Origin of the sequence: Burkholderia sp. KCJ3K979 (assembly GCF_016759955.1) — a bacterium.
Classification (GTDB): domain Bacteria; phylum Pseudomonadota; class Gammaproteobacteria; order Burkholderiales; family Burkholderiaceae; genus Burkholderia; species Burkholderia orbicola.
On record NZ_JACFYV010000021.1, the window covers coordinates 1 to 57,184 of the forward strand.

Genomic DNA, 57,184 nt, shown 5'->3' on the forward strand with positions numbered 1-57,184 from the left:
GCGCCATCGGGCCGCCCTCGAGACGGACGCGCACGCGCGTCAAACGGAGGCTTGGATGGCATGGAGACAACACCGCTGGTTCCGCCGCTGGCTGATCGTGATCGTGTTCTGGGCGGTGCCCGTCGCGATCATCGCCGTGCGCGAGATCCGCGAGGAAATGGCCTACAACAAGGCGGACCTGCAACTCGCGCTGACCACCTGGCAGCTCACCGACGCGCAGCAGGCCGCCGGCGCCGCCGCGAAGTGCCACGGGGACCCTGACGAGGCGCGCGCGACCGGCTGCCCGGCCGACGTGCTCGCCGCCAACGCGCCGCGCCAGCAGGCGGCCCGCGACGAATACGTGGTGCGCCGCAATACGCTCGCCGGCTATCTGTGGCATGCGTTCGTCGGCTACTGGGTCGTCCCGGCCGCGTTCCTGTTCGCATGCGGCGTCGTGATCGCGCTGATCCGCCGCGCGCTGCGCCGCCCGCCGATCAAGCCGCCCGTTCCCCCCGTCACACACTGACACCGGCGCACGCCGCAGGCGCCGCCGCCCGCTGCTCGAGCGCCGCGTTCCCCGCACGCCGGCCACGCCCCACGCGCGCCTGGCGCGTGCGCGACATTTCATCCGTTGGCGCGCCGCGACACCCTTGCGCGATTTGACGCTTTTTCACGCGCCAACGAAAAGAGCCCCTGATCCGCTGTGATATAACTGCCGACGTGATCCGCTCCCTGAGCGAGACTCACTCCGAACATCATCCGATGGAGAACAACGATGCAAAAACGGAATCTTGTGCTGAAAGCCGCCGCTGCGCTCATCGTCGGTAGCCTCGCGCTCACCGGTTGCACCACCACGCCGGACAAGCCGGACAACGCCGCGACCAACGCGTCGAAGCGTCAGTCGATCGACGCGAGCGTCGACGCCACGCTGTCGCGCATGTACTCCACCGTCAAGGGTTCGCGCGAGCTCGTCGCGAAATCGCGCGGCGTGCTGGTCTTCCCCGAAGTGCTCCAGGCCGGCTTCATCGTCGGCGGCCAGTCGGGCAACGGCGCGCTGCGCGTCGGCGGCAGCACGGTCGGCTACTACAACACGTCGTCGCTGTCGGTCGGCCTGCAGGCCGGTGCGCAGTCGAAGGCGATCGTGTTCCTGTTCATGACGCAGCAGGCGCTCGACGAATTCCGCGGCTCGGACGGCTGGGCCGCCGGCGCCGGCGCATCGGTCGCGCTCGTGAAGATGGGCGCGAACGGCGCGGTCGACTCCAACACGGCCACCGCGCCGATCCAGGTCGTCGTGCTGACCAACGCCGGCCTGATGGGCGACGTGTCGATCAACGGCACGAAGGTCACGAAGCTCAAGATCTGACGTTGACGCACTGCCCGCGCGCTGCGCGCGGGCCATGCGCAAACGGCGATGTCCTTGCGGGCATCGCCGTTTTTTTTATCCGCCGCCCTTCTGCATCGGGACGATCAGGTCGTCGAATCGATCACCTTGAAGCGCGAGCGCTTCTGCGCGCGGATCACCGACTGGTACACGTCGACGTACTGCTGCGCCATCCGGCGCGACGTGAAGCGCTCCTCGAAGCGCTGCCGCACGCGCGCCCGCGGCAGCAGGTGCAGCCGGTTCACGGCGGCCACCGCGCTGATTTCATCCTCGACGATGAACCCCGACACGCCCTCGTCCACCACTTCGGGCACCGCGCCGCGGTTGAACGCGATCACCGGCGTGCCGCACGACATCGCCTCGATCATCACCAGGCCGAACGGCTCCGGCCAGTCGATCGGAAACAGCAGCGCATGCGCGCCCGACAGGAATTCGGCCTTCTCGTGATCGGCGATCTCGCCGATGTATTCGACGTGCGGCAACGCGAAGAGCGGCTTGATCTCGCGGTCGAAGTATTCCTGGTCGGCCGCGTCGATCTTCGCGGCGATCCGGATCGGCAGCCCGCACTGGCGGGCGATGCGGATCGCGGTATCGACGCGTTTTTCCGGCGAGATGCGGCCGAGGAACGCGAGATAGCGCGGCTCGACGGGCTGCGGCATGTACAGCGTATCGGGCAGCCCGTGATAGACGGTCGTCAGCCATTTCGCCTGCGGCAACGGCTGGCGCTGCGCATTGGAAATCGAGATCACCGGCGCCGTATTGAACGTGTCGAACACCGGTTGCTGCTCGGGCAGGTCGAGCCGGCCGTGCAGCGTCGTCACGTAAGGCGTTTCCTGCCGGTTGAAGACCGAGAACGAGTAGTAGTCCATGTGGAAATGGAGCACGTCGAAATCCTTCGCGCGGCGCGCGACCGTCTCCATCAGCAGCATGTGCGGCGCGACCCGGTCGCGGATCGACGAATCGAGCCGCAGCGCGCGCGGCCACACGGGTTCGAGCTTCGCCCGCGTCGTCGAATCGCCGCTCGCGAACAGCGTCACGTCGTGGCCGAGGTCGACGAGCGCCTCGGTGATGTAGGACACGACGCGCTCCGTGCCGCCGTACAGCTTCGGGGGCACGGATTCGGTCAGCGGGGCGATCTGGGCAATTCTCATGGTCCACGTCTCCTGTGTCTTGTCCGTTGCGGCACGGCGGCGGAGCACTCGCTCATGCGAGCCCGCCCCGCGTCCATGCAGCGCCGGCCGGCATGGCACCCGCCGGATATCTCATTATTATTCGCGATCCCGATGAGCGGAACCGCAGGTCTTTCATTTTTTGGGGGTTGTTACAGACCGGATACATTCGGCCGATCGAGCGCGGATGCCTCGTCTCGCGCCCAGCCGGACCCATTCGGCGCCTCCTGGCGCCGCCCACGGCCTCGAGCACGCAATCAGGTGGTCAACGCGACGGCCACTTCCAGGGCGGCAGGTCGCGCGAATCGGCATCGACGAGCGCGGTCGCGCCGAGCTGCTTGTCGAGCACCAGCGATTCGCAGCCGGCCTCGCGCTCGAGCGTCGCGATGAGCCGCGCCGCGTGCGATACGACCAGCACCTGAGAACGCCGGGCGGCCTGCGCGATCAGGCGGCCGAGCGCCGGCAGCAGATCGGGATGCAGGCTCGTCTCCGGTTCGTTCAGCACCATCAGCGCCGGCGGCCGCGGCGTCAGCAGCGCGGCCGCGAGCAGCAGGTAGCGCAGCGTGCCGTCGGACAGCTCGGCCGCCGCCAGCGGCCGCAGCAGGCCCGGCTGGCGCATCAGCACGTCGAAGCGGCCGCGGCCGCCCGGGTTGTCGATCTCGACCGACGCGCCGGGAAACGCGTCGTCGATCGCCGCATCGAGCGCCGCCGCGTCGCCGATTTCGCGGATCGTCTGCAGCGCGGCGGCCAGGTCGGCCCCGTCGTCCGCGAGCACCGGCGTATGGGTGCCGATGTGCGACTGGCGCGCCGGCGCCTGCGCATCGGTCCGGAAATGGTCGTAGAAGCGCCACGAGCGAATCCGTTCGCGCACCGCGATCATCTCGGGTGCCCCGGTCGGATCGGCGAACTCGGTCATCATGCTGTCGAAGCTCGCGACCGGCTGCGGAATCGTCCGCCAGTCGCCCGACGCGGTACGCGCACGGATCTGCGCGCCCTGCCGGTCGACCAGCAGCGTGGACGGGCGCAGCAACGCGCCGCCCCAGATGCATTCGCGCTTGACCACCGGATCGAGCGCGAACGCCGAACTGCTCGGCAGCGGCAGGCCGAGATCGATCGCATAGCCGAAATCGTCGCACGCGAAGCCGAGCTTCAGGCTCACCGGCCCCTTGCGCACGGTGCCCGTCACCGGCACGTCGCCCGCCAGCATCGCGCGCGAGAAGCGCTCGGGGCCGGCCCACAACGTCGACGGCAAGCCGCCCTCGCGTGCGAGCGACGGGATCACGCGGCCCTGCGCGGTGTCGGCGAGCAGCCGCAGCGCGCGATACACGCTCGACTTGCCGCTGCCGTTCGGCCCCGTCACGACGTTGAGCGCCGCGAGCGGCACGATCAGCTCGCGCAGCGAGCGGTAATTGGCGATGGCGAGCGTCTTCAGCGCGGTCATGACAATGGGAAACAGGGAATGGCGCAGGCGCCGAGCCGCGTTCAGCGGCCGTCGACGGCCTGCGGGTCGGCTGCGGTGTTGGCCGCCGTGCTGGCGGCGGGCGACCGCGCGTGCGGCCGTTCGGGATTCGGTGCGTCCGGCGCGGATTCGTGCGGATACAGTTCCATCCGGCTGCGCGGCAGGCATTGCGGATAGCGGTGCTGCAGATATGCGATCAACCCTTCGCGCACGCGGCAGCGCAGATCCCAGCACGACGACGAATCGGCCGCGCTGACGAGCGCGCGCAACTGCATCGTACGCTCCGTCGCATCGGTCACCTGCAGCACCTGCACGCGACCGTCCCACTCGGGCGCGGCGTGGACGAGCCGCGCGAGTTCCTCGCGCAGCGGCGCAAGCGGCGTGCGGTAGTCGACCGACAGGTAGACGGTGCCGATGATCTCCGCGCTGCTGCGCGTCCAGTTCGTGAACGGGTTCTCGATGATCCACTGCAGCGGCACGACGAGGCGCCGCTGGTCCCACAGCCGCACCGACACGAACGAGCCGGTGATTTCCTCGATGCGCCCCCACTCGCCCTGGATCACGACCACGTCGTCGAGCCGGATCGGCTGCGTGAGCGCGATCTGCAACCCGGCAATCAGGTTGCCGAGCACCGGCCGCGCGGCGATACCGGCGACCAGCCCTGCCACACCGGCCGATGCCAGCAGGCTCGCGCCGACCTGGCGCACGTTGGGGAACGTCATCAGCGCGGCGCCGGTGCCGATGATCACGATCAGCACCATCACGGTCCGCACGAGCACCTTGGCCTGTGTATGGACACGCCGTGCCTGAAGGTTGTCGGCCGTGTCGATCGGATGGGCCTGGATGATCGCGTCGCCGACGCCGGCCGCGAGCCGTACCAGCAGCCACGTGAGCGACACGATCGAGCCGACCGCGGCCGCGGTGCGCATGCCGCGCACGAACGACATGCCGTCGTCCGCCTGGACCCACACGAATTCGAGCGCCAGCAGCGCCAGCACGACGAGCGACGGCTTGTCGATGTAGCGCAGGATCGCGCTCATCAGCGGATACGGCTGCGCGATGCGCTTGACGATACGTGCGCCGAGGCGATGCACGACCGTGACGACCAGTATGACGATGACCGACACGCCCAGCGTGCCGAGCCACGAATGCAACGGCGCATCGGCGATGCGCTGCAGTTCCTCGATTGAAATCATCGGCGCCCTCGAGTGATGAAGCGCACAGGCTTCGTCCTGGATGCGTCGGCGACGTCCGGGCCATGCACGCGCCCGGACACGGCGTCAGATCAGTTGCCGTTCCTGCAGGGAAACGCCTTGCCGAGACCGAGCGACACCGCGGTGCTCGCGTTGTAGTCGGCCAGCTTTGGATTCTCGGCGATGTACTTGCGCACCGCGTCCGTCATCTGTTGCGCCCGGATGTCGGGCGGCAGGCAGAAGTACTGGCCGACGCGCGGCCCCGTGGTGCCGCCGATCGCATCGATCGTGTTGTAGACGCCGTCGGCGGCGCCTTCGATATAGGCCGCGCACGACGCCCGCGACTTGACGTCCGTCTTCGCGCACAGCCGGTCGAGATCCGCGCCCGTGAAAGCCGCCGCCGACAACGGCACGGCAAACGCCGCGGCACAAAACATTGCGCGCAACATGGTGTTCCTTCTTATGTCAATGCGGCCCGAGACCGCCTGCTGCCCTGGCTGGTGCGGCGCCGGATGCCCGGCGCCGGCCGGAAGCCGGCCCGGCGGACAGGCGCCGCCGCACCAAAAAACGTTATTTTGCACTCTTTTGCGCATCTGCCGGCGTCGCCGCACCGATACGCGTCGTCCGCTTGCTCAGGATCTCGATCGCGTCCGGCGCGTTGTAGTGCTTCGCGAACTCGAGCGCGGTGATGCCGAGCTGGTTCTTCACCTGCGGATCGGCGCCCTGGTCGAGCAGCAGCGTGACCGTCGACGCATGGTTGCCGCGCGCGGCCATCATCAGCGGCGTCGTGCCGTTCGGCGATGCGGTGTCGATGTACGCGTCGTGGTCGAGCAGCACCTTGACGACCGCGTCCTGGCCATTGGTCGCCGCGTAATGCAGCGGCGCCCAGCCCTTCTTGCTGACTTCCGCGCCCTTGTCGATCAGCAGCTTGACGAGCCCGAGGTCGCCGTTCAGCGACGCGAGCATCAGCGCGTTTTCGCCGGCCTTGTCTTCCTTCTCGAGATCGACATTCGGCGTCGTGGCGATCGCGGCCGCGACCTTGTCGGATTTCTCGCGGGCGGCGATCACGAGGATCGGGTCGCCGTTCGGCGCGAGCGTGTTCGGATCGAGCTTGCCGCTCTTGAGCTGCTTGCCGATATCGGCGATGTCGTCGAACTTGACGGCCTTGACGATCGCGTCGAGCGACTCGGCGTGCGCGCCGGCGGCGGCGAACAGCCCGCTCGCGACGAATGCGGCGGCAACGAGTGCGCGTTTGGGCAGATGGTTGGTCGGCTTCGTCATTGTTGTGGGCTCCTTCCCTGGGTTGTCGGCTACGCGCCCGTCGTTAGCGGGCGATCTTGAACAGCCGGAAAAAGTTCTGCGTCGTCGCATCGGCGAGCGCCTCGACGGCGACACCGCGCTCGGATGCGATAAAGCGTCCGACATGGCTGACGTACGCAGGTTCATTCGGCTTGCCGCGATACGGCACCGGCGCGAGGTACGGCGAGTCGGTCTCGATCAGCAGCCGGTCGAGCGGCACGCGCCGCGCGACGTCCTGCACGTCGGTCGCGTTCTTGAACGTGACGATGCCCGACAGCGAGATATGGAAGTTCTGCGCGAGCGCCTGCTCGGCGACCGGCCACGGCTCGGTGAAGCAGTGCATCACGCCGCCCGGCACGTCCGCGCGCTCCTCGGCCATGATCCGCAGCGTGTCTTCCGACGACGAACGCGTGTGGATGATCAGCGGCTTCATCGTCGCGGTCGCCGCGCGAATGTGCGTGCGAAAACGTTCGCGCTGCCATTCCATGTCGGCGATCGAGCGGCCTTCGAGGCGATAGTAGTCGAGGCCAGTTTCGCCGATCGCGACGACCTTCGGGTGCGCGGCCAGCTCGACCAGCTCCGCGAGCGTCGGCTCGCGCATGTCCTCGTGATCGGGATGCACGCCGACCGATGCGTACACGTTGTCGTGCGCTTCGGCGATCGCGAGCACGTCGGGCAGCGTCTCGAGATCGACCGACACGCACAGCGCATGCGTGACGTCGTGCTCGCGCATGTTCTCGAGAACGGCCGGCAGGCGGTCGGCCAGGCCCTTGAAATTGATGTGGCAGTGAGAGTCGACGAACATCGTGTTTCCTGAATACGTGAGACGGGCGCTCATGCGCCCGCCGGCATGCGGCACCGGGCAAGGTGGGCGGGCCGGCCGGCCACGGTCGCGCCCCCGCGTGATCCGCTCATCGTTTCTCAACCCATCGGAAACAATGCCTGATCAAGCGAATATTTCCCGATATCCGAGAAACAATTCCTCGAATACGAGCCGCGCGTTGAGCGGATGGTTCTCGACCGTCCGCTGCCGCGTCACGGCTTTCATGAAGCGCGCGAATGCGTTCGCGTCGACCGCTTCCGCGCAGCGCGCCAGGGCCGCCGCGTGCGTCGGGAAGTAGCGCGGCGCGCCGGCCATCCGCTGCGCGAGCAGATCGTACAGCCAGCGCTGCAACCAGCCGAGCACCAGCGGCACCGGCAGCTTCTGCAGCGTCTCGCCGCAGGCGAACGGATCGCACGCCGCACCGGCGGCCAGTTGCCCGAGCGTGTAGTCGCGCAGCGGACGGTTTTCGTCGCTCGCGAGCGCCAGCGCGGCGAGCGGCGCGCCGCCGGCTTCGGCGAGCAGCGCGCTGGCGTGGTCGACGCCCTGCGCCGCGAGCCACGCGGCGGCGGCCTCCGGCGCCGGCACCGTCATCGGCCACTGGCGGCAGCGGCTGATGATCGTCGGCAACAGGCGGTCGATGCGCGCCGACACGAGCAGGAACACGACGCCGGCCGGCGGCTCCTCCAGCGTTTTCAGCAACGCGTTCGATGCAGCGACGTTGAGCGCCTCGGCCGGATACAGCACGACGACGCGCGCGCCGCCGCGGTGCGAACCGACCCCGCAGAAGTCGAGCAGCGCGCGCACCTGCTCGATCTTGATTTCCTTGCTCGGCGCACGGGTCTTCTTGCCGCCCTCGTCCGCGTCGGCCGGCTTCGCGTCATCGGCCGCGCCCGGCGCCTCGCCCGCCAGCGCCTCGGGCAGCACGATCCGGTAATCGGGATGGTTGCCCTGCGAGAACCAGTTGCAGGCCGCGCAGGTGCCGCACGGCTCGCCGTTCGGCTGCGGCGATTCGCACAGGAAACCCTGCGCGAGATGCTGCGCGAACTGCAGCTTGCCGATCCCGGCCTGACCGTGCAGCAGCAGCGCATGCGGCCATTGCGCGCGCAGTTGCTGCAGGCGATTCCAGTCGTCGGTTTGCCACGGATAGATCATGTGGTGCGTTCCTTGCGGGTTACAGCGCGGCGAGCACGCGTTCGAGCTGCTGGCGGATCTCGGGAATCGATCGCGTCGCGTCGACGATCGCGAAGCGGTGCGGCGCCTCTTCCGCGCGCCGCAGGTATTCGGCCCGTGTACGCGAGAAGAACGCGTCGGACTCGCTTTCGAACTTGTCGGGCATGCGCGCGGCGCCGCGGCGCTCGCTCGCGACTTGCGGCGCGACGTCGAACAGCACCGTGAGGTCGGGCTGGAACCCGCCCTGCACCCAGCGCTCGAGCGTCTCGAGCTTGTCGCGCGGCAGCCCGCGGCCGCCGCCCTGGTACGCGAACGTCGCGTCGGTGAAGCGGTCGGACACGACCCAGTCGCCGCGCGCGAGCGCCGGCTCGATCACGAGCGCGAGGTGCTCGCGCCGCGCGGCGAACATCAGCAGCGCCTCCGTTTCGAGATCCATCGGCTGGTTCAGTAGGATTTCGCGCAGTTTCTCGCCGAGCTGCGTGCCGCCCGGCTCGCGGGTGACGACCACTTGCCGGCCGGCCGCCGCCAGCCGGCCCTGGAGACGTTCGCAGAACCATTGCAGGTGGGTGGTCTTCCCCGCCCCGTCGATGCCTTCGAACGTGATGAATTTACCGCTCGCCATTATTGACCTCGTATGTATTTATCCACGGCCTTGTTGTGGTCGCCGAGCGTGTCCGAGAACACGCTCGTGCCGTCGCCCTTCGCGACGAAATAGAGCGCGCTCGTCGGGGCCGGATTGATCGCCGCCTGCAGCGCGGCGACACCCGGCAACGCGATCGGCGTGGGCGGCAGCCCGCGTCGGGTGTAGGTATTGTAAGGAGTGTCGGCCTGCAGGTCGCGCTTGCGCAGCCGGCCGTCGTACGCGTCGCCGAGCCCGTAGATCACCGACGGATCGGTCTGCAGCGGCATGCCGATGCGCAGCCGGTTCGCGAACACGGCCGCGACGAACGCGCGGTCGGCCGCGTGGCCGGTTTCCTTCTCGACGATCGACGCGATCGTCAGCATTTCGTAAGGCGTCTTGTACGGCAGCCCCGGCGTGCGCGCGGCCCACGCCTCGTCGATGCGCGTCTGCATCAGGCGGTACGCGCGCCGGTAGATGTTCAGGTCGCTCGTGCCCTTGTCGAACAGGTAGGTATCGGGGAAGAACAGCCCCTCGCCGCTGCCGCGCTGCACGGCGCCGTCCGACGCGCCGATCGCGCGCAGCAGCTCGGCGTCGCTCATGCCGGCCGTCGCGTGCGCCAGATCGGGGTTCGCGTCGAGCTCGGCGCGCATCCGCTTGAAGGTCCAGCCCTCGATGACCGTCGCGACGTACTCGTTCACGTCGCCGCGCGCGATCTTCTGCAGCACGTCGTACGGCGTGATGCCGGTCTTGAATTCGTAGTTGCCCGATTTGAGCCGGCTCGACAGCCCGAGCACGCGCGTCATCGCGACGAACGCGAACGGCTCGACCGGCACGCCGCCGCGCTTGAGCTGCAGCGCGACGCTCTTCACGCTGCTGCGCGGCTTGATCGTGACGTCGAGCGATGCCGAGCCCAGCAACAGCGGCCGGGTTGCCCAGTAATACCCGCCGCCCGCTCCGGCAGCGGCCACGACGACGGCCAGCGCCACGATCGTCGCGGCGCATTTCTTCAGTAGGGACATGGAAACGTGACTCAGGTAAGACCCATATAATACTTGCTCGCCTCCGTCAAAGTCAGGGTTGACTGTTCCCTCATTCCATGAGCACACCGTTCGCTTCACCGGCTGCCCAGGCGGCATCTGCCTCGCTCCCCGTTTTCCCTCGCCCGTCCGCCGCCGATTTCGATGCGCCGGCCGCCTGCATGCCGCTGCCGCAGTTCGGCGTGATCGACGTGGCCGGCGACGATGCCGCGACGTTCCTGCATAGCCAGCTCACCAACGACATCGAGCATCTCGATGCCGGCAGCGCCCGGCTGTCCGGGTACTGCTCGCCGAAGGGCCGCCTGCTCGCGTCGTTCCTCACGTGGCGCGCCGGCCACGATGTGCGCCTGCTCGTGTCGAAGGACGTGCAGCCGACCGTGCAGAAGCGGCTGTCGATGTTCGTGCTGCGCGCGAAGGCGAAGCTGACGGACGCGAGCGACGCGCTCGCGGTGGCCGGCTTCGCGGGCGACGTGCGCGACGCGCTGTCCGGCATCTTCGATGCCCTGCCCGACGGCGTGCACGTGAAGGTCGACGGCCCGGCCGGCGCGCTGATCCGCGTGCCCGATGCGGCTGGCCGCAAGCGCTATCTGTGGATCGGCCCGCGCGCCGAAGTCGACGCGCGCCTCGCCGCGCTGGCCGGCACGCTGCCGATCGTGTCGCCCGCCGTGTGGGACTGGCTCGACGTGCGCGCGGGCGAGCCGCGCATCACGCAGCCGGCCGTCGAACAGTTCGTACCGCAAATGGTCAACTTCGACGTGATCGGTGCCGTTAACTTCAGGAAAGGGTGCTACCCGGGCCAGGAAGTGGTGGCGCGCAGTCAATACCGCGGCACGATCAAGCGCCGCACCGCGCTCGCGCACGTCGCCGGCGAAACCGACAACGTGCATGCCGGCGTCGAGTTGTTCCACAGCGACGACCCCGGCCAGCCGTGCGGGATGATCGTCAACGCGGCGGCCGCGCCGGCGGGCGGCGTCGACGCGCTCGTCGAGATCAAGCTCGCCGCGCTCGACGGCGGCACGGTGCACCTCGGTTCGGCCGACGGCCCGGCGCTCGCGTTCGACGCGCTGCCGTACGCGTGGCCAACCGAAGTCTGATGCACTGACAACCCGTTCGGGCGCCGGCTCGCGAGTCGCAGCCGGCGCCCGACGTTTCCTGCGAGAGATTCGCCCGATGTGTCTGATTGCCTTCGACTGGCAGCCCGATGCCGCCGCCGGTCCCGTCTTTACCCTCGTCGCGAATCGTGACGAGTTCTTTCGCCGGACCAGCGCGCCGCTCTCGTGGTGGGAGGACGTGCCGGGCGTACTGGCCGGCCGCGATCTCGAAGCGGGCGGCACGTGGCTCGGCGTATCGCGCGACGGCCGTTTCGCCGCGCTGACCAACTACCGCGCGCCGTTCGACATCCGCGCGGGCGCACCGACCCGCGGCAAGCTGGTCTCCGACTTTCTCGGCGGCACGCCTGTCGCGCCGCTCGACTATCTCGCGCAGCTCGCCGAGCATGCGGCCGTGTACAACGGCTTCAACCTGCTCGTCGGCGACTGGCGCCGGCGCGAACTCGCGTGGTTCTGCAACCGCGCCCCCGAGGGCGAAAGCCGTGTCGCCGCGCCCGTGGCGATCGCGCCGGGCGTGCATGCGCTGTCGAATGCGCGGCTCGATACGCCCTGGCCGAAAGTGGTGCGCAAGCGCGCGGAGCTCGGCACGCTGCTGACCGACAATCCGACCCCGTCGCTCGACGAACTGATCGCGCTGCTGCGCGACCCGCACGTCGCGGACGACGATGCATTGCCGCACACGGGCATTCCGATCGAGCGCGAACGCGCGTTGTCGGCCGCGTTCATCGAAACGCCCGAATACGGCACGCGCGGCACGACCGCGCTGCGCGTCACGATGAAGGAAGGCGTGCGGCTGACGGTGGAGGTCAAGGAGCGCAGCGACGACGACGGCTCGCACCGCACCGTCCGCCCGGGCGCGTTCGAGCGCGCGTTCACGTTCGATATCGACGCGGCGCGGCCGCGCTGAGCGCACACGTGGCGCGCTACGGCGCGCGCGTCATCTCGACGTGCGGCACGCCGGCTTCGACGAACGGTTCGCCGACCGCCGCGAAGCCGTGCCGCAGATAGAACGACACCGCCGAATCCTGCGCGTACAGCCGCACGACGGCTTCACCGCGGCGGCGCGCGGCGTCCAGCAGCGCATTGAGCACGGCCGACCCGACGCCCTGCCCGCGCATGTCGGCCAACACCGCGACGCGGCCGATCGTGCCGGACGGCAGCAGCCGCCCCGTCGCGACCGCGCGGCGCAGCCCGGTCGCCGCGTCGGTCCGGTACGCGACCGCATGCAGCGACAGCGGATCGTCGTCGTCGAGCTCCCATTCCGGCGGAATCTGCTGCTCGCGCACGAACACCGCGTCGCGGATGCGTGCAGCATCGCCGCCCAGGACCGTCCAGTCGCCCGTTTCCACCCCGCCCGCGCCATTCGTCATCGCCATCCTCCCGCGGTGTGCGCGCCTTCGGGCGCTCGCCGTCAAACCTCGTCGAATGCAGCCTTCAGCGCCGCAACCGCATCGGCATGCGCGGCCCGCACCTCCGGCACGTAGCCGCCCATCTTGAAGAATTCGTGGATCATCCCCGGATAGCAGACCAGCGTGACCGCGTTGCCGGCCGCGCGCAACTTGTCCGCGTACGCGGCACCCTCGTCGCTCAGCGGATCGTATTCGGCCGTCGCGATCCACGCCGGCGCGACGCCCGCGAACGACGGCGCATCGCGCGTGCCGTCGAGCGGCGCGAAACGCCAGTCGTCGCGATCGGCCCGATCGCGCACGTACTGCGTGAAGAACCACTGGATCGTGTCCTGCGTCAACAGGTAGCCGTTGGCGAGCCGTGCGTGCGATTCGGTGTCCTGGTGGCCCGTCACGCCCGGATAGATCAGCAGTTGCAGCGCAAGACGAATGCCCGCGTCGCGCGCGAGCACCGCGCAGACCGTTGCGAGCGTGCCGCCCGCACTGTCGCCGCCGACCGCCAGCCGTGCGGCGTCGATGCCGAACGTGGCGGCTTCGCGATGCAGCCACTGCAATGCGTCGTCCGCGTCGTTCACCGCGGTCGGAAACCTGTGTTCGGGCGCGAGCCGGTAGCCGACCGACAGCACCGCGCATTGCGCATCGTGCGCGAACATCCGGCACAGCGCATCGTGCGTGTCGACGCTGCCGACCGTGAAGCCGCCGCCGTGGTAGTAGACGAGCGCGGGCAGCGGCTCCGCCAAGCTCGGCGCGACCGGCAAGTACAGCCGCGCACCGATCGTGCGGCCGTCGCGCGTCGGCACCACGCATTCCTCCACCGAATGCATCGGCGCCGGCGCGACGTCGAGGATCGGCGCGCTCTTCTCGTATGCGGCGCGGGCCTGCTGCGGCGTCTGATGGTGATACGACGGACGTTTCGCGCGCTCGATCATGTCGAGCACCTGGGCGATCTTCGGATTCAGCGGCATCGGTATGGACGGCGCCGGCGTGGCGCCGTGAACGGACAAAGCGGACAAGCGTGACATGATGCCACGCGGGGGCCGGACCGGCGCGGCGCACGGTGTGCCGGCATCCGGGCTGCAAAACGAAACGGCCCTGCCTCATCGAAGAGACAGGGCCGTGCATGGCGGGTGTGTTTACGCGTCGCTCGGGCCGGGTTGCGCGTCCGGCGCCGTGCGCGAGCGTTGCCGCTTGATGTCGCGGCCGACCGCGAGCCGCCGCATGTATTTGAAGGTACCGAGCGCCTTCGCGACGAAATTGCCGTCGCTGTCGCGCACTTCGCCTTCGCAGTAGGCCATCGTCGTCGAGCGGTGCATCACGCGCCCGTAAGCGCGCAGCTCGCCGCGGCCCGGCTGCATGAAGTTCACCTTCATCTCGACCGTGACGACGCCGACGCCGTCGTCGGTCAGGCTGCGCGCCGCCATCGCAAGCGCAATATCGGCGAGCGTCATCGTCACGCCGCCGTGCGCGATGCTCCACGTGTTCATGTGGCGTTCCTCGAGCGGCAGCACGATCTCGCTCGCGCCATCCTTCGCGGACACGAGCTGCACGCCGAGCAGATCGACGAACGGGCTTTCGATCGACGGGCCTTCCGTCGGGGTTGCCGCGTCGCTCATCGTGCGACGTCGACGATGTAGTCGACGCATTCGCGCGATTCAGCCACCGCGACGACGAATTTCTTCACTTCCTGGTGAACCGGATGCACCTGGTATGCGTCGAGCGCGGCCTTGTCGGTGAAATCGGAGACGAGCACGATGTCGGCGGTCGCGTCGAGGCCCGGCGTCGCCAGGCCGACGTCGATCTGCAAGGTGCCCGGCACGAGATCGCGGCAGCCTTCGAGCTTTTCCTTCAGCTTCAGCGCGTTCTGCGCACGCGTCGCGCCTTCGGCCGATTCCTTCAACTTCCACATGACGATATGTCTGATCACTTCGGTTGCTCCTGTTCGTGTTGGGTCGGCAATTGGCCTGAACCCTTGCCAGTCGGGCACTTTGCGCCCGCCTGCCGTTCGCTCTCGTTCGCTCGGAATCGCACCCGGTCGAAAAAAGCGGGCATCGGTTGAAATCTTCCGGGACGATACCCGCTTTTTTCACCGTGCCACTTACCGACGTCAAGATCCGACAAGCGAAGGCAGGCAACAAGCCTACCAAACTTACTGACGGCAATGGACTGTTCTTGAGGTGCGTCCGTCAGGTTCGGTCACCGCTGGCATGCGTCTGACGGCACGCACGATGCAGCCCCCCTCACTCCGCCGGCTGCAACGCGGCGACCTTGTTCCGACCAGTCGCCTTCGCGTAATACAGCGCCTCATCAGCCGCCTTGATCACGGCATCCGGCTGCCCTTCCTGATCGGGCGTCCAGCTCGCCAGGCCAATGCTCGCGGTAACACGCCCATATTCGCTGCCAGCGTGCTCGAGGGCCAACTCGTCGATGGCTGCGCGAATCCGCTCGGCGATCTGCGCCGCGCCGGTTTGCGACGTATCGGGGAGCAACACGACGAACTCCTCCCCGCCATACCGAGCCGCCGTATCGGCCGGCCGGCGAATGTTCTCGCCGATGCACCGCGCAACAGCCGCCAACGCATCGTCCCCGGCCTGATGACCGTACGTGTCGTTGTAAGCCTTGAACCGGTCCACATCCACGAACAGCAGCGAGAAAACGGAACGCGCACGCCGGGCGCGACGCCACTCGTTGTCCAGTACCTCGCCAAAGCTGCGGCGATTGCTCAGGCCGGTGAGACCGTCCGTCCGGGCGAGCAGCACGAGTTCCGACTCGGCCCGCATACGGCGCCGCAGCTGCGAACCGAGCAGCAGGGACAGCGCGATGAACGCCACCCCGAACGTCGCGACCAGTCCGCCGATCGTAATCGCACGTTGTCGCCAGGCGGCGTAAATGTCCTGCTCGGCCTCCGCGACCATGATGATCAGCGGCAGTTTCGGCAAATGCTTGAAGTAGTACAGGCGGCGCACGCCGTCGATCGATGAGGTTTCAGAGAAGGAGCCCTCTCGCGCGGTCTGAAACCGCCGGAATGTTGCCGCTTTGCTGAGGTCGCGGCCGATGGTATGCACATCGTACGGCTGACGCATCACCATCTTGCCGTCTTCGCCGATCAGCGAAATCGAACCATGTTTGCCAAGCGAAAGCCCGGCGAAGAGCTGATGAAAATATTCAAGATTGACCGCGATAACGGCAATGCCGCCAAACGATCCATCGGGGTTCGAAATCCGCCGCGTGAGCGCGATACTGAGCATGCCTCCCCGCAAACGGGATACGAACGGGTCACTGACATAGAGTCCGACGTTCGGATTGTCGCGATGGACCGTGAAGTATCGGCGATCGGCGAAATTGCCCTTGCGCGGCTCGTCATAGCCCGAATCCAGGACGATATTGCCGCCCGCATCCATCACGAGCATCGAACCGAGAAATTCCGCGGTCATCGCGTGATCGAACAGCACCGCCCGGCGCAGACCGGGCGAAGCGTCCATCACATCGCGGCGCTGCAACCCATGGATGACCGCCTGCAAAGACAGGTCGTACAACTCGAAATTGCGTTCAATGTCGCGCTCGGCGACAAGTCCGAGGTTGCGTGACGTTTCCCTTGCACGCTCCATCGCGTCGTCGCGGCTCTGCAAGAGTTGCAGCACGCATAGCGCCATGAGCGCGCACGCGATCATGGAAGCAATTGCCACGATGACGTAAGGGGCAGTCCGACGGGGGTGCATGGGTCTCCTCACAGCGAATGAGCGCCCCTCCCGCCGAGCGCAGATTGCTCATACTAAATCAGTTGGGCCGATATTCGCGCTCATCGCGAATGGAACGGCTCAGCCGTGCGCGATTATAAATACCCGGTGCGAAAAATTGCCCGCTCGTAGCGGGCTTCGGGCGACGGATCGGCCACGAACGAGCCGCGCGAGCTTCGCGTTCTCTTCGGCAAGCCGCTTCTGCCGGCGCGGCTCCGAAGGCGATGGCCCGCCGTACTGCGTCCGCCAGCTGCCCGTTCGAGATCAGGCGACCATGCCTCGTGTGCGCGTATGCGCAGGAACGCGGCTTGCTGGGCTTCGCCCGCGCCGTGTCTCGCATGCCGGCCTGTCACGACAGAGACCGACACAACGCGGTGATTCGTTTCCTGTCCGGCATCAATCCCCGGCCCGATAGAGCATTGCCGATCGTCTTGTCACCGGTTATCCGGAGCGCGTTAATTTCGATTCGTTAAATCGCAAGTTTTACCGGAGAGATGGGTAATAATTGCGATCAATTTTTCAATTCAATATTTGAAAACCAAAACATTATTGACTTCGACTTTCCCATAAATTTAGAATCGCCTACGACGGCTTACGTATCGTTTTCCGCGCCACTCCGGATTCGCCACTCATCTGCGCGAAGGCCCTTCGCACCGGCCTTCCCGCAGGGCATCGCCGCTCGCCCCTGTCGTTTTCAGCTTTCGGCATTTATCAGCCATTCGGTTATTGCCAACCCATTTTTCCTTTCGAAGAAACGCAACACCTCGATTAATTCCAGCCATTCACCAGAATAGCCGCGACACGAGACCAGACGGACCCAAGATCCGCCACTGAAACATCCAGATAAAAAATCGCCAGTCATCAGGAGGGACATCAACATGCATCGCCTTGCGAAGTCGCTGTGTCTCGGGCTCGTCTGCGCCGGCCTGCTGTCGGCCTGCAACGACGACGACGTCAAGTCCACCACCCCGCCATCGAACACCGCCGCATTGTCGTTCCGCATGGACACCGGCGGCCAGATCAACGCGTTCTACCGACAGGACAAGGTCGCCGCGCACCTGCTGGTGCGCTCGTCGACGAAGCCGCGCCTGCTGGTGGTGTTCCCCGCCGGCAACAGCGGCACCGGGCTGTGGTTCGACGATACAGCCCAGCCGGTAAACTGGAACCTCGACACGCCGCCGTCCGCGCTGTCGGCGCCGGACACGCACGGCCGCCCGCTGTACGGCATCGGCGCCGACGTGTCGGTCGACACCGGCACACTGACGATCCGGCAGGGCGTGCTCAGCAACGTGCGCTTCCTGCGCGACTTCAACGGCGGCGCGACGATCCCGCAGCAGATCCTCACCGCGCCGACGGTCCAGGGCAGCACCGCACAATGGCAACGCGACCGGCTCGACGGCGCGCCCGGTTATGCGCTGCGCATCACGCTGCGCGACGGCGGCAGCATCGCGCCGGCAGCGGGCGGCAAGCTCGTGCTCAACGCACCCGCGGGTTCGCACACGCTGAAGCTGCACATCGATGCGCTGTCGGGCGAGACGCCGCTGTCGCCGATCACGCACGCCGACCTGTTCGCCCCGTCGGTGAATCCCGACCCGGTCAGCCAGAACGTGCTCGAATTCCTGAGCTTCAACGACAAGCTGCTGGCCGGCTCGTGGCAGTACGACACGTACTTCGGCCGCGACACGCTGATCTCGGTCCGCATGCTGATGCCCGTGCTCGAACCGGCCGCGATCGAGGCCGGCCTGTCATCGGTGCTGAGCCGCCTGTCGGCCGACGGCAAGGTCGCGCACGAGGAAGGCATCGGCGAATTCGCGCTGGTCGACAACCAGAAGAACGGGCGGCCGAACGATGCGACACCGACCTACGACTACAAGATGATTGACAGCGACTACCTGCTCGCGCCGATCGCGGCTGCGTGGCTGATCGACGATACGCGCGGCCAGGCACGTGCGGCCGCGTATCTGGCGCAGCGCGGCAGCGACGGGCAGACCAACGGCAGCCGCCTCGTCGTCAACCTGCTGCACGTCGCAACGACCGCGCAGCCGTTCGCGCAGCAGCCGTCGGTCGCGAACCTGATCCACCTGCGGCCCGGCGAAATCGTCGGCAACTGGCGCGATAGCACCGACGGTCTCGGCGGCGGCGTCTACCCGTACGACGTGAACGCGGTGCTCGTGCCGGCCGCGCTGCGCGCGGCGAACGCGTTCCTCGCCCGCGGCCTGCTCGATCCGTACCTCGATGCCCAGCAACGCGCGATGCTCGCCAACACGGCGAACGAGGCGGCCACGTGGGAAACGCAGGCGCCGCCGCTGTTCCAGGTCAGCGTGCCGGCCGCGCAGGCGGCCACCGACGTGTCGGCCTATGCGCCATCCGCTGGCGTGCCGGCCGGCGCCGCGCCCAACGCACCGCTGGCCTTCTACGCGCTGTCGCTCGACCAGCAGGGCAACCCGATTCCGGTGATGAATTCGGACGGCGGCTTCGCGCTGCTGTTCGGCACGCCGCCGGACGATCAGCTCCAGCGGATCGTCAGCGACGTCACGCGGCCGTTCCCGACCGGGCTCGTGACGGATGTCGGGATGCTGATCGCGAACCCCGCGTATGCGAGCTCGTCGCTGTGGCCGAAGTTCACGAGCTCCGCGTATCACGGCACGGTGATCTGGTCGTGGCAGCAGGCGATGTGGGTGGCCGGGCTCGATCGGCAACTGGCGCGCCAGGACCTGTCGGCCGCGACGCGCACGCTGCTCACGCAGGCGCGGCAGACGATCTGGCAGGTGATCTCGAACGGGCGCGACATGCGCACGTCGGAAATGTGGACGTGGTCCTACGTGAACGGCAAGTACCAGACCGACGCATTCGGCACGCGCAGCGCCGATGCGACCGAAGCCAACGCGGCGCAGCTCTGGAGTACGACGTATCTCGCGATCCGCGATCCGCAGCAGCGCGCGGGCAAGTACTGGTGGCAGGCGTCGCAGTCGATGCAGGACGACCAGTCGAAGCAGGCGACGGCGGTGGCGTCGCGCTAGCGCGTCGCCGCGCGTGAGCAGGCCGATACCGACACCGGCCCGCGAAAGCCCCGGCGGCACTCCCGCCGCCAGGGCTTTCGGCGCAAATCCGGTTAGCGCGACACCACGCGGTTGCGCCCTTCCCGCTTCGCCTGATACAGCCGCTCGTCGACCACCCGCAGCAGCGCATCGACCGTGCTGCCGTCGACGCCGTATTGCGCGACGCCGACGCTGACCGTCACCTGCACGCGCTTGAAGTCGAGCCCGAACGGCGAACTCGAGATCGACGAACGCACGCGCTCGGCCGTCATCCGCGCGCCTTCGAGCGGCATCTCCGGCAAGAGCGCCATGAACTCCTCGCCGCCGACCCGCGCGAGCGCGCCCGCCGGCCGGATTGCCTCGAGGCACTGGCGCACGACGCCGCGCAGCACCTCGTCGCCGATCTGGTGCCCGTATGCATCGTTGATGTTCTTGAAATTGTCGAGATCGAGCGCGAGCAGGCAGAACGGCGTGCCGTCGCGCTCGGCCCGCACGATCTCACGCTCGACCTGCGCGATGAACTGCCGGCGGTTCGACGCGCCCGTCATCGGGTCGGTCGCGGCCATGTATTCGAGCTTCTGGTTCGTGCGCCGCAGTTCCTGCAGCGCGCTCTCGGTACGCGCCATCGATTCCGACAGCCGGCTCATCAGGTCTTCCTGGCTGTAGATCGCCGAGAACGAGCGTGTCGTCTGCAGCGCCTGCACGACGCCGTAACTGAGCAGGAAGAATCCGCCCGCGAAGATCGCATGCGCGAGCCACCACATGTGATTCCACGGCTTGCCAAGGATGAACGCGAGCGACGACAGCGCGAACGCCATGATCGACACGCCGTAGATCACCATCAGCGGCGAGCGGATGCGCCGCGCGAGCAGCAGGCACACGTTCAGCAGCGAGAACACCAGCGCGCCGCCTTCCATCGACAGCCGCGTGCCCAGTGCGCCCGCGACCGGCGAATAGGCGATGTACGCGACCGCCACGTTGACGATCAGGAAGAACACGATCCACGGCAGCCACGTCCGCACGCTCGTGCGCTTGTCGAGCCGGTCGGGCGGACGCGAATACGACAGCAGGCCCGTGAGCAGCAGCGCCGACATCACGAACCGCGACGCGGGTCCGTACAGCAGGAACAGCCAGATATTGTGGTGCGCCATCCCGGTGAACGCCCCGTGCAGCGCATAGATCATCGCGAAGCCGAGAAAACCGAGCGTCAGCCAGCGCAGCAGCGGCTCGCCGGACGACCGGTAGCACACCCACGTCACGTAGGTGACGAAGGCGCCTTCGAGCGTCGCCGCCGCGATCGCGATTTCATGGAAAGCGTGGTTCTCGAACACGACGCCCCGGTCGCTGAAGAACCACAGATAGGCAATCAGATAGGCGGGCAGCAACGCGAATCCGACCAGCAGGCATTTCGCGTAGAGCCTCGCGGCCGCGCTGACGACGCGCGGCGGTTCCCCGGCTGCATAGGTCGTACTCATTCGGTCCCCGGTCGGTCTGCTGCGTTGGTTCGAATCTTCTCGGCACGGATCACGCGACGCGCGATCTGGCCCATCGTGCCGAAAGGCAAATGTCAGAGCAAGTATAGGTGGGGCAATTCGTTTGACAAGTCCGGGGAAACGGCATTGCCGGGTGCATGCCTTGTGCTTCCCGTTGGTTGCGAATGGCGCGCGCGCCGCGCCGATTCACTGCGGCGGCGGGCGGTAACGCCGAAGCGCCACCGCGGCCGCCGCCGGTCAAAGATCAGAGGATTTCGAACAGGCCGGCCGCGCCCTGCCCGCCGCCGATGCACATCGTGACGACCGCGTACTTCACGCCGCGCCGCTTGCCCTCGATCAGCGCATGGCCCGTCAGGCGCGCGCCCGACACGCCATACGGATGGCCGACCGCGATCGCGCCGCCGTTGACGTTCAGGCGGTCCTCAGGGATCCCGAGCGTGTCGCGGCAGTACAGCACCTGCACCGCGAACGCCTCGTTCAGCTCCCACAGCCCGATGTCGTCGACCGTCAGCCCGGCCTGCTTCAGCAGCTTGGGTACCGCGAACACCGGGCCGATGCCCATTTCGTCCGGTTCGCAGCCGGCCACCGCGAAGCCGCGGAACGCGCCCAGCGGCTGCAACCCTTCGCGCTGCGCGGCGTCGGCGCTCATCACCACGCATGCCGATGCGCCGTCCGAGAACTGGCTCGCATTGCCCGCGGTGATCACGCCGCCCGGCACCGCCGAACGGATCTTCGACACGCCTTCGAGCGTCGTGTCGGGGCGGATGCCTTCGTCGGCCGAGACCGTCACTTCCTGCGTGAACAGGCGGCCCGTCGCCTTGTCGGCGATGCCCGCGAGCACGGTGATCGGCACGATCTCGTCGCGAAAACGCCCGGCTTCCTGCGCGGCCGCGGCGCGCAGTTGCGACTGCACGCCGTAGGCATCCTGCCGCTCCTTCGAGATCCCGTAGCGCTTCGCGACGTTTTCCGCGGTCTGCAGCATGTTCCAGTAGATCTCGGGCTTGTGCTGGACGAGCCAGCCTTCCTGGACCATGTGCCGGTTCATCTCGTTCTGCACGCACGAGATCGACTCGACGCCGCCGGCCACATAGACCTCGCCTTCGCCCGCGATGATCCGCTGCGCGGCCAGCGCGATGGTCTGCAGCCCCGACGAACAGAAACGGTTCACCGTCATCCCCGGCACGCTGACCGGCAAGCCGGCGCGCAGCGCGATCTGCCGCGCGATGTTCGCGCCCGTCGCGCCTTCGGGGTTCGCGCAGCCCATGATCACGTCCTCGACGCGCGCCGGGTCGAGCTTCGCGCGTTCGAGCGCGGCCGCGACCACGTGGCCGCCGAGCGTCGCGCCGTGCGTCATGTTGAAGGCACCGCGCCAGGATTTCGCCAGCGGCGTGCGTGCGGTCGATACGATTACGGCTTCGGTCATGCGAGTCTCCTTCGGTCCTGCTGATTCGGATGGGAAATGCGCTACGCCGCCGGGCGCGCGCCCGCGGACGTCGCATGCACGACGCCCGCTGCCTGCATCTGCTGCCATGCGTGCGCGAGCGACCCGTTCAGGTCGATCGCACGGCACGCATCGTTGATCACCGCGGCTTCGAAACCAGCCGCGCGCGCATCGAGCGCCGACCACGCGACGCAATAGTCGGTCGCGAGCCCGCAGCACCACACGCGCTTCGCACCGAGTTCGCGCAGATAGCCCGCGAGCCCCGTGCGTGTCGTGCGGTCGGCTTCGACGAACGCGGAATAGCTGTCGACCTGCGCATCGCCGCCCTTGCGGATCACGAGTCGCGCGTGCGGGATGTCGAGGTCGCGATGCAGCGCCGCGCCGTCGGTGTCCTGCACGCAGTGCACGGGCCACAGCACCTGCTCGCCGTACGGCAGCGCGAGCGTCGAGAACGGCTCGCGGCCCGGATGGTTCGCCGCGAACGACACGTGCTCGCGCGGGTGCCAATCCTGCGTGAGCACGACCTGGTCGAAGCGTTGCGCGAGCGCGTTGATCACCGGCACGACCGCATCGCCGTCGGGCACCGCGAGCGCGCCGCCCGGCATGAAGTCGTATTGCACGTCGATCACGAGCAGGACGTCGTCGGTGCGTTTCATTGCGTGTCTCCAGACAGGATCGGTCGCGCCGCGATGCAGCGGCGTCAGCCGTTGAACCCGCGGCCGGCCTTCGCCAGTTCCGCGATCGACGGCGCGAGCTGCCACGCGTCGCCGTTCGGTGCGGCCGCATAGCGGCGGATCGCGCGCTCGACGTTGTAGAGGCCGACCGTATCCGCGTACAGCATCGGCCCGCCGCGCCACAGCGGGAAGCCATAGCCGGTCAGGTAGACCATGTCGATGTCGGACGCCTTCGACGCGATCTTCTCCTCGAGGATCTTCGCGCCTTCGTTGACGAGCGCGAACACCAGCCGCTCGACGATCTCGTCGTCGCCGATCTTGCGCCGCTCGACGCCGCGCTCCTTCGAATACGCGACGACCATCTCGTCGACGAGCGACGACGGCTTTGCCTTGCGGTCGCCCGGCACGTAGTCGTACCAGCCGGCGCCCGTCTTCTGGCCGAAGCGGCCCTGTTCGCACAGGCGGTCGGCGATCTTCGAATACTGCAGATCGGGCTGCTCGACGTAGCGCCGCTTGCGGATCGCCCAGCCGATGTCGTTGCCGGCGAGGTCGCTCATCCGGAACGGCCCCATCGCGAAGCCGAACTTCTCGATCGCGCGATCGACCTGCGCGGGCAGCGCGCCTTCCTCGAGCATGAACAGCGCCTGGCGGATGTACTGCTCGATCATCCGGTTACCGATGAAGCCGTCGCACACGCCCGACACCACCGCCGTCTTGCGGATCTTCTTCGCCACCGCCATCACGGTCGCGAGCACGTCCTTCGCGGTCTGCGCGCCGCGCACGACCTCGAGCAGCTTCATCACGTTCGCGGGGCTGAAGAAGTGCATGCCGACGACGTCCTGCGGGCGCTTCGTGAACGCGGCGATCTTGTCGACGTCGAGCGTGGACGTGTTCGACGCGAGGATCGCGCCCGGCTTCGCGACTTCATCGAGCTTCCTGAACACCTGCTCCTTCACGCCGAGTTCCTCGAACACGGCCTCGACGATCAGGTCGGCGTCCTTCAGGTCGTCGTAGGACAGCGTCGGCGTGATCAGCGCCAGGCGCGCATCGAGCTTCTCCTGCGTGAGCTTGCCCTTCTTCACCTGCGCGTCGTAGTTCTTGCGGATCGTCGCGAGGCCGCGCTCGAGCGCATCCTGCTTCGTCTCGAGCAGCGTGACGGGCAGCCCCGCGTTGATGAAGTTCATCGCGATCCCGCCGCCCATCGTGCCCGCGCCGATCACGCCGACCCGGCGGATCTCGCGCAGCGGCGTATCGGCCGGCACGTCGGGAATCTTGCTCGCCGCCCGCTCGCCGAAGAATGCGTGGCGCAGCGCGCGGCTTTCCGGCGTCATCATCAGCGCGACGAACCCTTCGCGCTCGGCAACGCTGCCCTTGTCGAAGCCGTTCAGCACGCCGGCCTCGATCGCGTCGATGCACTTGTGCGGCGCGGGGTAATTCGGCGCGGCGGCCCGCGCGGAATTGCGCGCGAACTGAATGAAGCCCGCCGCGTTCTCGTGGACGATCTTGCGATCGCGCACGCGCGGATGCGGCCCCTTCTGCGCGCCGACCTTGCGGGCGAATAAGACGGCCGCGTCGAGCAGGTCGCCGTCGGCCATTTCGTCGAACAGCCCGCTCTTCGCGAGCTGCTCCGACGGCACCGGCGCGCCCGACACGATCATGTTCAGCGCGGTTTCGAGCCCGACCGCGCGCGGCAGACGCTGCGTGCCGCCCGCGCCCGGCAGCAGCCCGAGCTTCACCTCGGGCAGCGCGACCTGCGCGCCGGGCGCGGCGACCCGGTAATGCGCGCCGAGCGCAAGCTCGAGGCCGCCGCCCATCACGACGCTGTGCAGCGCCGCGACGACCGGCTTCGCGCTCGCCTCCACCGCGCGGATCACGGTGTGCAGCGTCGGCTCCTGCAAGGCCTTCGGCGTATTGAATTCGGTGATGTCGGCGCCGCCCGAGAACGCGCGGCCCGCGCCGGTCAGCACGATGCCCGTGACCGACGGGTCCCCCGCGGCGCGATCGAGCGCGTCCATGACGCCCTGGCGGGTCGACAGGCCGAGCCCGTTGACGGGCGGATTGTTGAGCGTGATGACGGCCACGCCGTCGCGAGTCGAGTAATCCACTGCCATCTGCCTGCCTCCATGCATCGCGCGCCGGATTGGCTGCGCTTTCATTGTGCGCGGTCGAACGGCCGCACGTCCGGATGAACGGAGGCAGCATACAACGAAAAAGCACGGTCGTTCAATTTGAATTTTGTTCCCGATCCGGGGACGGATCGGGCGACCGATGCGAAAGTTAAGGGGGGCCGCGACCCGGGTTTGGGCCTTACGGCGCGCACACCGCGGTGGGCAACACGTAATCGCGGAACGTCTCTCGCAACTTCAGCTTCTGCAGCTTGCCGGTCGCGGTGTGCGGCAACGATTCGACGAACACGACGTCGTCCGGAATCCACCATTTCGCGACCTTGCCCTCGTAGAACGCGAGCAGCGTGTCGCGGGTCAGGTTCGCGCCTTCGCGCGGCACCACGACGAGCAGCGGCCGCTCGGTCCATTTCGGGTGCGCACACGCGATGCACGCGGCTTCGGCCACCCCGGGATGCGCGATCGCGACGTTCTCGATGTCGATCGAGCTGATCCACTCGCCCCCCGACTTGATCACGTCCTTGCTGCGGTCGGTGATCTGCAGGAAGCCGTCGGGGTCGATCGTCGCGACGTCGCCGGTCGGGAACCAGCCGTCCGACAGCGGCGACGCATCGCCGCGAAAGTAGTGGTCGATCACCCACGGTCCGCGCACCTGCAGTTCGCCGAACGCGACGCCGTCCCACGGCAGTTCGCGGCCGTCGTCGCCGACGATGCGCATGTCGACGCCGCAGATCACGCGCCCCTGCTTTTCGAGCAGCCGGCGCTGCGCGTCGAGCGGCCGCTGCGACTGCGCCCAGTTGAGCTTCGCGAGCGTGCCGAGCGGCGACAGTTCGGTCATTCCCCACGCATGGATCACGCGCACGCCGTATTCGTCCTCGAACGTACGGAGCATCGCGGGCGGGCACGCGGAGCCGCCGATCACCGTGCGGTTCAGCGTCGAGAAACGCACGCCGGCCTCGCGCATGTAGTTCAGCAGGCCGAGCCACACGGTCGGCACGCCCGCGGAGAACGTCACGCGCTCGGCCTCCATCAGCTCGTACAGCGATTTCCCGTCGAGATCCTTGCCGGGCAGCACGAGCTTGCCGCCCGTCAGCGGCACCGCGTACGGCAGCCCCCAAGCGTTGACGTGGAACATCGGCACGACGGGCAGCACGGCGTCCATCGCGGACAGGTTCATCGCGTCGGGCAGCGCGGCACCGTAAGCATGCAGCACGGTCGAGCGATGCGAATACAGCACGCCCTTCGGGTTGCCGGTCGTGCCCGACGTGTAGCAGAGCCCCGACGCCTGCTGCTCGTCGAGGCGCGGCCAGTCGTAGCGCCCGTCCTCGGCTTCGACGAGCGTTTCGTAGCAGAGGAACGGCGTCGCGCCGGACGGCAGGTGCGCGGCGTCCGTCATCGCGATCCAGCCCCTCACGTACGGGCATTGCGGCGCGATCGCATCGACGAGCGGCGCGAAATTGATGTCGAAGAAGACGTAGCGGTCTTCCGCGTGATTGACGATGTACGCGATCTGTTCGGGAAACAGGCGCGGGTTGATCGTGTGGCATACGGCGCCCATCCCGCCGATCCCGTAATACGCCTCCAGGTGCCGGTAGCCGTTCCACGCCAGCGTGCCGACGCGGTCGCCGGTCTCGACGCCGAGCCGCGCGAGCACCTGCGCCAGCTGCTTCGCGCGGCGTTCGCAATCGCGGTACGTGTAGCGATGCAGGTCGCCTTCCACGCGCTTCGACACGATCTCCGTGTCGCCGGCGTGCCGCGCGGCATGCGAAATCAGCGACGACACCAGCAGCGGCACATCCATCATCTGGCCCAGCAACGGCTTACCCATCGTCTTGTTCTCCCTGAGGATGCGAATCGGTGACCAGCCAGGGGACGGTTTCCGTACCGAAGCCGTCCCGGTGTGCGCCCGTCAGCGGCCCGGACGGGCGTGGCGCACGGTGCGCGGGCCGCCATGCGGGCGGCGCGGCGCCGCCTTACAATATCGGCTTACCCAGAGGCGCTCAACATGTCGTTTTCCCGAAGCGCAGCCGATGCGGCTGACACCCTGCCCGACCTCGCCGCGACGCTCGCCGCGCCCGCCGAACGCGCGTTCGTCACGCTCGGCGACGCGTTTCATACGCGCCTGCCGGCCGCGCCGCTTGCCGCGCCGTACGTCGTCGGCTTTTCCGACGACGTCGCGCAACTGCTCGACCTGCCCCCCGCAGTCGCCGCGCAACCCGGTTTCGCCGAGCTGTTCGCCGGCAACCCGACGCGCGACTGGCCCGCGCACGCGATGCCGTACGCGTCGGTCTACTCCGGCCATCAGTTCGGCGTGTGGGCCGGCCAGCTCGGCGACGGCCGCGCGCTGACGATCGGCGAATTGCCTGGCACCGACGGCCGGCGCTACGAGCTGCAACTCAAGGGCGGCGGCCGCACGCCGTATTCGCGCATGGGCGACGGCCGCGCGGTGCTGCGCTCGTCGATCCGCGAATTCCTGTGCTCGGAAGCGATGCATCACCTCGGCATTCCGACCACGCGCGCGCTGACGGTGATCGGCTCCGACCAGCCGGTGGTGCGCGAGGAGATCGAGACGGCGGCCGTGGTCACCCGCGTGTCGGAAAGCTTCGTGCGCTTCGGTCACTTCGAGCACTTCTTCTCGAACGATCGCCCCGACCTGCTGCGCCAGCTTGCCGACCACGTGATCGACCGCTTCCATCCGGCCTGCCGCGACGCGGACGATCCGTACCTCGCGCTGCTCGAAGCGGCGACGCTGCGCACGGCCGACCTCGTCGCGCAATGGCAGGCCGTCGGCTTCTGCCACGGCGTGATGAACACCGACAACATGTCGATCCTCGGCGTGACGATCGACTACGGCCCGTTCGGCTTCGTCGATGCGTTCGATGCGAACCACATCTGCAACCACTCGGACACCAGCGGCCGCTATGCGTACCGGATGCAGCCGCGCATCGCGCACTGGAACTGCTACTGCCTCGCGCAGGCGCTGCTGCCGCTGATCGGGCTGCAGCACGGCATCGCCGACGACGATGCGCGCGCCGAGCGCGCGGTGGACGACGCCCAGGCCGTGCTCGCGAAGTTTCCGGAGCGCTTCGGCCCCGCGCTCGAACGCGCGATGCGCGCGAAACTCGGCCTCGAACTCGAACGCGAGGGCGACGCCGAACTCGCGAACAAGCTGCTCGAGACGATGCATGCGAGCCACGCGGATTTCACGCTGACGTTCCGCCGGCTCGCGCAGCTCTCGAAGCACGACGCGAGCCGCGACGCACCCGTGCGCGACCTCTTCATCGACCGTGACGCATTCGACGCATGGGCGAACCTCTACCGCGCGCGACTGTCCGAGGAAACGCGCGACGACGCGGCGCGCGCGGTTGCAATGAACCGCGCGAACCCCAAATACGTGCTTCGCAACCATCTGGCCGAAGTCGCGATCCGGCGCGCGAAGGAAAAGGATTTTTCGGAAGTCGAGCGGCTCGCGCAGATCCTGCGCCGTCCGTTCGACGAACAACCGGAGCATGAAGCGTACGCGGCGTTGCCGCCCGACTGGGCCGGCTCGCTCGAAGTGAGCTGCTCATCCTGAGCCCGCAACCCGCGCATCTCGACCGACCGATCAGGAGAACCCCCATGTCCCACGATTCCGACGACAAGACCTTCCCGTACCAGAAGGACGACGCCGAACTGCGCCGCCGGCTCACGCCGATGCAGTACGAGGTCACGCAGCACGCGGCGACCGAGCGCGCATTCACCGGCGAATACACCGACACCGAGGATGCCGGCATCTACAAGTGCGTCGTCTGCAGCACGCCGCTGTTCGAATCCGGCGCCAAGTTCCACTCGGGCTGCGGGTGGCCCAGCTACTTCAAGCCACTCAACGGCGAGGTGATCGACGAGAAGGTCGACTACTCGCACGGGATGGTGCGCGTCGAGGTGCGCTGCAATCACTGCGGCGCGCATCTGGGCCACGTGTTCGAGGACGGCCCGCGCGACCAGACCGGTTTGCGGTACTGCATCAATTCGGCTGCGTTAAACTTCGAGTCCCGACCCGAAAACGAATGAGCGGCGCCGGGCGGATCGCCGAGGCAGCCAGCCCCGGGCGGGCCGCCCCCGATCCGCGACGGCGATGCCTGGCGGGTCCCTACAACGGTGACAGGCCGCGCCCGCGGCCCGTCACGCAGCTGCGAGCGCCATGAAATTCCTGTTCGATCTGTTTCCGATCATCCTGTTTTTTGTCGCCTTCAAGGTCTGGGGCATCTTCACCGCCACCGCCGTCGCGATCGTCGCGACGCTGGCCCAGGTCGCCTGGGTCGCCTTCCGGCACCGGAAGGTCGACACGATGCTGTGGGTCAGCCTCGGCGTGATCGTCGTGTTCGGTGGCGCCACCCTCGTCCTGCATGACGAGAAATTCATTCAATGGAAACCGACTGTGCTGTACTGGCTGTTTGCGATCGGGCTGCTCGCCGCACGCTATGCGTTCGGCAAGAACCTGATCGAGAAGATGATGGGCAAGCAGCTCACGCTGCCCGTGCCCGTGTGGGACAAGCTGAACGTCGCCTGGGCGCTGTTCTTCGCGGTGCTCGGCGTCGCGAACCTGTACGTGGTGCACAACTTCACCGAATCGCAATGGGTGAACTTCAAGCTGTTCGGTACGACGGGCGCGATGGTCGTGTTCATCATCCTGCAGAGCCTGTGGCTCACGAAGTACCTGAAGGACGAATGACATGAGCGACGCCTTTCTCCACGCCTCCGCCGACGAACGCATCGCGCTGATCGAAGCGCGCCTCACCGCGTCGCTCGCGCCGCTGTCGCTCACCGTGCGCGACGACAGCGCGCAGCACGCGGGCCATGCGGGCGCGGCCTCCGGCGGCCATTTCACGGTCACGATCGTCTCGTCCGCGTTCGCGGGCAAGCCGCGCGTCGCGCGGCACCGGCTGGTGTATGATGCGCTCGCTGATGCGATGCAGCGCGGCATTCACGCGCTCGCGATCGTGGCTTACACGCCCGAAGAATTCAATGAATCTTCAATCTAGTCTCATTAGGAATTCCCGATGATCCTGACATCCCCCCGCCTGTGGGTCGCGGCGGCTGCTTTTGCAGCGGCACCGGCATTCGCCCAGAACATCGCCGTCGTCAACGGCACGCCGATTCCGAAGTCGCGCGCCGACGCGATGGTCGCGCAGCTCGTCCAGCAAGGCCAGACCGACGGCCCACAACTGCAGCAGGCCGTGCGCCAGGAACTGGTGAACCGCGAAATCCTGATGCAGGAAGCGATCCGCGAAGGCATCCCGAATCGTCCGGACGTGAAGGCGCAAGTCGCCGTCGCGCAGCAGACCGTCGTGCTGCGCTCGATGATCGAGAGCTTCCTGAAGAAGAACCAGCCGACCGACGCCGAAGTGAAGGCGCGCTACGACGAACTCGTCAAGGGCGTGGGCGGCAACCGCGAGTACCACCTGCACCACATCCTCGTCGACAACGAGCAGCAGGCGAAGGACCTGATCGCGAAGATCAAGGGCGGCGCGAAGTTCGAGGACCTCGCGAAGCAATACTCGAAGGACCCGGGTTCGGGCAAGAACGGCGGCGATCTCGACTGGTCCGACCCGAAGGCGTACGTGCCGGAATTCGCGGCAGCCGCGCAGAAGCTGCAGAAAGGCCAGATGACCGACGCGCCGGTGAAGACGCAGTTCGGCTGGCACATCATCCGCGTCGACGACATCCGCGACATCGCACCGCCGCCGTTCGACCAGGTGAAGGCGCAGATCGCGCAGCAGCTCGTGCAGCAGAAGCTGCAGGCGTTCGAGGAAGGTCTGCGTCAGCAGGCGAAGATCCAGTAACGCCGGCGCGCGTCATACGCGCATCGAAAAGCCGCTCTTCGGAGCGGCTTTTTCTTTTGGCGCGCGCGAATATGCGTCTCGCGATGCGACGGCGATTGGACGACGCGCAATAAAAAACCGCTCCGAAGAGCGGCTTTCCCATACCAGGTGTTACCCGCCTGCGGCGTTCGCTACGCGGCGGGATAAAACACATCGTGATAACGCACGTCGCCCGCCGGCAGCGGCGCCGATTCGTCGAACGGCAGCGCGAGGAAATACTCGGGCGGCACGCCCGGAAACACGATGTCGCCGCGCGGCTCGAACCCGAAGCGAGCGTAATACGCGGGCTCGCCGAGCACCACGCAGCCGCGCGCGCCGAGCCGCCGCAACGCATCGAGCCCCGTGCGCACGAGCCCCGCGCCGATGCTTTGCCGCTGGCAATCGGGCCGCACCGCGAGCGGTGCAAGCCCGTACCACTGCCGGCTGCCGGCCGGCTCGCCGCCGATCGCGACCGGCGAGAACGCGACGTGCCCGACGATACGCCCGTCGCGCTCCGCGACGAGCGATACGCTCAGCGCACCGTCCGCGCGCAGCGTGTCGACAATGCGCTGTTCGAACTCGCCGCCCTGCGGCCCGCCCGCGAACGCCGCCCGGATCACGCGGCCGATTGCGTCGGCCTCGCTCGCCCGTTCGTCACGCAGCGTGACGACCTCGACCGGCGCGTTCGGGTCGAACATCATCCGATCAGCCGATCCAGCGGCGCGCGTTGCGGAACACGCGCAGCCACGGGCTCGCTTCACCCCAGCCTTCCGGGTGCCAGCTCATCGTGACCGTGCGATGCACGCGCTCCATGTGCGGCATCAGCACCGAGAAGCGGCCGTCGGCCGTCGTGACCGACGTGATGCCGGCCGGCGACCCGTTCGGGTTGAACGGATAGCGTTCGGTCGCTTCGCCGCGGTGGTCGACGTAGCGCATCGCGACCGCGACGCGGTCGATGTCGCCCTGCTGCGAGAAGTCCGCGTAGCCTTCGCCGTGCGCGACCGCGACCGGAATCCGCGAGCCTTCCATCCCCGCGAAGAAGATCGACGGCGACTTCTCCACCTCGACGAACGAGAAGCGCGCCTCGAACTGCTCGGACTTGTTGCGCGTGAACTTCGGCCACGCTTCCGCGCCCGGGATCATCGACGCGATGCTCGACAGCATCTGGCAGCCGTTGCAGATACCGAGGGCGAACGTATCGGGACGCGCGAAGAACGCCGAGAACATGTCGGCAAGGTTCGCGTTGAAACGGATCGTCTTCGCCCAGCCTTCGCCCGCGCCCAGCACGTCGCCGTACGAGAAGCCGCCGCACGCCACCGCACCCGCGAAATCGGCCAGCGTCGCGCGGCCGGCGAGCAGGTCGCTCATGTGCACGTCGTGCGCGTCGAAGCCTGCGCGGTCGAACGCGTACGCGGTTTCCAGATGCGAGTTCACGCCCTGCTCGCGCAGGATCGCGACGCGCGGCCGTGCGCCCGTCGCGATGAACGGCGCGGCGATGTCGTCGGCCGGATCGAACGTGAGCACCGGCGAGAGGCCCGGATCGGCCGCGTCGAGCAGCGCGTCGTATTCGGCATCCGCGCAGGCCGGGTTGTCGCGCAGGCGCGCGATGCGCCAGCTCACTTCGCTCCATGCGCGATGGAGTTCGGCACGCGGCGCATCGAAGATCTTCTTCGCGTCGCGGTACACCTCGATCACGTCGCGATCGTTGACCGAGCCGATCACGTGCGAACACGTCGACAGGCCGAATTCGCGCAGCGCGCCGAGCACCGCATCGCGGTCGGATGCGCGCACCTGCACGACAGCGCCGAGCTCTTCGGAGAACAGCGCGCGCAGCGTGCGGTCGTCGCGAAGGCCGCTCGTCTGCTTCGCCCAGTCCTTCGCGTCGCCGTAGTCGGATTCGTGGTTCGGGTCGAGCGTCAGCATGTCGACGTTCAGCGACACGCCCGCATGGCCCGCGAACGCCATTTCGCACACCGTCGCCCAGAGGCCGCCGTCCGAACGGTCGTGGTACGCGAGCAGCTTGTCCTGCGCATTGAGCGACTGGATCGCGTTGAAGAAGCGCTTCAGGTCTTCCGCGTCGTCGACGTCCGGCGTCGTGTCGCCGACCTGCTGGGTGACCTGCGCGAAGATGCTGCCACCCATCCGGTTCTTGCCGCGGCCGAGATCGATCGCGATCAGCACGGTGTCGCCCGCGTCGGCCACGCGGCGCAGTTGCGGCGTGAGATGACGGCGCACGTCCTCGACCGGCGCGAACGCGGAGATGATCAGCGACACCGGCGACACCACTTCCTTCGCGACGCCCTGCTCGTCCCACTTCGTCTTCATCGACAGCGAGTCCTTGCCGACCGGGATGCCGATCCCGAGCGCCGGGCACAGCTCCATGCCGATCGCCTTGACCGTGTCGAACAGCGCGGCGTCCTCGCCAGCCGTGCCGCACGCGGCCATCCAGTTCGCCGACAGCTTCAGTTTGTCGAGCGACGCGATCGGCGCGCTCGCGATGTTCGTGATCGCTTCGCCGACGGCCATGCGGCCCGATGCCGGCGCATCGATCACGGCGAGCGGCGTGCGCTCGGCCATCGTCATCGCCTCGCCCTTGAAGCTCGCGTAGTCGAGCGCGGTGATCGCGCAGTCGGCCACCGGCACCTGCCACGGGCCGACCATCTGGTCGCGCACCGACGTACCGCCGACCGAACGGTCGCCGATCGTGATCAGGAACGACTTGCTGCCGACCGTCGGGTGCTTCAGCACGTCGAGCGCGACGGCCGACAGCGCGATGCCCGTCACGTCGACCGGCGCACGCTCGGTCGCGACGCGCACGACGTCGCGGTGCATGCGCGGCGGCTTGCCGAGCAGCACTTCCATCGGCATGTCGACCGGGTATTCGTCGGCGCCCGTCGCTTCGTCGTCGACGAGCTTCAGCTGGCGTTCGTCGGTCGCGACACCGACCACCGCGAACGGGCAGCGCTCTCGCGCGCAGATCGCCTCGAAGCGGGGCAGGTCGGCCGGCGCGATCGCCAGCACGTAGCGCTCCTGCGCCTCGTTCGACCAGATTTCGCGCGGCGACAGGCCCGATTCCTCGAGCGCGACCTTGCGCAGTTCGAAGCGCGCGCCCTTGCCCGCGCCGTCGACGATTTCGGGGAATGCGTTCGACAGGCCGCCCGCGCCGACGTCGTGGATGCTCAGGATCGGGTTTTCCGCACCGAGCTGCCAGCAGCCGTTGATCACTTCCTGCGCGCGACGCTCGATTTCCGGGTTGCCGCGCTGCACCGAGTCGAAGTCGAGTTCGGCCGTGTTCGCGCCGGTCGCCATCGAGCTCGCGGCGCCGCCGCCCATGCCGATCCGCATGCCGGGGCCGCCGATCTGGATCAGCAACGAGCCAGCCGGCACGTCGTGCTTGTGCGTGTGCTGATCCGCGATGTTGCCGAGGCCGCCCGCGATCATGATCGGCTTGTGATAGCCGTGCACCGTGCCGCCGACGTTCTGCTCGTACACACGGAAATAGCCGCCGAGGTTCGGGCGGCCGAATTCGTTGTTGAACGCGGCGCCGCCGAGCGGGCCGTCGATCATGATCTGCAGCGGCGACGCGATGCGGTCCGGACGGCCGTACGGGCCGTGCTGCTCGTTCGGGTTGCGCTCGGCCACCGGCTGCGCGGCGTCACGTGCGTTTTCCCACGGCTGGCGGGCGTCGGGCAGGTCGAGGTTCGACACGGTGAAGCCCGTGAGGCCGGCCTTCGGACGCGCGCCGCGGCCCGTCGCGCCTTCGTCGCGGATCTCGCCGCCCGCGCCGGTCGCCGCCCCCGGGAACGGCGAGATCGCCGTCGGGTGGTTGTGCGTCTCGACCTTCATCAGCGTGTGCGTGAGCTCGGTGTGGCGGCCATAACGTTCACCCGGCTCGCCGGCCGCGCCCGTCTTGCGCGGGAACCAGCGCTCGGCTTCGGCGCCGACCATGATCGACGAGTTGTCCGAATACGCGACGATGGTGCCCTGCGGGCTCAGCTTCTCGGTGTTGCGGATCATCGCGAACAGCGACATGTCCTGCGCTTCGCCGTCGATCGTCCACTGCGCGTTGAAGATCTTGTGGCGGCAGTGTTCGCTGTTCGCCTGCGCGAACATCATCAGTTCGACGTCGGTCGGGTTGCGTTCGAGCTTGCGGAACGCGTCGACCAGGTAGTCGATCTCGTCGTCGGCGAGCGCGAGGCCCAGCTCGACGTTCGCGCGCTCCAGCGCGCCGCGGCCGACGCCCAGCACGTCGACGGTCGCGAGCGGCTTGGCCGGCAGTTCGTCGAACAGGTGCTTCGCGTCGTCGCGCGCCGCGACCACGCTTTCGGTCATCCGGTCATGCAGTGCAGCCGCGACGGCCGCGCGCGCGTCGTCCGACAGCGCCTTCTTGCCGCCGAGCAGGCCCGACTTCAGCGTGACCGTGAATTCGACGCCGCGCTCGATGCGGCGCACCTGCGTGAGGCCGCAGTGCTGCGCGATGTCGGTCGCCTTGCTCGCCCACGGCGAAACCGTACCGAAGCGCGGCAGCACGACGAAGGTCTCGGTCGCGCCCTTCTCGCCCGCCGGCTGGAACGGCGCGCCGTAGTGCATCAGCGCATCGATGCGCGCGCTGTCGTCGGCCGACAGCGGCTCGGCCGCATTGACGAAGTGCAGGAACTGGCCGCGCACCGCGACGATGTTGGCGTCGATTTGCCTGAGCGTGTCGAGCAGACGGGTTTGACGGAAATCGGAGAGGGCCGAAGCGCCGGGAAAACACGAGAAGTGAGCCATGGGCTGGACTGACGTCGATGAGTCGCGCGAGGTGGCGACGTGGGGCGAAAGGAAGGCCGTAATTATACCCGGAAGTCGGCCGCCCAAGACCGGCCGATCGGTAGTCCGCGTGCACCGCCACGGTGCCCGGACGCGCGGCCCGCCCGGTCGCCCGCCGGGCCGGCCTCCAAGGGCCCGCGCGCCCGGCCGCCGTCGCGCAACCGCACGACCCATGCTCGGCCGGCGCCGGCTCGCGCACTTTTGGCGCTATCATTCCGGGTTCACCGGGCCCGGGCCCTCAGCGAATTCTCACCGGGCGGCGTGCGCGCCGCCCGTCATCGAAGCAATCCATGGATGTCATCGTCATCGGCGGCGGAATCAGCGGCGTCGCCACCGCCTACCAGCTGCGCGCGGCCGGCCATCGCGTGTGCGTGGTCGAACGCCACGCGACCGTCGCGCAAGGCGCGACCTACGGCGACGGCGGCGCGCTGCTGCCGAGCCCGCTCGACGTCTGGTTCGGCCCGACGTTCATGCGCCAGCGCCAGCCGCGCGACAGCGGCATCGTCTACAAGCCGGGCTTCAACGGCGGCGTGCGCCGCTTCGTCAAGCAGCTCGGCACGCTGCGCGAGCCCGACGCGTTCGCCGCGCAGTACGCGCGGCTGCGCCCCCTGATCGACGTGTCGCGCGACACGCTCGCCGATATCGAGGCGCGCCTCGAGCTCGAATTCGAGCAGAAACCCGGCATCCTGCACGTCGTGCGCGATCCACGCGACTGGGAGGCGCTGCAGCCCGCGCTCGACCTGCTGCGCACGCTCGACCAGCCGTACCGCCTCCTCAGCGCCGACGAATGCGCGGCGCTCGAACCGTCGGTGCCGGCGGAGCCCAGCTTTGCCGGCGGCGTGCTGCTCGAAACCGAGCGCACCGGCAACTGCCCGCTGTTCGCGAAACTGGTCAAGCAGACGCTCGACGAGCACGGCGTGCAGTTCCGCTTCGGCGCGGACGTCGCCGCGATCCGCATCGACAACGGCCGCGCGGCGGTCGAGCTCGTGCCGCCGGGCAACGGGAGCACGGCGAAGGCGCGCGAGGTCGACGTGATGTCCGCCGACGCGATCGTGGTCGCCGCCGGCGCGGGCAGCCTCCCGCTGCTCGAACGGCTCGGCTGGCGCTTGCCGCTGCATCCGGTCCGCACCCATACGCTCACCGCGCCTGTCGCGTACGAAGAACACGCACCGCACCTGAGCGTCGTCGATGCGATTAAGCGGATTTCGATCACGCGTACCCACCAGCGGTTGCGTATCGGCGGCGGCGCCGTGCTCCAGAGCCTCGCCGATACCGCGAAGCCGCTCGCCGAGCCGCTGTCCGAGGCCGCGCTCGCGCTGCTCGGCCAGGCCGTCCACGACTGGGTGCCCGGCGCCGCGAAGATTTCGGCCGCGCTGTCGTGGCAAGGCATGCAACTGCTGTCGCCGGACGGCCTGCCCGTCGTGGGTCCGACCCCGCATCCGCGCGTGTTCGTCAATTTCGGCCATGGCCCGGCCGGCTGGGGCCTCGCGTGCGGGTCTGCTAAAGTGGTGACCGACTATCTGGGCGGCAACGTCCAGCACTGGCCCGCCGACACGCTCGCCGCGCTGAGCGCCGGCCGCTTCACGACCTGACCGCCGCGGGCCGACTCGTGGCGGCATCCTTGCCAGCCGCCACGATCCCGCGATGACCGTTACCCGCCCGCTTCCCGATTCCGATCCGATCGCGCTCTTGCGCGTCGTCGACCTGCGCGCCGCCGAAGCCGACGCCACCGCCGCGCTGCCGCCGCACACGCTGATGGGCCGCGCCGGCGCCGCCGCCGCGCGCTGGCTGTCCGAGCGCGTCGCCGGCGACGATCGCCCCGTCTGGTTCGCGGTCGGCCCCGGCAACAACGGCGGCGACGCACTGGTCGCCGCCGCGCAGCTCCAGCAACTCGGCGTCGCGACGCATGCGTGGATGCCGGTACCGGTCAAGCCGGACGACGCGCAATGGGCGCTCGGTCTCGCGCGCTCGGCCGGCGTGCCGCTGTCGGCTACCCCGCCCGCGTCGCTGGATGGTTACGCGTGGGTCGTCGACGGGCTGTTCGGCATCGGTCTCGGCCGCGCGCTCGACGGCGCGTTCGCCGAGCAGGCCGCACGCATCGCCGCCCATGCGCGCGGCGGCGGCCGCGTGCTCGCGCTCGACGTGCCGAGCGGGCTCGACAGCGACACGGGCCGGATCGTCGGCGCGGGCGTCGCCGTCGCGGCCACCCACACGCTCACCTTCATCGGCGCGAAGCCCGGCCTCTACACGGGCGATGGCCGCGATCTCGCCGGCGAGATCCACGTCGCGTCGCTCGACGTCACGCCGCCCGCCGCGCCGGCCATCGTGCTGAACGCGCCCGCGCGGTTCGCCGCGGCGCTGCCCGCGCGCGCCTTCGCGTCCCACAAGGGCACGTACGGCAGCCTCGCGGTGCTCGGCGGCGACACGGGCATGTGCGGCGCGCCGATCCTCGCCGCCCGCGCCGCGCTGTTCGCGGGCGCCGGCAAGGTGCACGTCGGCTTCCTCGGCGCAGGCGCGCCGCCGTACGATCCGCCCTTCCCCGAACTGATGCTGCATCCGGCCGACACGCTCGACCTCGGCACGATGACCGCGCTCGCGGCCGGTTGCGGGCTCGGCACACGCGAAGCCGCGGCGACGCTGGTGCGCGACGTGCTCGCGCACGACATCGCGACGCTGCTCGATGCCGACGCGCTGAACCTCGTCGCGACGCACGCGGACCTCGCGGCCGCCGTCGCCACGCGCGGCGCGCGCGGCAATCCGTGCGTGCTGACGCCGCATCCGCTCGAAGCCGCGCGCCTGCTCGGCGGCGACACGGCCTCGGTACAGCGCGATCGCGTCGCCGCCGCACAGGCACTCGCCGCACGTTACGCGGCCATCGTCGTGCTGAAAGGCTCGGGCACGGTGATTGCCGCGCCCGACGGCCGCGTGACGATCAACCCGACCGGCAACGCAGCGCTCGCCACCGGCGGCACCGGCGACGTGCTCGGCGGCCTGATCGGCGCACTACTGGCGCAGCGGGTCGCGCCGTACGAAGCCGCGCTGGCCGGCGTCTACCTGCACGGTCTCGCGGCCGACACGCTGACCGCGAACGGCACCGGGCCGGCCGGGCTCACCGCCGGCGAGCTCGCGCCGATGGTACGCACGCTGATCAATCGCCTTTTTTACCCGTCGCCGCGCGCCGACACGTAACGCCGCTATACTGACTGCCCCGCCGCACGGCGGGCCTTCTCGTCCGCCGGCTTTCCGATCCCGATGAGCCGGCGCGGCATTCCTCCCGATTCACGCTTCACTCGAACCGCCATGACGCTGAAATCGCTCCCCGCCTGGACTGCCCTTCAATCCCACTTCGAACAGATCCGCCACGCGCGGCTGCGCGACTGGTTCGCGCCGGAAAACGATCGCGCGCCGACCCGCGCCGAACGCTTCACGATTCCGGGCGGCGGTCTCGCGGCCGATTTCTCGAAGAACCGCATCGACGACGAAACGCTGCGCCTGCTCGTGCAGCTCGCGCGCGACGCCGGCGTCGAGGCGCGCCGCGACGCGATGTTCGCGGGCGAGATCGTCAACCCGACCGAAGGCCGCGCCGCGCTGCACACCGCGCTGCGCGCGACCGACCCGCAAGCTCCGTTCCATGCGCAGGTGAGCGCCGAGCGCGCGAAGATGGCGACGTTCGCGCGCGCCGTACGCAGCGGCACGTGGACGGGCTATACGGGCAAGCGCATCCGCCACGTGATCAACATCGGCATCGGCGGCTCCGATCTCGGCCCGAAGATGGTCGTGCATGCGCTGCACCACGTCGCGACGCCCGAGATCTCGACGCACTTCGTGTCGAACGTCGACGGCGCCGATCTCGCGCGCGTGCTCGAACAGGTCGATCCCGAGGAAACGCTCGCGATCATCGTGTCGAAGACCTTCACGACGCTCGAGACGATGACGAACGCACGCTCGCTGCGCGACTGGTTCGTCGCGCGCGGCTGCCCCGAAGATGCGCTCGCGAAACACTTCGTCGGCGTGTCGGCGAACCCGGCCGAAGTCGTGAAGTTCGGCATCGCCGCGGACAACGTGTTCGAAATGTGGGACTGGGTCGGCGGCCGCTATTCGCTGTGGTCGGCGGTCGGCCTGTCGATCATGATCGCGATCGGCCCCGAACAGTTCGACGAACTGCTGGCCGGCGCGAACGACATGGACCGTCACTTCCGCGAAGCGCCGCTCGAGCGCAACCTGCCGGTGCTGCTCGGCCTGATTGGCATCTGGTACCGGAATTTCTTCGGCTCGCAGAGCTATCTCGTCGCGCCGTATTCGGAAGCGCTGCACTACCTGCCGTCGTACCTCCAGCAGCTCGAAATGGAGAGCAACGGCAAATCCGCGCGCCTGGACGGCACCTTCGTCGACTACCCGACGTCGGCCGTCACGTGGGGCGAGCCGGGCACCAACGGCCAGCACGCGTTCTTCCAGATGCTGCACCAAGGGCCGACGATCGTGCCGATCGACTTCATCGCGGTGCTGACGCCCGAGCATCCGCTCGCGAGCCATCATCCGAAGCTGCTCGCGAACTGCTTCGCGCAGAGCGAGGCGCTGATGCTCGGCCGCACGCTCGAGGAAGCGCGCAAGGTCGCCGGGCCCGGCAAGGAAGCGCTCGCGCCGCACTTGACGTTCCCCGGCAACCGCCCGACCACGACGCTGCTCGTCGATGCGCTGACACCGCGCACGCTCGGCGCGCTGATCGCGCTTTACGAGCACAAGGTGCTCGTGCAGGCGACGGTGTGGGACATCAATCCGTTCGACCAGTGGGGCGTCGAGCTCGGCAAGATTCTCGGCAAGGTGGTCGAAGCCGACCTGTCGGCCGAATCGGTCGATCCGGCGAAGCACGACTCGTCGACCACGGCGCTGATCGAGCGCGCCCGCGCGGCGCTCAAGCGTTGAAGCACTGACGCAACGGCGTCATGCCCATGCCGGCCGCGCGATCCACTCTACGCGGCCGGCACGACCATTCACGCGTTGCGCGATGCCGCGTGCGGCGCGACGATGCGCCCCGCGTCGATGGCGACCGTCGTTGCGCAGCGGCGCGCGAGTTCCGCGTCGTGCGTGACGAGCACGAGCGTCGCGCCGTGCGTGCGGTTCAGTTCGAACGTCAGGTCGATGACCGCGTGGCCGGTTGCCGCGTCGAGACTGCCGGTCGGCTCGTCGGCGAACAGGATCGCCGGGCGCGTGACGAACGCGCGGGCGAGCGCGACACGCTGCTGTTCGCCGCCCGACAGCAGCTTCGGATAATGCGCGGTGCGTTCGCCGAGACCGACCTGCACGAGTAGCGCCCGCGCGCGGTCGGCCGCATCGCGTGCGCTGATGCCGCCCTGCAGTTCGAGCGGCAGCATCACGTTCTCGAGCGCCGTCAGATGCGGCATCAACTGGAATGACTGGAATACGAAGCCGACCGCGCCGTTGCGCAGCGCCGCGCGTTCGTCCTCGTCGAGCTGGTCGAGCGCGCGGCCGAGCAGGCGAACCGTGCCGCTCGTCGCGCTGTCCAACCCTGCAAGCAGGCCAAGCAGCGTCGATTTGCCCGACCCCGACGCGCCGACGATCGCGAGGCTGCTGCCCGGCTGCACGGCGAACGTGATGCCGTCGAGGATCGTCAGCTCGCCCGTTGCATCGGCAACCCGCTTGCACACGTCATGGACTTCGATGATCGGATCGGTAATCTTGAACATGGACACGACATTTCGCTGGAAAAGACGCGCGGCGGCCGCCGCGCTGCTGGGCACCCTGCTGGCCGTCACCGTGCCCGCACGCGCCGCGACGGCGCCGGCATCGAGCCCGCCCGTGATCGTCGTGCTCGGCGACAGTCTCTCGGCCGAATACGGATTGCCGCGCGACACCGGCTGGGTGGCGCTGCTGCGGCAACGGCTCACGACCGAGCGAATCGATTATAGCGTCGCGAACGCCAGCGTCAGCGGCGACACCACGAGCGGCGGCCGTGCGCGGCTGCCCGCGGTACTGCAGCGGCTCAAGCCGTCGATCGTCGTCGTCGAACTCGGTTCGAACGACGCGCTGCGCGGCGTGCCGCTCGCGACGACCGAGCAGAACCTGCGCGACATCATCGCCAGTGCGCAGCGCGCGCGGGCGAAGGTCGTGCTGGTCGGCATGTACGTGCCACCCAATTACGGCCCGGACTACACGCAGAAGTTCCACGCAGTCTATACACGGCTGTCGAAAGACCTCGGCGTGCCGCTCGTGCCGTTCCTGCTGGCCGGCATCGAGAACAAGCCCGAGCTGTTCCAGGCCGACCAGATGCATCCCGCGCAGCAGGCGCAGGGCATCCTGCTCGACAATGTGTGGCCGGCACTGAAGCCGTTGCTCGGCAAGCCGCACGGCTGATCGCAGCCGAGCGTCGGAAAACAAAAAGCCCCGCTTCGAGCGGGGCTTTTTGATGGTTGCGGGCGAAACGAGGCTCAGTTGTCGCCGTCCTGCTGCTGGCTGGCCGTCGTGCTGCCATACAGCTTGACCTTCGAACGATCGCGCAGCGCGGCGAGGTACGCCTCGCCTTCGCTCTGCGCATCGACCTGCGCCATCTGCTGCTGCGCGGCCGCCAATTGCTGCGGATCGACCGCCGAACCCGGGATCACCGCGTTCACGCGATAGATCGCATAACCGTCCGCGCCGAGATCGACCCCGACGTAAGCCGGCAGTGTCTTCGCATCAACCTTGTAGACGGCGCTCAGCGCAGCCGGCGTCAGGCCCTGCGATTGCGTGCGCGACACCTTCTGCGCAGCCGCGAACCCGTCGGTCGACTTCGACTTCTGCAGCTCGGCCAGCTTCGCTGCACCGTCCTTCTTCGCGAGTTCCGCGGCCTGCTCGGCGATGACCTTCTGGCGCACGACGTCCTTGATCGCGTCGAGCGCGGGCACCGCGGCCGGCTTGTGCTCGGTCACGCGCGCCGAGATTAGCGTGTTGTTGCCGACGTCGATCGCCTGCGTGTTGTTCTGGTTCTTCACCGCGTCGTTCGCGAACACGGCGGCCAGGAACTTCGGATTGTTCAACGGACTCGTCGGCGGCAGTTGCGGATTCGGCGTCGGCGTGACGGTGGCCGTCTGAATCGTCAGCTTGTACTTGTCCGCGGCCGGCTGCAGCGTCTTCGCCTTTTCGTAGACGGTCGACGTGAAGCCCTCCGCGTTGTCCGAGAACGCCTTCGATGCGTACTGCTGCTTCAGGTCGACCGCGATCTGGTCCTTCACTTCCGCGAACGGCTTGACGATCGCCGGCTTCACTTCGGTCGCCTTCAGGATGTGAAAACCGAGATCCGACTGCACGATACCGCTCACGTCGCCCTGCTTGAGCGAGAACGCGGCATCGTCGAACGCCTTGCCGCCCGCGGTCGAGCCGCGCGTGATGAAGCCGAGGTCGCCGCCCTTCGCCGCCGACGGCGCGTCCTGCGAGCTCTTCTGTGCAATCTGCGCGAACTGGTCCGGATGCGCCTTCACGTCGGCCAGCAGTTGCTCGGCCTTCGCCTTTGCTGCTGCCTTGTCGGCCGCGCTGGCGCTGCCCGGCGCGGCGATGAAGATGTGGCTCACGCGCACCTGCGCTTCGGTACGGAAGTGCGTCGGGTTGTCGTCGTAAAACTTCTTGATGTCCGCTTCGGTCGGCTGCGCGCTCGCGGCCGCGGCGGCCGGCGAATAGACGAGGTACTGGATCGTCGCGGTTTCCGGCGTCGCGAAGCTCTGCTTGTGCGCGTCGTAGTACGCGGTGAGCTGCGCGTCGGTCGGCTGGACCTTCGCTGCGAAGTCGCTCGTCTTCAACACGAGCGCCTGCACTTCACGCTGCTGCGCGGCGAGTTCGGACAGGCGTTGCGCGAGGCTCTTCGGCGTGAACGCGCTCGACACGATGCTGGCCGGAATCTGCTGCAGCGACAGGCTGTAGCGCACGCGCTCCTGGTACTGCTCGGGCGTCATCCCCTGGAACGACAGCAGCTGCGCATAGCGTTCGACGTCGATCGTGCCGTCGGGCTTCTTCAGCGACGCGATCATCGGGTCGCTCATCAGCGCGTCGCGCACCGCGTTGTCGGATGCGGTCAGGTGCAGACGCTGCGTCTCGTCGGCCAGCACGCGTTGCTGGATCAGGCCGTCGAGCACCTGCTTGCGATGTTCGGGCGTGTCGAACATCTTGATGTCGAACTGCCCGCCGAGCGCCTGGCGCGCCTGGTCGATCTGCTGGCGGAACGCGCCGTCGAATTCGACCCGCGTGATCTTGTGCCCGTTGACTGCCGCGACGTTCGCACTGTCGTCGAAGAAACCGCGGAAACCTTGGATCCCGACGAAACCCAGCCCCGGCAACACGATCAGGAGCAGGAGCGCCATCATCAGGCGCTGGTGATTACGGAAGAAATCGAGCATGCGTGACGGGTAAATTGGACAAAACGACCGATATTACAACATACGGGGTGGGACGGGATAAAACGCAGGCGCTTCCTTCACTCCGCAGTCACGCGCCTGGCAGCGGGCACAAACCGAACGCACAAACAACAATGCCCGCACAAGGCGGGCATTGTTGTTTGTTTGGCGGAGCGGACGGGACTCGAACCCGCGACCCCCGGCGTGACAGGCCGGTATTCTAACCGACTGAACTACCGCTCCTTGGTCTGGCTGAATCGGGAAACTGGTGGGTGCTGAGGGGTTCGAACCCCCGACCTACGCCTTGTAAGGGCGCCGCTCTACCAGCTGAGCTAAGCACCCGTTTCCGATTCGTTCTGACTGCGATCTGCGTTTGCGCATCAACAATCAGCGAGCCCGCAAGTTTAATTCATCCCCGATCATTTTGCCAAGCCTGCGCGTGAATTTTTTAACCCACGCGCTCGCACGATTGCGCTGCGCATAAAAAACCCGCGGACACCGCCGCGGGTTTCGTGAACAACCGTCAGCAACGACGGTGCTCTGGGTCTCAGTGCTTGACGACTTCCGTCGAGCCCGCATCCTTCGCGGCCTCACCGACCGGCGCCGCAGCCTTCGCTTCTTCTTCCGGCGGCAGCGGCGTCGGCGAACGCTCGAGCGCGAGCTCCAGCACCTTGTCGATCCAGCGGACCGGCACGATCTCGATCGCGTTCTTCACGTTGTCCGGAATGTCCGCGAGATCCTTCACGTTCTCTTCCGGAATCAGCACGAGCTTGATGCCGCCGCGATGCGCAGCCAGCAGCTTTTCCTTCAGCCCGCCGATCGGCAGCACTTCGCCACGCAACGTGATTTCGCCCGTCATCGCGACGTCGGCCCGCACGGGAATACCCGTCAGCACCGACACCAGCGCGGTCGTCATCGCACCGCCGGCGGACGGACCGTCCTTCGGCGTCGCGCCTTCCGGCACGTGGATGTGGATGTCCTGCTTCTCGAACGCTTCGTCCTTGATGCCGAGACGACGCGAACGCGAGCGCACGACCGAACGCGCAGCCTCGACCGACTCCTTCATCACGTCGCCGAGCGAACCCGTACGGATCACGTTGCCCTTGCCCGGCATCACCGCGGCTTCGATCGTCAGCAGGTCGCCGCCGACTTCCGTCCACGCGAGGCCCGTCACCTGACCGACCTGGTTTTCCTTCGCCGCGAGGCCGAAGTCGTACTTGCGCACGCCGAGGAACGTGTCGAGGTTCTCGCCATCGACCTTGATCGCGCCCGATGCCTTCTTCAGCAGCAGCATCTTCACGACCTTGCGGCAGATCTTCGACACTTCCCGCTCGAGCGAACGCACACCGGCTTCGCGCGTGTAGTAGCGGATGATGTCGCGGATCGCCTGCTCGGTGACCTCGATCTCGCCGTCCTTCAGCCCGTTGTTCTTCTTCTGCTTCGGCAGCAGGTAACGCTGGGCAATGCTGACCTTCTCGTCTTCCGTGTAGCCCGACAGACGGATCACTTCCATCCGGTCGAGCAGCGGCGGCGGGATGTTCAGCGAGTTCGACGTCGCGACGAACATCACGTCCGACAGGTCGAAGTCGACTTCGATGTAGTGGTCGGCGAACGTGTGGTTCTGTTCCGGATCGAGCACTTCGAGCAGCGCCGACGACGGATCGCCGCGGAAATCCATGCCCATCTTGTCGACTTCGTCGAGCAGGAAGAGCGGATTGCGCACGCCGACCTTCGCGAGGCTTTGCAGGATCTTGCCCGGCATCGAACCGATGTACGTACGGCGGTGGCCGCGGATCTCGGCTTCGTCACGCACGCCGCCGAGCGCCATCCGGACGAACTTGCGGTTCGTCGCACGGGCGATCGACTGGCCGAGCGAGGTCTTGCCGACGCCCGGAGGCCCGACGAGGCACAGGATCGGCGCCTTGACCTTGTCCACGCGCTGTTGCACCGCGAGATACTCGAGGATCCGTTCCTTGACCTTCTCGAGGCCGAAGTGATCCTCGTCGAGCACCTGCTCGGCGTTCGACAGGTCGTTGTTGACCTTGCTCTTCTTGCGCCACGGCAGGCCGATCAGCGTGTCGATGTAGTTGCGCACGACGGTCGCTTCCGCCGACATCGGCGACATCAGCTTCAGCTTCTTCAGCTCGGCGTCGGCCTTCTTCTTGGCTTCCTTCGGCATGCGCGCGGCGTTGATGCGCTTCTCGAGCTCCTCGAGATCCGCGCCTTCCTCGCCTTCGCCCAGTTCCTTCTGGATCGCCTTGACCTGTTCGTTCAGGTAGTACTCGCGCTGGCTCTTTTCCATCTGGCGCTTCACGCGCCCGCGGATGCGCTTTTCGACCTGCAGGATGTCGATCTCGGCTTCGAGTTGCGCGAGCAGGTGCTCGAGGCGCTCGATGACCGGGAACATCTCGAGGATGTGCTGCTTCTGGTCGAGCTTCAGCGGCAGGCGCTCGGCGATCATGTCGGCGAGACGGCCTGCTTCATCGATGCCCGACAGCGACGTAAGAATTTCCGGCGGGATCTTCTTGTTCAGCTTCACGTACTGGTCGAACTGCGACACGATCGCACGGCGCAGCGCTTCCGTTTCGGCGCTGTCCGCATGATCGGGCTCGAGCGGCATCACTTCGCAGGAGAACTGCGTCTCCTGTTCTTCGATCGACAATGCCTTCGCGCGCTGCAGGCCCTCGACGAGCACCTTCACGGTGCCGTCCGGCAGCTTCAGCATCTGCAGGATGTTGGCGATACAACCGACCTCGTACATGTCCTTTTCGGTCGGTTCGTCCTTGGCCGCGGTTTTCTGGGCGACGAGCATGATGTGCTTGCCGCCTTCCATCGCTGCTTCGAGGGCCTTGATCGATTTCGGCCGGCCCACGAAGAGCGGAATGACCATGTGCGGGAAAACGACGACGTCCCGCAGCGGCAGCAGCGGGAGCGTGATGCGTTCCGGCGGGAGAAGTTGGGTGCCTGACATTTCATTTCCCCATGAGTGGAATCAATTGTTCGGTAATTGAGGCCGCCACAACGAATTGCAAGCCTTCAAGTGCGGGAAATATTCGGTAAGAAAGTAACCACCGCGTGTCGAGTCAGAGTTACCCACAAGATAAACGAAAAAAAGCCGCCCACGGACTCATGAACGGCCTTTTTCGCTGAACATCGTCGGCAAGCCGGTCAGTTCGAACCCGCCACCTTCGGCGTGTCCTCGTAGATCAGCAAGGGCTTGCCGTCCCCATCGATGACGTTCTCGTCGATGATGACCTTGCTGACCCCTTTCATCGTCGGCAGCTCGTACATCACGTCGAGCAATGCCTGTTCGATGATCGAACGCAAACCGCGCGCGCCGGTCTTGCGGCGGATCGCCTTACGGGCGACTGCCTGCAACGCGCCCGGCCGGATCTCCAGCTCGACGCGCTCCATCGCGAACAGCTTGTGATACTGCTTGACGAGCGCATTCTTCGGCTCGACCAGGATCTTCATCAGCGCAGCTTCGTCGAGCTTGCCGAGCGTCGCGACCACCGGCAGACGGCCGATCAATTCGGGGATCAGACCGAATTTGATCAGGTCTTCCGGTTCCGTTTCGCGCAGCACCTCGCCCGCGTCGCGTTCCTGCTTGCTCTTGACCGTCGCGCCGAAGCCGATGCCGGTCTTCTCGGTACGATCGGTGATCACTTTTTCGAGACCGTCGAACGCGCCGCCGCAGATGAACAGGATGTTGGTCGTGTCGACCTGGATGAAATCCTGGTTCGGGTGCTTGCGGCCGCCCTGCGGCGGCACCGACGCCATCGTGCCCTCGACGAGCTTCAGCAGCGCCTGCTGGACGCCCTCGCCCGACACGTCGCGCGTGATCGACGGGTTGTCCGACTTGCGGCTGATCTTGTCGATTTCGTCGATGTAGACGATCCCGCGCTGGGCCTTGTCGACCTCGTAGTTGCAGTTCTGCAACAGCTTCTGGATGATGTTCTCGACGTCCTCGCCGACGTAGCCGGCTTCGGTCAGCGTCGTCGCGTCGGCGATCACGAACGGCACGTTGAGCAACCGCGCGAGCGTCTGCGCGAGCAGCGTCTTGCCGGAGCCCGTCGGGCCGATCAGCAGGATGTTGCTCTTCGACAGCTCGACGTCGTCCTTCTTGTCGAGATGCTTCAGGCGCTTGTAGTGGTTGTACACGGCCACCGCGAGGATTTTCTTCGCGCGCTCCTGGCCGATCACGTACTGATCGAGGATGTCGCGAATTTCCTGCGGGCTCGGCAGATCCGACCGGGACAGGCTGGCCTCGACGCCGGCGGCAGCCGCCTCGTCGCGAATGATTTCGTTGCAGAGGTCGATACATTCATCGCAGATGAACACCGACGGGCCCGCGATGAGTTTTTTCACCTCATGCTGGCTTTTCCCGCAAAACGAGCAATACAACAGCTTCTCGCTGTTCGAACCTTTTTTGTCCGCCATGAATGTAGAGCCTCCGGACAGGTAAATGACATGATACGCCGATTGCTCCGAACGCCGCGCCTAGGGCGCGACCGGAGCCGGCTGGATGCGCTTGCCGCAGATGCTCAGGGCACTCGGGACGTTTGAGGGCGCCGGCCCGAATCGGGGCGGCACCCCGTTTAAACTCACGGGCGCTTCAACAACACCTGATCGATCAGCCCGTACGCCTTCGCGTCCTCGCTCGACATGAAGTTATCACGGTCGGTGTCGCGCGCGATGCGTTCGACGTCCTGGCCCGTGTGTTGCGCGAGCAGGTTGTTCAGCCGTTCCTTCAGGTAGAGGATCTCGCGTGCCTGGATCTCGATGTCGGATGCCTGGCCGCGCGCGCCGCCGAGCGGCTGGTGAATCATCACGCGCGAATTCGGCAGCGCGAAGCGCTTGCCCTTCGCGCCCGACGCGAGCAGGAACGCGCCCATGCTGGCCGCCAGGCCCATGCACAGGGTCGACACGTCCGGCTTGATGAACTGCATCGTGTCGTAGATCGCCATCCCGGCCGACACCGAGCCGCCCGGGCTGTTGATGTAGAGGCTGATGTCCTTGTCGGGATTCTCGCTCTCGAGGAACAGCAATTGCGCGACCACGAGGTTGGCGGTCTGGTCGTTCACTTCGCCGACCATGAACACCAGGCGCTCCTTCAGGAGACGCGAATAGATATCGTACGAACGCTCGCCGCGGCCGCTCGTTTCGACGACGATCGGCACCAGCCCCAGCGCTTGCGCCTCGAAACCCTGCGGCGCGTTCGAAGCAAGCATGTCCAGCAATTCAGCGCGAGTGATCATTCAATGAACCTTGTTCGAATGGAAAATTGAACGGAAGGAAGCCGCCCGCTCAATCGCCATATTAATGGCAACCGTGCGCTTGACGTAAAAACGGCGTGCGGGCCGTCGCTCCGACAGCCGGCACGCCGCTAGAGCGACACTTACGCTTGCGCCGATGCGCTCGCGAGTGCCTCGAAGCTCACTTCCTTGTCCGTCACCTTGGCCTTGCCCAGCACGAAATCGACGACGTTGCTTTCAACGACGAACGCTTCCATCTCGGCGAGGCGCTGCTGGTTGGAATAATACCAGCGGACCACTTCCTTCGGGTCTTCGTAGCTCTTCGCGAACTCGTCGACTTCCGCGCGGATCTGTTCCGGCTTCGCTTCGAGGCCGTTCGCCTTCACGAGTTCAGCCAGCACGAGGCCCAGCTTCACGCGGCGCTCTGCCTGCTCGGCGAACATCTCGGCCGGGATCGGTGCGTCCTTCGCGTTCGGCACGCCGCGCTGCGCCAGATCCTGGCGAGCCATTTCGACGAGACGTTGCTGGTCCTGCTCGATCAGCGCCTTCGGCACGTCGAGTTCGGAAATCTTCAGCAGCGCGTCCATCACCTGGTTCTTGACGATCGACTGCGTGCGACGCTTCGCTTCGCGCTCGAGGTTTTCCTTGATCTCGGCGCGCATCTTCGTGAGGTCGCCGTCTTCGATGCCGAGCGACTTCGCGAATTCCGCGTCGATTTCCGGCAGGTGCGGCCACTCGATCTTCTTCATCGTGACCGTGAACTGCGCCGTTTTGCCGGCGACGTCCTTGCCGTGGTAGTCATCCGGGAACTTGAGGTCGAACGTACGCTGTTCGCCGACCTTCAGGCCCAGCGCCGCCGTTTCGAATTCCGGCAGCATGCGGCCTTCGCCGAGCACGAACGGGAAATCTTCGGCCGTGCCGCCCTGGAACGCGACGTCGTCGATCTTGCCGACGAAGTCGACCGTCACGCGGTCGCCGTTCTTCGCCGCGGTGTCCTCGCCGCCGTCGCCGTGCTCGCCGGCTTCGCCGCGTGCGTGATAGTGCACGCGCTGCTTGCGCAGGATGTCCAGCGTGCGGTCGATTTCGGCGTCGCCGATCGACGTGGTCGAGCGCTCGACTTCAGCCGTCGCCAGATCGCCGATCTTCACTTCCGGGTAGACCTCGAACGTCGCGTCGAACGCGTATGCGTCCTCGGCTTGCTCCTGCTTCGGCTCGAAGCTCGGCTGGCCGGCGACGCGCAGGTTCTCCGCGCGGCTGACCGTGAAGAATTCCTGGCCGATCTTGTCGCTCAGCACTTCGGCTTCGACCTGACCCGCGTATTGCTGGGCGACCATCTTCAGCGGCACCTTGCCCGGGCGGAAACCCGGCATGCGCACGGTCTTCGCGAGTTTCTGGATGCGGGCATCGATTTCCTTCTGCACGGTGTCTTTCGGCAAAGAAATCGTCACACGGCGTTCAAGCTTGCCGAGGTTCTCAACAACGTTAGCCATGGCTTCAATCGTCCTAAAATTATTCGAGCGAATCGGGTTTTCCTTGCCGTGCCTGCCTGCAGCGTGAGGTGCGCACACTCACACGCCGCGCCGGAGCGCCACGCCATCCCTGCACGCGCCGGATGGCTAGCGCAAGCGGCTCGGAGCACGGCTTTGGCCGGAAGAATCGACTATTCTAGCAAACAATTTTCCTCGTACCGCCAGATCAGCACGACACGCATGTGTCCCCGCCCTGCCGACGGCCCGATGCACGGCCATGCACGCGGATCGCGGCTATGCCGAACGGCGTATCCACCCCGGGCCCGCCATCCTGTAAGCTCCGATAGCGTGTGAGCCACCCTCGTGGCTCGACCACCCATTCTTCACACCAATCACGCCTTCCGGAGACACCATGCCGCACCACCCGTCCGCGCCTGTCGTCGTCATCGCGCCCGATTCGTTCAAAGGCTCGCTTTCCGCCGAGCAGGTCGCGGACGCGATCGCCACCGGCATTCGCCGCGCCCGGCCCGACGCGGTCGTGCGCTGCTGCCCGATGGCGGACGGCGGCGAAGGCACGCTCGACGCGATGCTGGCGGGCGGCGGCACGCGGCGCACGTTGCGGGTGGCCGGCGCGTCGCTGGCGGCACGCGATGCGGCGGTCGGCGTGATCGATGCGCGCACCGCGATCGTCGAGACGGCCGAGATCGTCGGGATTACCGACCCGGTCGGCATGAGCGTGCCGGTCGACGCGCGCAGCACGCGCGGGATGGGCGAGGCGATCCGCGCGCTGCTCGACGACGGCGTGCGCCGCTTCTTCGTCGCGCTCGGCGGCAGCAGCACCAACGACGCCGGTGCCGGGCTGCTCGCGGGCCTCGGCCTGCAGTGCTTCGACGCCGACGGCCAGCCGGTCGAGCCGGTGCCGTCACGGCTCGCCGACATCGCGCGCATCGACGCGTCGGAGCTCGACCCGCGCCTGAAGGAAACGGAATTCGTCGGCATGTCCGACGTCGACAATCCGCTGACGGGCGCGCATGGCGCCACCGCCGTGTTCGGCCCGCAAAAGGGCGTGACGGCCGCACAGGTCGCGCCCCTCGATGCGGCCCTCGCCCGCTTCGCCGACCTGCTCGAAGCCGCGCTCGACCGCCGCAGCCGCGAGCTGCCGGGCGCAGGCGCCGCCGGCGGCCTCGGTTTCGCGCTGCACATGCTCGGCGCACGCTTCGAGGCCGGTGCCGAAGTGGTGGCACGCCAGGTCGGGCTCGACGCCGCACTGGCCGGCGCCGACTGGCTGATCACCGGCGAAGGCCGCTCGGACGTGCAGACGCTGCACGGCAAGGCGCCGTTCATCGCCTGCCGGCACGCGCGGGCCGCCGGCGTACCCGCGTCGCTGCTGTCCGGCGCGATCGACCCGGCCGCGCTGCCGCGCCTGTCCGAGCATTTCTCCGGCTGCTTTTCGCCGGCTCCCGGGCCGATCACGCTCGACGTCGCGATCCGCGACGCGGCCAACCTGCTCGCGAACGAAGCGGAACAGTTGACACGCCTGAAGTACGGTGCACACTGACCGTTGACCCGAGCGCGCGATACAGGAACAATCGGGCCCGCCCTTTTTCTTCAGGATTCGACATGAAAGGCCGTCAAGCCGGGCTCGATCAGTTTCTGACCTATCGCCTCCATGCGCTCACGAAGCGTTCCGACCGCGGGATCGGCGAGGTGTACCGGCACAAGCTCGACATCTCGCTGCCCGAGGCGCGCGTGATCGCCGCCGTCGGCGCATTCGGCCCGTTCTCGATCATGGATCTCGCGCGCCACACCAATCTCGACAAAAGCCAGGCCAGCCGCGCAGCCGAAGCGCTGCTGCGCCAGGGGCTGCTCGAGCGCAGCGCGAGCGACGAAGACGGCCGGATCGTGCTGATCGCGCTGACCACCGACGGCCGCGCGCTGCATCGCAAGATCATGCCGATCGTGCGCAAGTGGAACGACGGCTTGCTCGCATGCCTGTCCGACAGCGAACGCCAGACGTTCGAGCGGCTGCTCGACAAGGTCGTCGCGCACGCGACCGAGCGCGACGACTGAGCCGCGCGTCGGCCCCGGCATCGCCGGACGGCCGAGTGCCGCGGGCAGCATTGATCCGACGAATCAGACGGGTCGCCCGAGTCGCGCCACGCGCGGTCCGGGCGGCCCGTTTTGCATCATGCGGCGGCATCGCGTGACGCACCCATTGTCGCCGTGCCGATGGCTGGTATTCAGCAGCCTCGCACGCGCTACAACCCGCTGTTCGCCGCGCGCTGACGCAACAATCCAAGCACCGCGTCGCAGTACGGGGTCGGCACGCCAAGCTTGCGGCCGAGCTCCGGAAACACGCCGAGGATCGGCCCGATCTCGAGCGAGCGCCCCGCTTCGAAATCCTGCAGCATCGATGTCTTGAATGCGCCGAGCTTGCGCGTGACCGCGATCCGCTCGGGGCTGCTCATCCCCGTGGACAGGCCGAGCTTCGCGCCGATCGCAGCCGCCTCCTCCATCATCCGCAGGGCGAGATCCTGTGTGAACGGATCGTCGAGCAACTGTTCGGCCGTCGAACCGGTCAGCGCGCTCAGCGGGTTCATGTTCATGTTGCCCCACAGCTTCGTCCAGATCTCGGCCCGGATCGCGGGCGTCGACTCGACGTCGAAACCGCCGGCCGCGAGCGCCGCGGCGAACCGCGCGGTGGCCACGTCGAGCCGCGGATCGGGCGTGCCGACGATCAGCCGGTTGCCGCGCCCGCGACGCACGACGCCCGGCGCGTCGGTACTCGACGACAGGTGCACGACACAGCCGATCGCCTGCGCGGGCGGCAATGCGGCCGACACCGCGCCGGCCGGATCGACCGCATCGAGCGGCACGTCGTCGATCGCCCCTTCCAGCCCGTGCGTAAACCACCACGGCAGCCCGTTCATCGCCGCGACGATCACCGTATCGGGGCCGACCAGCGGCGCAATACGGGCGGCCAGCGCCGGCAGCGCCTGCGCCTTCAGCGCGATCACCACGTAGTCCTGCACGCCGAGCGCGGCCGCATCGTCGCTTGCCCGCACCGGCACCGACGAGGTTGCACCCGCCTCGTCGATCACGCGCACGCCGTGCGTATTCAGCGCGTCGAGCGTCGTGCCGCGTGCGTACGCGCTCACGGTCATGCCGGCTCTCGACAGCGCGGCCGCGAGCAATCCGCCGATCGCGCCGACGCCGACCACCGCCGCGCGCACCGACCCTGAATTCGTGTCGTTCATGATGGCATTCCGTCTCCTGGAAGCTGACGAGCATAACGCTCAATGGTTGCGGACACAACCAATCCGGCAACGCAGTGCGCATCGCGCCGCATCCGTTCGTGGGTTCGTGGGCCTCAGCGCGGCATCCCGCCGGCTTCCATCGCCTCGTCGTCGGTCGCGCCGCCCGTCGCGCCCAGCACGCCGGCGATCTGGCTCTTGTCGTGCATGCCGAGCTTGCGGTACGCGCAGCGCAGGTAGTGACGCACGGTCGTCGGCGAGATCGCCATCTGCTGCGCGACCTCCTTGTGCGAACGCCCGGCGCCGTAATAGCGGATCGCCGCGAGTTCGCGCGGGCTCAGCCGGTCGAGCAGCGAGCGCGGCCGCGCTTCGATCTGGAACAGCCCCGCAACCGGCACGCACTGGATACGTAGCGCGTCGCCGACGAACGGCTGGCCCGACTGGCGTCGCAGGTGCGCGACGAGCGGCTCCGGCACGCGCGCGCCGGCCCACGACGGCCATTCGGTGCGCAGCACGTCGTCGAAACCGTGATCGGCATGGTGCAGCACCCCGAAGTTGTCGCACAGCGCACGCGCCGCCGGCGCGACCGTGTCGGCGCGTTCGCGCGTGAGCTGCGCGGCGCGATTGATCGTCAGCGCGGCGGCCAGATGCGGGATCACGTCCTCGAAACACCGCGCGTCGTCGTCGCTGAACGGCCGGTTCAGGCCCTGGCGGTAGATCGACATGAACGTCGTCAGGCCGAAGCGGCGATCGAGCGTACACACGCACATCAGCTGTGCGAGCCCGTACTTTACGCACCAGTCGCGAAACCGCGCATCGAGCCCCGGCTCGACGACCGTCAGCCGCACCGCGCGGCCGTGCGCGCCGTGCAACGTGCGGTGCGCGAGCGGATCGCAATCGCGCACGCGCTTCCAGTCGGGGAAGAACGCATGCGGCAACCGGTACAAAAAGCTGTTGTGCATAACCGGGCCGGTCGGCACGTGGGTTGCGACGCCGGTCCACGCGGCATCGAACGGAATGAGCGCCTGCAGCAGCGAAAAGAACCGGCATTCGAATTCGCCGATGGCGGACTGCGCGGCCACCGCGTACAGGTCGAGCAGCATCAGCCCGAGTTCGCGCCGCGCCGCGTCGCCGCGCGCGACGCCGTCGAAATCGGCACGCCGGGACGGCCGCGGCGGCCACGCGAATTCGTCGAGCACGATGGCGGCCGGCACGTCGCGCAGCACGTCGAGATCCTGCCCGATATCCGTCGTGATCCTCACTTTCCGCTCCCCTGCCCGGTCGGGCTGCTGATGTGCGCAACGACACCGGCCGATTATAGCCAGCGGCTTTTTTGGCGGGCGACGGCGCCGGAACGCTCGCCAGCCCCATCCATTTGAACGGTGCGCCGCACGTTGCTGCTGCGCAGCACGGTGCACTGCGCCATCGCGCGGCGTTCATGCCGTGCACCGCGGGTTTTCCGCACCGTTCATCTGGACGACTGTTCGACTGTTTTCCCGCTGCGGACACTGCGTCGCGACAACACCAACGACAAACCGATGCAGCACGGTATGGAGAACCCCACGTGACGACACCCCGCTTCATCCGCACGGCCGCGGCCGCCGCGACGCTGGCCGCATGCGGCGCCGCGGCGCACGCGCAGTCCGCCCTCACGCTGTATGGCGCGCTCGACGCCGGCGTGCAATACCTGACGCACGCCGACGGGCATCGTTCGGCCGTGCGGTTGCAGAACTACGGCATCCTGCCTTCGCAGGTCGGGATCAAGGGTCACGAGGATCTCGGCGGCGGCTGGCGCGCGCTGTTCAAGCTCGAACAGGGCCTCAACCTCAACGACGGCACCTCGACCGTGCCCGGCTACGCGTTCTTCCGCGGCGCATACGTCGGCATCGCGGGGCCGGTCGGCTCCGTCACGCTCGGCCGCCAGTTCAGCGTGCTGTTCGACAAGACGCTGTTCTACGACCCGCTCTGGTACGGGTCGTACAGCGGCCAGGGCGTGCTCGTGCCGATGAACGCGAACTTCATCGACCATTCGGTCAAATACCAGTCGCCGACGTTCGCCGGCTTCGACGTCGAGGCGCTCGCCGCGACTGCCGGCGTCGCCGGCAATACGCGCGCCGGACGCGTGCTCGAGCTCGGCGGCCAGTACACGAGCAACGGCCTGTCGGTCGGCGCGGTGCTGCACCAGGCGCACGGCGACGTATCGGCGGCCGACGACGCGTCCGCGCGGCGTCGCGAACTCGGCACGCTCGCCGCGCGCTATGCGTTCGCCACGCTGCCGCTCACCGTCTATGCAGGCGTCGAGCGCCTCACCGGCGACCTCGACGCGGCGCGCACGATCGTCTGGGGCGGCGCGCGCTACCTGACGTCGAACGGAATCGGCCTGAACGCGGGCGTCTACCACACCGATTCGCACACGCCGACGATCGGCCATCCGACGCTGTTCATCGCGAGCACCACGTATGCACTGTCGAAACGCACCGTCGCCTACGTGAACCTCGGCTATGCGCACAACAGCGGCCAGAGTTCGCAGACCGTCTACGAATACGACCCCACGCCGCTCGCCGGCGCGTCGCAGTTCGGCGCGATGGTCGGCATGTACCACCTGTTTTGATTCCTTCAACGAGACCCCGCCATGAAGACCCTGTCCCCGGATGCTTCACTCTCACCCGACGGCCGCGCGTCGACGTTCGCGCGCTCGACGCTGGTCGCGCTCGTCGTGTTCGCGGCCATCACGCCGCTGTTGCTGCTCGTGGCGCCCGCCGTCGCCGGTCAGCTCGCGACGCAACTCGGCTTGTCCGCGTCGCAGATCGGCACCTACTTCTTCGTGGAACTCGGCGCGTTCAGCCTCGCGACCGTGCCGTCGTACCTGTGGCTCGGCCGCATCGACGCGCGCCGCGTCGCCGCGTTCGCCGTCGCGCTGTTCGGCGCGGGCAACTTGCTGACCGCGCTGTGGATGCCGGGCTTCGCCGCGCTGCTCGCGCTGCGCGCCGTCACCGCGCTCGGCGGCGGCTCGCTGATGGTGCTCT

The 57,184-nt window shown here is 67.6% G+C and carries 48 protein-coding genes and 2 tRNA genes (1 of these 50 cut by a window edge); 18 read left to right on the forward strand and 32 right to left on the reverse strand.

Annotated elements, in window-relative coordinates:
* Positions 1-55: 55 nt before the first annotated feature.
* Together H3O04_RS07690 and H3O04_RS07695 are read left to right on the forward strand one after the other, a co-directional pair.
* A complete protein-coding gene (locus H3O04_RS07690; protein WP_006478614.1) occupies positions 56-505 on the forward strand; it encodes a membrane protein in 450 nt (149 codons plus the stop codon).
* A 249-nt stretch (positions 506-754) separates the two neighbouring features.
* Positions 755-1,342, forward strand: coding sequence for a BPSL1445 family SYLF domain-containing lipoprotein (locus tag H3O04_RS07695; RefSeq protein ID WP_006478613.1), 588 nt, complete (start codon positions 755-757; stop codon positions 1,340-1,342).
* A 104-nt stretch (positions 1,343-1,446) separates the two neighbouring features.
* On the opposite strand, the gene H3O04_RS07700 is transcribed toward H3O04_RS07695, so the two are convergent.
* The 9 genes from H3O04_RS07700 to mltG all read right to left on the reverse strand — a co-directional run bounded on the left by H3O04_RS07700 (position 1,447) and on the right by mltG (position 10,114).
* Positions 1,447-2,511, reverse strand: a complete 1,065-nt coding sequence (locus H3O04_RS07700) for a glycosyltransferase family 4 protein (protein WP_023475621.1) — start codon at positions 2,509-2,511, stop codon at positions 1,447-1,449.
* 283 nt (positions 2,512-2,794) lie between these two features.
* Positions 2,795-3,970 (reverse strand): AAA family ATPase, encoded by a 1,176-nt coding sequence (locus H3O04_RS07705; protein ID WP_202587454.1) that lies wholly within the window; start codon positions 3,968-3,970, stop codon positions 2,795-2,797.
* A 41-nt stretch (positions 3,971-4,011) separates the two neighbouring features.
* Positions 4,012-5,184 carry a mechanosensitive ion channel family protein gene (locus H3O04_RS07710; protein WP_011549637.1) on the reverse strand — a complete coding sequence of 391 codons (1,173 nt, stop codon included), beginning with the start codon at positions 5,182-5,184 and terminating at the stop codon, positions 4,012-4,014.
* 89 nt (positions 5,185-5,273) lie between these two features.
* A complete protein-coding gene (locus H3O04_RS07715; protein ID WP_011549636.1) occupies positions 5,274-5,630 on the reverse strand; it encodes a Rap1a/Tai family immunity protein in 357 nt (118 codons plus the stop codon).
* Between the two features lie 121 nt (positions 5,631-5,751).
* Complete coding sequence (locus H3O04_RS07720) at positions 5,752-6,462, reverse strand: ankyrin repeat domain-containing protein (RefSeq protein WP_006478608.1); 711 nt, start codon at positions 6,460-6,462, stop codon at positions 5,752-5,754.
* A 43-nt stretch (positions 6,463-6,505) separates the two neighbouring features.
* On the reverse strand, positions 6,506-7,285 hold the full coding sequence (locus H3O04_RS07725) for a TatD family hydrolase (protein WP_023475620.1): 780 nt from the start codon (positions 7,283-7,285) through the stop codon (positions 6,506-6,508).
* Positions 7,286-7,426: 141 nt separating this feature from the next.
* Positions 7,427-8,455 carry a DNA polymerase III subunit delta' gene (locus H3O04_RS07730; protein WP_011549635.1) on the reverse strand — a complete coding sequence of 343 codons (1,029 nt, stop codon included), beginning with the start codon at positions 8,453-8,455 and terminating at the stop codon, positions 7,427-7,429.
* Positions 8,456-8,474: 19 nt separating this feature from the next.
* Complete coding sequence (gene tmk / locus H3O04_RS07735; protein WP_006478605.1) at positions 8,475-9,095, reverse strand: dTMP kinase; 621 nt, start codon at positions 9,093-9,095, stop codon at positions 8,475-8,477.
* Positions 9,095-10,114, reverse strand: coding sequence for an endolytic transglycosylase MltG (gene mltG / locus H3O04_RS07740; protein WP_011549633.1), 1,020 nt, complete (start codon positions 10,112-10,114; stop codon positions 9,095-9,097). Before mltG ends, tmk begins: the two co-directional genes overlap by 1 nt.
* Positions 10,115-10,191: 77 nt before the next feature.
* On the opposite strand from mltG, the gene ygfZ reads away from it, so the two are divergent.
* Positions 10,192-11,226, forward strand: coding sequence for a CAF17-like 4Fe-4S cluster assembly/insertion protein YgfZ (gene ygfZ / locus H3O04_RS07745; RefSeq protein WP_202587455.1), 1,035 nt, complete (start codon positions 10,192-10,194; stop codon positions 11,224-11,226).
* Between the two features lie 76 nt (positions 11,227-11,302).
* Positions 11,303-12,148: an NRDE family protein gene (locus H3O04_RS07750; RefSeq protein WP_006478602.1), complete on the forward strand. Its 846-nt coding sequence runs from the start codon at positions 11,303-11,305 to the stop codon at positions 12,146-12,148.
* 16 nt (positions 12,149-12,164) lie between these two features.
* On the opposite strand, the gene H3O04_RS07755 is transcribed toward H3O04_RS07750, so the two are convergent.
* The 6 genes from H3O04_RS07755 to H3O04_RS07780 form a co-directional block, all read right to left on the reverse strand.
* A complete protein-coding gene (locus H3O04_RS07755) occupies positions 12,165-12,611 on the reverse strand; it encodes a GNAT family N-acetyltransferase (RefSeq protein ID WP_011549631.1) in 447 nt (148 codons plus the stop codon).
* A 41-nt stretch (positions 12,612-12,652) separates the two neighbouring features.
* Positions 12,653-13,612, reverse strand: a complete 960-nt coding sequence (locus H3O04_RS07760; protein ID WP_202587470.1) for an alpha/beta hydrolase — start codon at positions 13,610-13,612, stop codon at positions 12,653-12,655.
* A 168-nt stretch (positions 13,613-13,780) separates the two neighbouring features.
* A complete protein-coding gene (locus tag H3O04_RS07765) occupies positions 13,781-14,260 on the reverse strand; it encodes a PaaI family thioesterase (RefSeq protein WP_006483907.1) in 480 nt (159 codons plus the stop codon).
* On the reverse strand, positions 14,257-14,571 hold the full coding sequence (locus H3O04_RS07770; protein ID WP_012328683.1) for a Dabb family protein: 315 nt from the start codon (positions 14,569-14,571) through the stop codon (positions 14,257-14,259). Before H3O04_RS07770 ends, H3O04_RS07765 begins: the two co-directional genes overlap by 4 nt.
* 313 nt (positions 14,572-14,884) lie before the next feature.
* Positions 14,885-16,363 (reverse strand): sensor domain-containing diguanylate cyclase, encoded by a 1,479-nt coding sequence (locus tag H3O04_RS07775; RefSeq protein WP_202587456.1) that lies wholly within the window; start codon positions 16,361-16,363, stop codon positions 14,885-14,887.
* Positions 16,364-17,075: 712 nt separating this feature from the next.
* Positions 17,076-17,255, reverse strand: coding sequence for a hypothetical protein (locus H3O04_RS07780; protein ID WP_124549476.1), 180 nt, complete (start codon positions 17,253-17,255; stop codon positions 17,076-17,078).
* Positions 17,256-17,259: 4 nt separating this feature from the next.
* Here H3O04_RS07780 and H3O04_RS07785 point away from each other — a divergent pair, with 4 nt between their 5' ends.
* Positions 17,260-19,401: a hypothetical protein gene (locus H3O04_RS07785; protein ID WP_202587457.1), complete on the forward strand. Its 2,142-nt coding sequence runs from the start codon at positions 17,260-17,262 to the stop codon at positions 19,399-19,401.
* Positions 19,402-19,493: 92 nt separating this feature from the next.
* On the opposite strand, the gene H3O04_RS07790 is transcribed toward H3O04_RS07785, so the two are convergent.
* The 5 genes from H3O04_RS07790 to H3O04_RS07810 form a co-directional block, all read right to left on the reverse strand.
* A complete protein-coding gene (locus tag H3O04_RS07790; protein WP_006478595.1) occupies positions 19,494-20,894 on the reverse strand; it encodes a sensor domain-containing diguanylate cyclase in 1,401 nt (466 codons plus the stop codon).
* Positions 20,895-21,156: 262 nt separating this feature from the next.
* Positions 21,157-22,335 carry an acetyl-CoA C-acyltransferase gene (locus tag H3O04_RS07795; RefSeq protein ID WP_011549625.1) on the reverse strand — a complete coding sequence of 393 codons (1,179 nt, stop codon included), beginning with the start codon at positions 22,333-22,335 and terminating at the stop codon, positions 21,157-21,159.
* 41 nt (positions 22,336-22,376) lie between these two features.
* Complete coding sequence (gene pncA, locus H3O04_RS07800; protein ID WP_023475610.1) at positions 22,377-23,009, reverse strand: bifunctional nicotinamidase/pyrazinamidase; 633 nt, start codon at positions 23,007-23,009, stop codon at positions 22,377-22,379.
* A 44-nt stretch (positions 23,010-23,053) separates the two neighbouring features.
* Positions 23,054-25,138, reverse strand: coding sequence for a 3-hydroxyacyl-CoA dehydrogenase NAD-binding domain-containing protein (locus H3O04_RS07805; RefSeq protein ID WP_202587458.1), 2,085 nt, complete (start codon positions 25,136-25,138; stop codon positions 23,054-23,056).
* 196 nt (positions 25,139-25,334) lie between these two features.
* Positions 25,335-26,978: a 3-(methylthio)propionyl-CoA ligase gene (locus H3O04_RS07810; protein ID WP_202587459.1), complete on the reverse strand. Its 1,644-nt coding sequence runs from the start codon at positions 26,976-26,978 to the stop codon at positions 25,335-25,337.
* A gap of 177 nt (positions 26,979-27,155) precedes the next feature.
* On the opposite strand from H3O04_RS07810, the gene H3O04_RS07815 reads away from it, so the two are divergent.
* The 5 genes from H3O04_RS07815 to H3O04_RS07835 all read left to right on the forward strand — a co-directional run bounded on the left by H3O04_RS07815 (position 27,156) and on the right by H3O04_RS07835 (position 30,972).
* The gene (locus tag H3O04_RS07815) at positions 27,156-28,724 is read left to right on the forward strand and encodes a protein adenylyltransferase SelO (RefSeq protein ID WP_202587460.1); all 1,569 of its coding nucleotides are present in this window, start codon (positions 27,156-27,158) and stop codon (positions 28,722-28,724) included.
* Positions 28,725-28,768: 44 nt separating this feature from the next.
* The gene (gene msrB, locus H3O04_RS07820) at positions 28,769-29,200 is read left to right on the forward strand and encodes a peptide-methionine (R)-S-oxide reductase MsrB (protein ID WP_050013271.1); all 432 of its coding nucleotides are present in this window, start codon (positions 28,769-28,771) and stop codon (positions 29,198-29,200) included.
* 130 nt (positions 29,201-29,330) lie between these two features.
* The gene (locus H3O04_RS07825) at positions 29,331-29,861 is read left to right on the forward strand and encodes a septation protein A (RefSeq protein WP_006478589.1); all 531 of its coding nucleotides are present in this window, start codon (positions 29,331-29,333) and stop codon (positions 29,859-29,861) included.
* A 1-nt stretch (position 29,862) separates the two neighbouring features.
* A complete protein-coding gene (locus H3O04_RS07830) occupies positions 29,863-30,171 on the forward strand; it encodes a BolA family protein (RefSeq protein ID WP_006478588.1) in 309 nt (102 codons plus the stop codon).
* 18 nt (positions 30,172-30,189) lie between these two features.
* Entirely contained in the window at positions 30,190-30,972 is a 783-nt protein-coding gene (locus H3O04_RS07835) for a peptidylprolyl isomerase (RefSeq protein WP_175769518.1), read from the forward strand.
* A 170-nt stretch (positions 30,973-31,142) separates the two neighbouring features.
* On the opposite strand, the gene H3O04_RS07840 is transcribed toward H3O04_RS07835, so the two are convergent.
* Positions 31,143-31,691 carry a GNAT family N-acetyltransferase gene (locus tag H3O04_RS07840; RefSeq protein WP_202587461.1) on the reverse strand — a complete coding sequence of 183 codons (549 nt, stop codon included), beginning with the start codon at positions 31,689-31,691 and terminating at the stop codon, positions 31,143-31,145.
* A 4-nt stretch (positions 31,692-31,695) separates the two neighbouring features.
* Entirely contained in the window at positions 31,696-35,760 is a 4,065-nt protein-coding gene (gene purL / locus H3O04_RS07845; protein WP_202587462.1) for a phosphoribosylformylglycinamidine synthase, read from the reverse strand.
* A gap of 329 nt (positions 35,761-36,089) precedes the next feature.
* On the opposite strand from purL, the gene H3O04_RS07850 reads away from it, so the two are divergent.
* The 3 genes from H3O04_RS07850 (at position 36,090) to pgi (ending at position 40,722) form a co-directional block, all read left to right on the forward strand.
* Positions 36,090-37,391, forward strand: coding sequence for an FAD-dependent oxidoreductase (locus H3O04_RS07850; RefSeq protein WP_202587463.1), 1,302 nt, complete (start codon positions 36,090-36,092; stop codon positions 37,389-37,391).
* 52 nt (positions 37,392-37,443) lie between these two features.
* Positions 37,444-38,988 (forward strand): NAD(P)H-hydrate dehydratase, encoded by a 1,545-nt coding sequence (locus tag H3O04_RS07855; RefSeq protein ID WP_202587464.1) that lies wholly within the window; start codon positions 37,444-37,446, stop codon positions 38,986-38,988.
* A gap of 111 nt (positions 38,989-39,099) precedes the next feature.
* A complete protein-coding gene (pgi, locus tag H3O04_RS07860; protein WP_012328695.1) occupies positions 39,100-40,722 on the forward strand; it encodes a glucose-6-phosphate isomerase in 1,623 nt (540 codons plus the stop codon).
* Between the two features lie 68 nt (positions 40,723-40,790).
* On the opposite strand, the gene H3O04_RS07865 is transcribed toward pgi, so the two are convergent.
* Positions 40,791-41,504: an ABC transporter ATP-binding protein gene (locus tag H3O04_RS07865; protein WP_202587465.1), complete on the reverse strand. Its 714-nt coding sequence runs from the start codon at positions 41,502-41,504 to the stop codon at positions 40,791-40,793.
* On the opposite strand from H3O04_RS07865, the gene H3O04_RS07870 reads away from it, so the two are divergent.
* The gene (locus tag H3O04_RS07870) at positions 41,503-42,171 is read left to right on the forward strand and encodes an arylesterase (protein WP_074802555.1); all 669 of its coding nucleotides are present in this window, start codon (positions 41,503-41,505) and stop codon (positions 42,169-42,171) included. The two genes, H3O04_RS07865 and H3O04_RS07870, sit on opposite strands and share 2 nt — an antisense overlap.
* Before the next feature lie 74 nt (positions 42,172-42,245).
* Here H3O04_RS07870 and H3O04_RS07875 read toward each other — a convergent pair whose 3' ends face one another.
* From H3O04_RS07875 to tig, 7 genes are all read right to left on the reverse strand, one after another.
* Positions 42,246-44,183, reverse strand: coding sequence for a SurA N-terminal domain-containing protein (locus tag H3O04_RS07875; protein WP_027814542.1), 1,938 nt, complete (start codon positions 44,181-44,183; stop codon positions 42,246-42,248).
* Positions 44,184-44,346: 163 nt separating this feature from the next.
* Positions 44,347-44,423, reverse strand: a tRNA-Asp gene (locus tag H3O04_RS07880).
* Between the two features lie 23 nt (positions 44,424-44,446).
* Positions 44,447-44,522, reverse strand: a tRNA-Val gene (locus tag H3O04_RS07885).
* 205 nt (positions 44,523-44,727) lie between these two features.
* Complete coding sequence (gene lon / locus H3O04_RS07890) at positions 44,728-47,151, reverse strand: endopeptidase La (protein WP_011549610.1); 2,424 nt, start codon at positions 47,149-47,151, stop codon at positions 44,728-44,730.
* A 197-nt stretch (positions 47,152-47,348) separates the two neighbouring features.
* Complete coding sequence (gene clpX / locus H3O04_RS07895) at positions 47,349-48,620, reverse strand: ATP-dependent Clp protease ATP-binding subunit ClpX (protein ID WP_006489345.1); 1,272 nt, start codon at positions 48,618-48,620, stop codon at positions 47,349-47,351.
* A 164-nt stretch (positions 48,621-48,784) separates the two neighbouring features.
* A complete protein-coding gene (clpP, locus tag H3O04_RS07900) occupies positions 48,785-49,438 on the reverse strand; it encodes an ATP-dependent Clp endopeptidase proteolytic subunit ClpP (protein ID WP_006496351.1) in 654 nt (217 codons plus the stop codon).
* Between the two features lie 140 nt (positions 49,439-49,578).
* The gene (gene tig, locus H3O04_RS07905; protein WP_027809630.1) at positions 49,579-50,925 is read right to left on the reverse strand and encodes a trigger factor; all 1,347 of its coding nucleotides are present in this window, start codon (positions 50,923-50,925) and stop codon (positions 49,579-49,581) included.
* 391 nt (positions 50,926-51,316) lie between these two features.
* On the opposite strand from tig, the gene H3O04_RS07910 reads away from it, so the two are divergent.
* Positions 51,317-52,462, forward strand: coding sequence for a glycerate kinase (locus tag H3O04_RS07910; RefSeq protein ID WP_202587466.1), 1,146 nt, complete (start codon positions 51,317-51,319; stop codon positions 52,460-52,462).
* Positions 52,463-52,524: 62 nt separating this feature from the next.
* Positions 52,525-52,974 carry a MarR family winged helix-turn-helix transcriptional regulator gene (locus H3O04_RS07915; RefSeq protein WP_006478574.1) on the forward strand — a complete coding sequence of 150 codons (450 nt, stop codon included), beginning with the start codon at positions 52,525-52,527 and terminating at the stop codon, positions 52,972-52,974.
* 188 nt (positions 52,975-53,162) lie between these two features.
* On the opposite strand, the gene H3O04_RS07920 is transcribed toward H3O04_RS07915, so the two are convergent.
* Positions 53,163-54,161: a 2-dehydropantoate 2-reductase gene (locus tag H3O04_RS07920; protein WP_202587467.1), complete on the reverse strand. Its 999-nt coding sequence runs from the start codon at positions 54,159-54,161 to the stop codon at positions 53,163-53,165.
* A gap of 113 nt (positions 54,162-54,274) precedes the next feature.
* Positions 54,275-55,420 (reverse strand): helix-turn-helix transcriptional regulator, encoded by a 1,146-nt coding sequence (locus H3O04_RS07925; protein WP_078040975.1) that lies wholly within the window; start codon positions 55,418-55,420, stop codon positions 54,275-54,277.
* 302 nt (positions 55,421-55,722) lie between these two features.
* On the opposite strand from H3O04_RS07925, the gene H3O04_RS07930 reads away from it, so the two are divergent.
* Entirely contained in the window at positions 55,723-56,769 is a 1,047-nt protein-coding gene (locus H3O04_RS07930) for a porin (protein ID WP_202587468.1), read from the forward strand.
* A 21-nt stretch (positions 56,770-56,790) separates the two neighbouring features.
* Positions 56,791-57,184 carry the 5' portion of an MFS transporter gene (locus H3O04_RS07935; protein ID WP_202587469.1) on the forward strand. 815 nt of this gene lie beyond the right edge of the window, so only the first 394 of its 1,209 coding nucleotides appear in the window; its start codon is at positions 56,791-56,793; the stop codon falls past the right edge of the window.

What these genes read in the sequence shown, in the direction of transcription:
- pncA (WP_023475610.1), bottom strand. Translation starts at nt 23,009, where the DNA reads ATGAAACGCACCGACGACGTCCTGCTCGTGATCGACGTGCAATACGAC.
- clpP (WP_006496351.1), bottom strand. Translation starts at nt 49,438, where the DNA reads ATGATCACTCGCGCTGAATTGCTGGACATGCTTGCTTCGAACGCGCCG.
- H3O04_RS07810 (WP_202587459.1), bottom strand. Translation starts at nt 26,978, where the DNA reads ATGGGTAAGCCGTTGCTGGGCCAGATGATGGATGTGCCGCTGCTGGTG.
- H3O04_RS07805 (WP_202587458.1), bottom strand. Translation starts at nt 25,138, where the DNA reads ATGGCAGTGGATTACTCGACTCGCGACGGCGTGGCCGTCATCACGCTC.
- H3O04_RS07700 (WP_023475621.1), bottom strand. Translation starts at nt 2,511, where the DNA reads ATGAGAATTGCCCAGATCGCCCCGCTGACCGAATCCGTGCCCCCGAAG.
- H3O04_RS07725 (WP_023475620.1), bottom strand. Translation starts at nt 7,285, where the DNA reads ATGTTCGTCGACTCTCACTGCCACATCAATTTCAAGGGCCTGGCCGAC.
- ygfZ (WP_202587455.1), top strand. Translation starts at nt 10,192, where the DNA reads ATGAGCACACCGTTCGCTTCACCGGCTGCCCAGGCGGCATCTGCCTCG.
- H3O04_RS07705 (WP_202587454.1), bottom strand. Translation starts at nt 3,970, where the DNA reads ATGACCGCGCTGAAGACGCTCGCCATCGCCAATTACCGCTCGCTGCGC.
- H3O04_RS07790 (WP_006478595.1), bottom strand. Translation starts at nt 20,894, where the DNA reads ATGAGTACGACCTATGCAGCCGGGGAACCGCCGCGCGTCGTCAGCGCG.
- tmk (WP_006478605.1), bottom strand. Translation starts at nt 9,095, where the DNA reads ATGGCGAGCGGTAAATTCATCACGTTCGAAGGCATCGACGGGGCGGGG.
- H3O04_RS07830 (WP_006478588.1), top strand. Translation starts at nt 29,863, where the DNA reads ATGAGCGACGCCTTTCTCCACGCCTCCGCCGACGAACGCATCGCGCTG.
- H3O04_RS07715 (WP_011549636.1), bottom strand. Translation starts at nt 5,630, where the DNA reads ATGTTGCGCGCAATGTTTTGTGCCGCGGCGTTTGCCGTGCCGTTGTCG.
- mltG (WP_011549633.1), bottom strand. Translation starts at nt 10,114, where the DNA reads ATGTCCCTACTGAAGAAATGCGCCGCGACGATCGTGGCGCTGGCCGTC.
- H3O04_RS07875 (WP_027814542.1), bottom strand. Translation starts at nt 44,183, where the DNA reads ATGCTCGATTTCTTCCGTAATCACCAGCGCCTGATGATGGCGCTCCTG.
- H3O04_RS07750 (WP_006478602.1), top strand. Translation starts at nt 11,303, where the DNA reads ATGTGTCTGATTGCCTTCGACTGGCAGCCCGATGCCGCCGCCGGTCCC.
- purL (WP_202587462.1), bottom strand. Translation starts at nt 35,760, where the DNA reads ATGGCTCACTTCTCGTGTTTTCCCGGCGCTTCGGCCCTCTCCGATTTC.
- H3O04_RS07870 (WP_074802555.1), top strand. Translation starts at nt 41,503, where the DNA reads ATGGACACGACATTTCGCTGGAAAAGACGCGCGGCGGCCGCCGCGCTG.
- msrB (WP_050013271.1), top strand. Translation starts at nt 28,769, where the DNA reads ATGTCCCACGATTCCGACGACAAGACCTTCCCGTACCAGAAGGACGAC.
- H3O04_RS07840 (WP_202587461.1), bottom strand. Translation starts at nt 31,691, where the DNA reads ATGATGTTCGACCCGAACGCGCCGGTCGAGGTCGTCACGCTGCGTGAC.
- H3O04_RS07855 (WP_202587464.1), top strand. Translation starts at nt 37,444, where the DNA reads ATGACCGTTACCCGCCCGCTTCCCGATTCCGATCCGATCGCGCTCTTG.
- H3O04_RS07695 (WP_006478613.1), top strand. Translation starts at nt 755, where the DNA reads ATGCAAAAACGGAATCTTGTGCTGAAAGCCGCCGCTGCGCTCATCGTC.
- H3O04_RS07850 (WP_202587463.1), top strand. Translation starts at nt 36,090, where the DNA reads ATGGATGTCATCGTCATCGGCGGCGGAATCAGCGGCGTCGCCACCGCC.
- clpX (WP_006489345.1), bottom strand. Translation starts at nt 48,620, where the DNA reads ATGGCGGACAAAAAAGGTTCGAACAGCGAGAAGCTGTTGTATTGCTCG.
- H3O04_RS07710 (WP_011549637.1), bottom strand. Translation starts at nt 5,184, where the DNA reads ATGATTTCAATCGAGGAACTGCAGCGCATCGCCGATGCGCCGTTGCAT.
- H3O04_RS07865 (WP_202587465.1), bottom strand. Translation starts at nt 41,504, where the DNA reads ATGTTCAAGATTACCGATCCGATCATCGAAGTCCATGACGTGTGCAAG.
- lon (WP_011549610.1), bottom strand. Translation starts at nt 47,151, where the DNA reads ATGTCAGGCACCCAACTTCTCCCGCCGGAACGCATCACGCTCCCGCTG.
- H3O04_RS07775 (WP_202587456.1), bottom strand. Translation starts at nt 16,363, where the DNA reads ATGCACCCCCGTCGGACTGCCCCTTACGTCATCGTGGCAATTGCTTCC.
- H3O04_RS07755 (WP_011549631.1), bottom strand. Translation starts at nt 12,611, where the DNA reads ATGACGAATGGCGCGGGCGGGGTGGAAACGGGCGACTGGACGGTCCTG.
- H3O04_RS07825 (WP_006478589.1), top strand. Translation starts at nt 29,331, where the DNA reads ATGAAATTCCTGTTCGATCTGTTTCCGATCATCCTGTTTTTTGTCGCC.
- H3O04_RS07795 (WP_011549625.1), bottom strand. Translation starts at nt 22,335, where the DNA reads ATGACCGAAGCCGTAATCGTATCGACCGCACGCACGCCGCTGGCGAAA.
- tig (WP_027809630.1), bottom strand. Translation starts at nt 50,925, where the DNA reads ATGGCTAACGTTGTTGAGAACCTCGGCAAGCTTGAACGCCGTGTGACG.
- H3O04_RS07765 (WP_006483907.1), bottom strand. Translation starts at nt 14,260, where the DNA reads ATGAGCGACGCGGCAACCCCGACGGAAGGCCCGTCGATCGAAAGCCCG.
- H3O04_RS07760 (WP_202587470.1), bottom strand. Translation starts at nt 13,612, where the DNA reads ATGCCGCTGAATCCGAAGATCGCCCAGGTGCTCGACATGATCGAGCGC.
- H3O04_RS07815 (WP_202587460.1), top strand. Translation starts at nt 27,156, where the DNA reads ATGTCGTTTTCCCGAAGCGCAGCCGATGCGGCTGACACCCTGCCCGAC.
- H3O04_RS07915 (WP_006478574.1), top strand. Translation starts at nt 52,525, where the DNA reads ATGAAAGGCCGTCAAGCCGGGCTCGATCAGTTTCTGACCTATCGCCTC.
- H3O04_RS07720 (WP_006478608.1), bottom strand. Translation starts at nt 6,462, where the DNA reads ATGACGAAGCCGACCAACCATCTGCCCAAACGCGCACTCGTTGCCGCC.
- H3O04_RS07920 (WP_202587467.1), bottom strand. Translation starts at nt 54,161, where the DNA reads ATGAACGACACGAATTCAGGGTCGGTGCGCGCGGCGGTGGTCGGCGTC.
- H3O04_RS07690 (WP_006478614.1), top strand. Translation starts at nt 56, where the DNA reads ATGGCATGGAGACAACACCGCTGGTTCCGCCGCTGGCTGATCGTGATC.
- H3O04_RS07835 (WP_175769518.1), top strand. Translation starts at nt 30,190, where the DNA reads ATGATCCTGACATCCCCCCGCCTGTGGGTCGCGGCGGCTGCTTTTGCA.
- H3O04_RS07780 (WP_124549476.1), bottom strand. Translation starts at nt 17,255, where the DNA reads ATGTCCCTCCTGATGACTGGCGATTTTTTATCTGGATGTTTCAGTGGC.
- H3O04_RS07785 (WP_202587457.1), top strand. Translation starts at nt 17,260, where the DNA reads ATGCATCGCCTTGCGAAGTCGCTGTGTCTCGGGCTCGTCTGCGCCGGC.
- H3O04_RS07730 (WP_011549635.1), bottom strand. Translation starts at nt 8,455, where the DNA reads ATGATCTATCCGTGGCAAACCGACGACTGGAATCGCCTGCAGCAACTG.
- H3O04_RS07910 (WP_202587466.1), top strand. Translation starts at nt 51,317, where the DNA reads ATGCCGCACCACCCGTCCGCGCCTGTCGTCGTCATCGCGCCCGATTCG.
- pgi (WP_012328695.1), top strand. Translation starts at nt 39,100, where the DNA reads ATGACGCTGAAATCGCTCCCCGCCTGGACTGCCCTTCAATCCCACTTC.